This window comes from Bacillus sp. ABR (genome assembly GCF_056172715.1).
This window is the reverse complement of sequence record NZ_JAOYSL010000005.1, coordinates 173015-230685: the sequence shown is the minus strand read 5'-3', so window position 1 is coordinate 230685 and position 57671 is coordinate 173015. Positions and strand designations below refer to the sequence as shown.

Here is a 57671-nt window from a genome sequence, read left to right as displayed (position 1 = left end):
ATCACTTCAGAAAACGGACATGCTGCTCGTCATGGGGACTTCCCTGGAGGTAGCGCCAGCAAGATATATTCCAGAAGACGCAGCTCATGATCCTTCCATCTTCATGGTGATGATGAATTTGAGTGAAACAGAATTCGATCCGCTTTTTGATCTTGTCTTTCATGAGCGAATTGGCGATCTCGTGAAAGCTTTATAAATCATTAAAAAACCCGCATCCAACAGGTGCCGATTTTTGACTTTTCATATCGAATACACGACAAATAGAAAAGCTCCCTATTTTCGTAGGGGGCTTTTTACTGCATGAATTCATAGGTTGATGCAATGCGGTATCTTTGGTCATGCGTCCACGAGTCGATTTATTCTGCTAGTTGTTTTCTAGAATGATCAGTAGCTATCATACCTTACTTATATAACTACTATTGAAGGTAATATAATCTTATCAACAATTTTCTCAATGTAACTCTTACTTATTGGTTGATCAATTAATATGATGCGATGTGAAAATAATCCAAGAATCGTATCAACTAATATGCTTCCCTTTTCCTCTAATGTCTCAGTGCCTAAAAAAGGTTGCACGATCGTTTCAATTGCTTTTTGTAAGTTCAAAATAAATTCTCTATATAAATCCTTATTCTTTATGCTTGCATGAGGGAGGGCTGCAAAAAGGATCGTCGTAAAATACTCATGTCGTTTATTACCCCTTACAAAGCTATGGCATAGCAAATTAACTAATTGTTCTCTAAGGGGTAATTCAGCCCCTTCTATCGGCAAAGAAATAGAACCGTTTTTAAAGGGATCAATTCGTTTTACTGCCTCCAAGACAAGTTCTTCTTTTGAACTCCATCTTCGATAAATAGCAGCTTTACTTACTTTAGCTTCTTTCGCTATTTTATCCATGGTCAAATTTAAGAAGCCAATGTCAGTTAATATGTTCAGTGTCGTTTCCAATATGAGATCATTCTTATCCGGATCTATCGGCCGGCCTCGCTCTTTGGCTTTCATACATTCTCTATCCATTCTGAAAACTCCTTTTTCTTTATTATGCACTACATCTATTTGAACACAAAAAAAATTTTTAGTAAATACGGTACCTTAAAGTACCGTATTTGTGTTATAATCATTTTCGGAACTCTTTAGTTTCGAAAATGATTATAGGAGACTTCTCTATTTTTTCATTTATACACACTAATGAAAGATGAGAGGGAAGAAGAAAGGGAGATTTTATTTGAGTACAAACACAAATGTCTCGGCGCCTGAAGTTACAGGTAAAGAGTATAAAGTTATTCCAATTTTTGCTGCATTTTTAATCAGTGCTTTTATTGGACTATTTAGTGAAACAGCTTTAAATATTGCATTAAATACATTAATTGATGTTTTCCATACTAATGCGACTACGATTCAATGGTTAACAACTGGATATCTATTAACATTAGGTATTTTGGTTCCTGTTTCAGGACTTTTACAACAATGGTTTACCACAAGACAATTATTTATTACTTCTTTAGTTTTTTCTATTATTGGCACCGTTATTGCTGCAATGGCTCCTAGTTTTGAAGTGCTAATGGTGGCTCGTATTTTCCAAGCGATAGGTACTGCATTAATATTACCTTTAATGTTTAATACGATTTTGATTATTATTCCTCCAAAAAAACGTGGTGGGGCAATGGGGATGATTGGGCTAGTGATTATGTTCGCGCCAGCTGTTGGCCCTACGTTTTCCGGATTAATTCTCGAAGATTTAACCTGGCACTGGATTTTTTGGATTTGTTTACCCTTTTTAATTATAGGATTACTAGCAGGTATTTTTTATATGGAGAACGTTTCCGAATTAACAAAACCGAAGATTGATATTTTATCCATTGTATTATCAACAATCGGTTTTGGTAGTACGGTATTTGGATTTAGTAGTGCTGGAGAAGGACCAGAAGGATGGGGAAGCCCAAAAGTAATAGGATTGCTAATTATTGGAGTGATCGCATTAATCTTATTCTGCTGGCGCCAACTAAAAATGGAACAGCCTATGATAAATTTACGTGCTTTCCAATATCCAATGTTTACCCTAGGTGTTGTACTTGTATTCGTTTGTTTTATGCTTATTATGTCGTCGATGTTACTTTTACCAATGTACTTACAAGCAGGTATGACGCTTTCCGCATTTGTGGCCGGTCTTACTCTACTTCCAGGTGGAATCATCAACGGCTTGATGTCTCCTGTTATTGGTAAATTATTTGATCGCTTTGGCCCCAAATGGCTTGTCATTCCTGGGTTTTTAATAACTATTATTGTAGTATGGTTTTTATCCAATGTTACGACAACAACTACGTTAACAGTGATGGTTCTACTTCATATCTCCTTGATGATTGGGATTGCCTTGATTATGATGCCAGCTCAAACAAACGGATTGAATCAGCTGCCTAAGAAATATTATCCTAGTGGAACAGCTATCATGAATACCCTTCAACAAATAGCTGGTGCGATTGGAACAGCCGTTTCAGTAAGTATTATGTCTTCGGGGCAGCAAGCATACTTAGCAGCTACCAAAGACCCTACAAATCCAATACACATCCCTGAAGCCATCACGGCAGGAATTCAGAACGGCTTTATATTTGTATTATTTATTGTAGTTCTCGCATTAATCTATGCATTCTTTATAAAACGTGTAGACATTAATTAAATAAAAATACAAGAACCAAAAAGAAAAACTCCTTATGTAAGATAGGGAGTTTTTCTTTTTGGTGTGTACATTCATTCTAATGTATTTGCCATTTAAGAATTTTCAGTAGTTCAATTAATTATTCATTTATTATTTCATTCGTATCTGAGATTACGATAGAAGAAACTGCTTGTCTAATAGTAAACGCTATAGTATAACCCTAGATATCCTTTATTATAGTGAAATTTTAGAAACAATAAAGTACAGGATTTATCTAAACTACTAGTGTGTTTTATTAAATTTTCGAGCTTCATTTTGGTTTGCTGACATCTCGAAAATTGGGTAGTCATAAGCTCTCATAGCTTTTTCATATTGAGAAATCGCATTATATACATCAGCTTTCTGTTTATGAACAGTTACAATTTGCTCTGCTAAAATACGAGCATCTCGCAAAGCTAAATTTGCACCAGCGCCGAAGCTTGGTGGCATAGCATGGATGGCATCACCAATCAATGTAACACGACTAGTCTCCCAAGGATCTATTGGTTCTATTGCACGAACGGAAAGCGCTGCTACAGTATGAGGGTCAATGCGTTCAACGAGACCTCGTAAAATAGGATGCCAATCTTTTGTTAAATCAACCATCATCTGATGAAGTTTCAGAGGAGATTCTCTGTCTGATGCACTTAAGTATTGTGGAATTCCCAGTGTAATCATGACATAATCATCAACAGACTCAATAGTAGATTTAGGTGCTAGTTCCTTAGCAGCTTCGTCTACTGTACGTCTTGGCTCAAACGGTCCAATTGCCATAAGTGTGTCATTTGAATCTGCCGCCATGATGAAACCATCAAATAAGATGTCTGGTAATGTCTGTCTGATCTCTTTGGTAAGAGGAGATTTAGAATAAATTGCTCTAGCATTTGTATCTATTGGTTGGACGTGAGGCATAAGCTGATAGCGAACAGCTGAATTGATGCCATCTGCTGCTACTAATATGTCCCCTTTGGCAACCGTACCGTCAGCTAAAAATAATGTTACTCCTTGTTTATTCTGTTCAAATCCTGTAACAACTGAGTTGAAATGAACATGTTTTTCAATGCCACTCAGTAAAATTTGGCATAATGTTTTTCGATTTACAGCTGTATGGGGGAATTTTTCATCGTTTGGAGCTCCAATATGTGGACGAACACCTATTTCATTCATTTGTTCATCTATTAATACAGCCATTTCACGACGTGGATTTTTTCTAGACGTCTGTACATACAACTCATACAAGTTTTCTGGAAGAGCAGCACGAAGCGATTCGCCACCATCCATATTCATATGCAAGCGATATCCATTTTTAGATACTTCATCTTCGCGCTCATATATGGAAAAGCTAATGCCTGCTTTCTTTAAGTGCTGCCCTAGACACAGCCCTCCAATGCCGCCGCCTGCAATTAATACGTGTAAATCTGACATTACATATTCCTCCTAAACAATATTAAAACAACACTTTGTATGTTAAAATTCAAAGTGTTAGTTTATATTATCTAATTAAGCTGCTATCCAACAACCATTAATTTTCCATAAAATGTGGTTTAAACAACGTTTTTTACAATTATTGTCGTTTAAATTTTTAAAATAATTCAAAAGTAGGAGTTCAATGAGAAATGAAAAAGTTAGATCGACGTGTTTTGAAAACGAGAAAAGCCATTATTTCTGCATACCTTTCTTTACTAGAAGAAAAGAATATGCACGCTATATCTGTTAATGATATTACAGAAAGAGCAGATATAAACCGCTCTACATTTTATGCTCATTATAAAGATAAACAGCACTTACAAGAACAGAGCATCAAAGAAATATTAGATGACTTGGAAAAAGCCATTGCAAATAAGCCTTCGGGAGAGAAAACAACAGAATTTAGCTTAACAATGCTTCAAAATATCTTTGAACGAATGTTTGAAAACATCTATACCCATAGTAAATTTTATAACATCATGCTCGGAGAATATGGTCCTTCTGTATTTGCTAAGAAGTTAGAAGGGATTATTAGAAAACATACTCGAAAAGGTTTGGAGGTTGTTAAAGCAGATGACATTGATTCATCTGTTTCTCAAGATATTTACTTAAGCTATATGACATCAGCCCAACTAGGAGTTATTCATTATTGGAGAGAAAATCAGTTTAAAGATTCACCTGCTTTTATGGCTCAGCAACTTCTTCAATTGTATAAGATAGGAATGACTATGAAGGATTAAATTGGAAGGGGTTAGGGGAATACGTTATGCATCTAAACAGATTTGTAGATTTATATATAAACTTTCTTTTTATTTATTGAAGAAGACAGGTTGACAGGTGATCAACCTTAAACATGTGGTTTATTTCCCCTACAATTTGTAGTGAAGCAAGGTATGATAGCGAAAACAACTAACAGATTAAATCGACTCGTGGACGGACACCACAGATGCCGTATTGCATCAACCTGTGTGATAATTCATGCAGCAAAAAAGCCCCCTTTGAAAATAGGAGGCTTTTCTTTTGATCTTCTTGTTTCATCAATTCAATTTAGTAGGTTAACACAGTGACAGAAAAGTAACTAGACTTACTAAACCAACTATTAACATTGGTTTTATTGGTCACATTGATCATGGGAAAACCACTTATTGCTGCAGCGGCTTCATTGTTTCATCAAGAACTTCAAATGTATAGCCCTTTGCCTTTAGCTGCGTGATTAAGCTGCTTAAGTATTTTGCTGTTGCCGGCTGATCATGCATTAAGATGATTTTTGGTTCTTTTGGATATTTTGTTTCCAGCACTTGTAGCTGATTTAATACCTCTGGTACATATTTTGAGCTTTTATATTTCCAGTCCAGACTGTCAATGGTCCAGTCCCAGTAGACAAAGCCTTTTTGTTTTAAACGTGCTTTTTGCTGATCGGTTAAATTGGGGGTGCTGCCATAAGGTGTTCTTACAAGATGGGTATACTCACCTGTGACAGAAGCCAAAATGCGCTGATCTTCCTTCATCTCGTTAACAGGAGAATCACTTTTTTGATAAAAGCGTTTCACATCATGGGTAATACCATGAAGCCCTAATTGATGTCCTTCTTGATGGAGTCTTTCCACAGCTGCCGGGTGTTCTTTAATCTGCGGCCCGAGCATAAAGAATGTAGCCTTCACTTTTTGCGCTTTTAGCACATCTAACAGCTGATTTGAAGTCGCTGATGGACCATCATCAAAGGTTAAAAAGATTGTTTGATCCGTTACATGTTTATTAGAATCGATCTTAAAATGTGCATCTAATGTTTTCCTAGAAGCATCTTTTGCTTTCATACTAGTGCTTGTGTCCCTAAATTGACTGCTCGCAGACAATTTCGCCGGCTGATCTGCTGCCTGCATATTGGTTTTGGACATATCCCAAATAAAAAAGAGGATCAGTGTCAGAATGACAAAACCAATCGCCTTTGAGAGCAGCATTGTGTTTGAAGGTGTCTGTTTTTTTTTAACCCGTTGCATTACAATCGCTCCAATAAATCAAAAATTTGTGTCGAATCATGTAGTAGATTCTGTCTTTTTCCGCTGTTTTTTGTCATGTTTATATGGTGTCAGTATACAGGAAAAAAGAGCCTATGAATATAGAAGATGCTAAAAAATTGGAATCTTTTTGGTTATGAATCTATATTTGTTACAATAGAAAGTTATCCATTTCATATGATGTGAAATAATTCTGAATAATCATTGAAACGTACTCATTTATCCGCTAAGATAGCATCAGATTCAACCATTATTGCAAAGCGAAGGGGAGATTCCATATGAAAGTATTGTACAATGGAGATTTCATTGAAAAAAAAGATGCACATGTTGATATTGAGGACAGAGGCTATCAATTTGGTGACGGAGTCTATGAGGTCATCCGAGTATACAATGGTACTTTGTTTACGTTAAAGGAGCATACAGAGCGTCTGTTCAAGAGTGCAAAGGAAATTGATATTCATCTGCAAGGTACAGTATCTGATATGGAAGAAAAGTTAAAACAGCTCGTCGCTCACAATCAATTAACAGATGGCGGTGTATATATTCAAGTCACGCGGGGAGTCGCCCCTCGTAAACATCAATATAGCGATTCTCTCACTCCTCAAATCACGGCATATACGTTCCAGGTGAAAAAGCCTGTTCAAGAGCAGACAGCTGGTGCAAAGGCCATATTATCTGAGGATCTTCGCTGGTTAAGATGTGATATCAAAAGCTTAAACCTTTTATATAACATCATGGAAAAGCAGAAAGCATCTGAAGCTGGTGCGTTTGAAGCAATCCTGATAAGAGACGGCTTTGTGACCGAGGGAACCTCCTCGAATGTATATGCCGTGATTGATGGCGTGATTCGCACTCACCCTGCAAACAATCTCATTTTAAACGGCATTACCCGTAGAAAGCTGCTGGAGGTATGTGAGGCAGAAGGATGTACTGTTGAAGAAAATCGAATAAGCAAAGAAGAACTGCTGCGCGCTCAGGAAATCTTCATCAGCTCGACGACGGCTGAAGTCATTCCGATTGTTGAAATAGATGGCGAGCCAGTAGGGAAAGGCGTTCCAGGCGAGCTGACAAAGCGCGTACAGGAAGGCTTCCAGCAAAAAATTAAACATGAAAGTGAAGCATCGATCTCTTCATAAATAAAAAAGGCTGTAAACATTCGTTTACAGCCTTTTGTGATGCATTTATTTCACAATAAGCACAGGTATATCTGATTTTGCTGATAACTTTTCACTCACACTGCCAAATAGCATTTTTTTTAATCTGCTTTGGTCACGTGCTCCCATGACGATGAGGTCTGCTGATATTTCCTCAGCATATTCGATAATCGCTTCTGCTGGTTCTCCCTCCACAATTTCAATGGTAGCCTCAAACTGCTCCTCATTTAAAAGCATTCTTGCTTCTGCGACGACCTCTTCTGTATGGTCTTCAAAAATCAAGGGACTTTGCTGTTCATCATGAGGCACATACACAGGGGGTGTTTGAAGATCTGCCGTACCGCCGCCGATATAAGCTCCGCCAGTCATTGGGCGCGGTGCATCAAACACCTGTCTGCCTGTTTTACCATCATGGGCATAGGCAACGGTCAGCTTGGCATGCAAGGTTTTGGCTAAAGCGATTGCCTTTTTTAATGCTTTCTTACTGTCTTCATGTCCATCAAACGCAACGACCATCCGATCAGCTTGAAACAATGTCCTCATTCCTTTCAAAAGGAGTCTTTACACTCATGGTATACCCGTTAATAGAAAAAGATACACATAAGGGAGATTGATTTTTGTTAGAAAATTTCATTTATTGAAAAATATTTATTGACAAAATGGTGACAGCCACTATAAGATAAAAAAAGATTCAAGAGCCAAAAGGAGGAAATGTCATGTGCAACATTGGAAGAATGAAATCAAACTGCATGAATGGGTTGATTCACGTGACAATTACACCTTCATTGGTCATTGAAAAGGAACTCGTATGTTCCAATTGATCGGATGAATCAAGGCGTATGTTGCGTATTTGTCAACATGCGCCTTTTTACATGACGAAAAGAGGCGTACCAGCTAGCTAGCCGGTGGCCTCTTTTTTTGTTGTATTCATTTCGCATTCCGAAATAAAGGAATGGGAAACAACAAGTAAATGAAGAGGAGTGAAAGCATGTGAACATGCCAAAATCAAGACAAATGACAAAAACTCAAAAAACGAAACAAGGTGACTTGCAGGAAAATTTAGAAAGCGGCTAGCTTGAAAAGGAGAGACAAACATGTTTTCAGTATTTGCGAAATTAGGCTGGTTCTTTAAACAAGAGTGGAGGCGTTATACAATCGCTATTACGCTTTTGCTCATTGTGAATGTGCTTGAAATGCTGCCGCCAAGATACCTTGGCCAGGCAGTGGATGACATTCGTTCTGGTCAATTTACAACATCCAGTATTTTGTTTTATGTGACCATTTTTTGCTTACTAGGTGTCGTCGTCTATACACTTACATATTTTTGGATGTATCAGTTATTTGGCGGCGCAAATGTCATGGAGCGTGTGATGCGCGGGAAACTGATGCGCCACTTGCTGAAGATGACACCGACCTTTTATGAAAAGAAAAAAACCGGTAACTTAATGGCATTAGGAACAAACGATTTAAATGCTGTAGCCTTAACGACAGGCTTTGGCGTTCTGACCTTGGTTGATTCCACTGCTTATATGCTGATGATCTTCTTTACGATGGGTCTGACAATTAGCTGGAAATTAACCTTAATGGCGATTATCCCTATGCCGCTGATGGCGCTCTTAATTGCGTTTTATGGCAGCAAAATCCATGAGCGCTTTACTGTCGCTCAGGATGCATTTGGTGATATGAACGATCGTGTTCTTGAATCAGTGGCAGGCGTTCGAGTCATTCGGTCTTTTGTACAGGAGAAACAAGATGTCGAACGCTTTCGCGAAATGACAGATGATGTATTCCAAAAAAACATGCGAGTGGCGATCATTGATTCCTTGTTTGAACCGACAGTGAAATTACTTGTGGGGATCAGCTACTTAATCGGAATCGGCTACGGAGCCTATCTCGTATTTCAAAGTGATTTAACCATTGGGGAGCTTGTTGCATTTAACGTCTATCTTGGCATGATGATCTGGCCAATGTTTGCGATCGGCGAATTGATTAATATTATGCAAAGAGGAAATGCGTCGTTAGACCGGTTGAATCATACACTCAGCTACAAGCCGGACGTAACAAACGCTGCTCAGCCGAAAACGTTACAAGAGCCTGGAGATATTGAGTTTGATCACGTGACATTCAGGTATCCAACTTCACCTAAAGATAATCTCATTGATGTGTCCTTTACCGTTCGAAAAGGGCAGACGATTGGGATTACAGGCAAAACGGGAAGCGGCAAAACGACCATTGTCAAACAGCTTCTGCGCCAGTACCCGGCAGGTGATGGGCAAATATTGCTATCAGGTGTTCCAATCCAAGACATTGAATTAGATCAGTTATTTCAATGGATCGGATACGTACCTCAGGATCATATTCTTTTCTCAAAAAGTGTCGAACATAATATGCGCTTTGGTCATCGGGACGCGAAACAAGATGAGTTAGCACAAGCAATCAAAGATGCTTACTTTGAAAAGGATCTACGCCTTTTGCCGGAGGGTCTGGAGACCATGGTTGGGGAAAAAGGTGTTGCGCTGTCAGGCGGACAAAAACAGCGAATATCCATTGCACGTGCTTTATTAATTGATCCAGACATTTTAATTCTGGATGACTCATTGTCTGCGGTAGATGCAAAAACAGAAACCGCTATCCTAGAAAATCTAAGACAAAACCGTCATGGCAAAACGACGTTTATTACGACTCATCGCCTATCAGCTGTTGAACATGCGGATCTCATTCTTGTCATGGAAGAAGGACGCATTGTCCAAAAGGGCACTCACAACGAGCTCATCCAGCAGGATGGGTGGTATAAAGAACAATTTTTGCGTCAGCAGCTGACAAATCAGCTGGAAGGAGGGGATGAGGCATGACAACAGGAAGAAGACTCCTTGCCTACGCACTCCTATATAAGAAAGTACTGTCTGTTGCCTTAATCTTTCTAATGATTGCAGTTGGTGCTGAGCTGACAGGACCGTTTATTGGGAAGAAAATGATTGATGATCATATTTTAGGTGTAGAAAAACCGTATGTCGAAGTCAATGAAAAGACAGACAAAACCGTTTATTACCAGGGAAATAACTATATACGAAGCGATCGATTAAACAATGGAATGGAATCTGGAAAGCAAATCAATGTGGTGCAAGTCGGGTTCGGTTACTATTTTGTGAATGAGCCGATTCGTTTTGATGGAAACAGAAAGATATCGGGAGATCAGCTCACCATTGATAATGGGAACGAGCGTGAGACTTATGAGGTACAGCGCTTATCAAAAGAAGAGATTTTTGCTTTTTATCAGCCAGAAATCAGTGGTTTGGTGCAGCTTGTTCTATTTTATCTAGGGCTGCTCATCGTTGCGATTTTCTTTCAGTATGGGCAGCATTACTTGCTCCAGAGGATTGCAAATCGAATTATTCAAAAAATGAGGGTAGACGTCTTTGAGCACATCCAAACGCTGCCGATCCGATATTTTGATAATTTACCGGCTGGAAAGGTTGTCGCGAGAATCACCAATGACACGGAAACCATTCGTGACCTATATGTCACAGTCCTTGCTAATTTTGTGACGAGTGCCATTTACATGATTGGGATTTACATTGCCATGTTTTTATTAAATGTGAAGCTGGCACTTATTTGTTTGGTAGCAGTACCGATTATTTTCCTATGGTCGATGACTTACAGAAAGTTTGCATCCGTGTACAATCACCGAATTCGTTCGATCATCAGTGAAATCAATGCCAAGTTAAATGAAGCCATTCAGGGGATGACCATTATTCAAGCGTTTCGTCATGAGAAAGCGACGAAAGAGGAATTTGATGAACTGAACAACAATCACTTTCGGTATCAGCGAAAGATGCTCCATTTAAATTCACTTCTTTCACATAACTTGGTTAACCTGCTGCGAAATTTAGCATATGTGGCGCTTATTTGGTATTTTGGCGGTGCATCGTTAAGTGCGACAGGCATTGTGTCCATTGGAGTGCTCTATGCGTTTGTCGATTATTTAAATCGATTGTTCCAGCCGATCACAGGCATTGTGAATCAATTCTCCAGGTTGGAATTAGCAAGGGTTTCATCGGAAAGGGTTTTCCGATTATTAGATGAACCAGGAACAGAAGTAGAAGAACCTGTTCAGAAGAAGCTGGAGGGACACGTTCAGTTCAAAGATGTCACCTTTGCTTATAATGAAGGGAAAAATGTCTTAAAGAACATTACGTTTGAAGCAAAGAAAGGTCAAACGGTTGCACTTGTGGGGCATACTGGTTCTGGGAAAAGCTCGATCATGAACTTGCTGCTGCGTTTTTATGACATTCAGCAAGGAGACATTCTCATAGATGGCGAAAGCATATATGATCAGTCGCGTCAAACGCTGCGTAAACAAATGGGCATTGTGCTGCAAGACCCGTATTTATTTTCGGGAACGATTGCCTCCAATGTCAGCTTAGGAAATGAAGACATCAAAAGAGAAACCATTGAATCCTCATTAAAGCAAGTAGGCGCAGCAAAGTTATTGAAGCACCTGCCGCAAGGCTTTGATGAACCAGTCGTTGAAAAGGGAAGCACCCTTTCCTCAGGGGAACGTCAGTTGATTTCATTTGCGCGCGCATTGGCGTACGATCCAGCGATTTTAATTTTAGATGAAGCCACCGCCAACATTGATACAGAAACAGAAGCGATCATTCAGCGGGCGCTTGATGTAGTCAAAGAAGGACGAACGACTTTTGTGATTGCTCACCGATTATCCACGATTAAGAAAGCCGATATGATCTTGGTGTTAGAAAAAGGTGAAATCGTCGAGCGTGGCAGTCATGAACAACTCATGCAGCAAGAAGGGCTGTATGCGCAAATGTATGAACTGCAAAAAGGCGCTGTTGCAAACAGTTGATGAATAGTAGAAAAAAGAGCCTCTTCAAATTGAATGAGGCTCTTTTCCTTTGCATGAAAAAGTCGACGACTTTTACACAGGTTATATCGTTTGGACAGGCTGCAACATCAATAAGCGATGCCGACGCGTTGATGCACAAATTCCTTCGAATTTAACTGCTGATATAAAAAGTGTGCGGTATCTTCAACTGAAATTTTCTTTCCATCTATAGGGAGAAAATCTTTCTCATAGCGATATGACCGTGTCACTTCTCCATCTGGTAAATAGGTTGGACAAATAATGGTCCAATCTAGATCAGTCGATTGAAGGATTTCAAACGCTTTCGCATGCTCTTTAGCTGCTCGGGAAGTAGTCCGCTTTGATTCATTTGTTTCAAAACGGTAGAGCTCCGGCTGCTGCCTTGCTTTTAAAATACCTGCTGTACCAATTGTAATAATTCTAGATGTATTTGTTTGCTTCATGGCTTGTACGATATGCTCCATTGAAACAGATAATGTATCATCACCATCTGTTGATAGACAGCTCACAACAATATCTGCTCCTTTCATTGTCTCAAGCACATCTTCTCGATTTCTTGAATTGCCGGTGACTTGAAACATACCCGCAAGCATTTCTTCTCGGTTTGTCCGAATCAATGAACGAACCATGTAACGATCATCTACTTGAACGAAACGAAGAAATGCTTGTCCTACACGTCCATGAGCACCGAAAAGAGCTATTTTCATCTGTTCGATCCCTCCACTACATACTATAAGTGAAAAGAACCCAAAATGGTACAACTTTTATGTGATGCTTTTTTTATAAAGGTGAAAGGACCGAATACTATGACCATATTCACATAATAGAGAGATCCCTACAAATTGTAAAAGTTCAAAGTTCATACCAGAAATAATGTCCATGAAGCTCCGCTCCTTTCTACTACATGATATGAGCTGAAAGGAGTTTGGTGAGGGATAAAAACAAAAAAAGAAGACACCATAAGAGGTGCCTTCTATGATCCAGGTATGAAATTAAGCTTTTGTTCCGCCAAGGTTTTGTTGAGCGTAAGACACAAGACGTTTTGTGATTTCTCCACCAACTGAACCGTTAGCACGAGCTGTAGTTTCTGCTCCAAGGTTTACACCAAATTCAGAAGCAATTTCGTATTTCATTTGATCGATTGCTTGCTCTGCTCCAGGAACTAGTAATTGGTTTGAACTATTAGAATTTGCCATGATGTGATTCTCCTTTTTGTATATGATTTATTTTTTTGGTTGGGTTTGCTGGAATCGCACCAGCGAAATGATCAAGTCATTTGCCACTTGGCGAAACCCAATGCAGTAACTGCTTTGTACTAAGTATTATGGTTATTTCCGAAAAAAACATACGAGAAAAGAACATGGTAAATGTTGTGTGAACATACAAAAAACCATCACCCAATAATGAGTGATGGCGCTGCTTATATCTCTTTTTATTCAGCTGAGCGGATGCGCAGCTCTGTAGCTGAATCAAAGAAATGGGCTTTGTTCATATTAATCGCAAGAGGGATAGACTGTCCGGCCTGTACATCGGTACGAGAATCAACACGTGCAATAAACGATTGATCATCGATAGAAGAGTAAAGCATCGTTTCTGCTCCCATTAATTCAGCTACTTCTACGTTAGCATTAATTTTTGTGCCTTCAGACGCCTCTATAAATACTGGTTCATCGTGAAAATCTTCTGGTCTGATGCCTAGTATGACATCCTTTCCAATATAGCCTTGGCTGCGTAATACTTTCATTTTTCCCTCTGGTACACGAATGTGAGTTTTTCCAACCGCGATGGCGCCGTCAGAGAGCTTTCCTGTAAAAAAGTTCATCGCTGGTGATCCAATAAATCCACCTACAAACACATTCTCTGGGTTTTCATATACATCTTTCGGTGCTCCTACCTGCTGAATAAAACCATCTTTCATCACAACAAGGCGGGTTGCCATTGTCATGGCTTCAGTCTGATCGTGTGTCACATAGATAAATGTCGTTTGCAGACGCTGATGAAGTTTAGAAATTTCAGCACGCATCTGAACACGGAGTTTTGCATCTAAATTAGAAAGCGGCTCATCCAAAAGGAAAACCTTTGCATCACGTACAATCGCTCTGCCAAGGGCAACACGCTGTCTTTGACCGCCAGATAGTGCTTTTGGTTTTCTGTCTAAATATTGCTCAAGCCCCAATATTTTAGCGGCATTTCGAACCCGCTCATCAATCTCTGCTTTCGGAAACTTCCGAAGCTTTAACCCAAAAGCCATATTATCGTACACATTCATATGAGGGTATAATGCATAGTTTTGGAAAACCATTGCGATATCCCGGTCTTTCGGCGCTACGTCATTCATCCGTTTTCCATCTAACAGAAAGTCTCCTTGTGAAATTTCTTCTAGACCTGCAATCATGCGAAGGGTTGTTGATTTTCCGCAGCCTGATGGACCAACAAACACAATAAATTCTTTATCTTCTATATGTAGATTAAAGTTGTCTACTGCTGTTACCTTGTTATCGTACACTTTATAAATTTGATTCAGCATTATTTCAGCCATTTGATGCCAGCCTCCCCAGTCTCTCTTTTTTTGAAAGCGCTTTACTGTTGAGTAAAGTGTATAAAATGGGGAAGAGTCTGTAAATGGACAACGTGCACAACATCCTATTTTCATTTTTGGGCAGGGTGCTCATCTTTCGTTCTTTATGAAAGATCAAGTAGAGTCATCATCAAATAAGCAGCCGATGCTTCTGGAAAATGTCGTATATCTAGCCCAGTGCGCTCAATAAATTTATCAATTCGATATTGAAGACTGTTTCTGTGAACATATAATGCTTTTGCTGCTTTGGATGCGTTTAAATTACATTGCATATAGGTCATGAGAGTGCGGTAAACATCTCGGTCAACAACCGCTTCTTTAAAAGCATCTGATATAGCATGAGAGAGGGCGGATGCATCATAACAAATGAACGATGGCAGGCATTGATAAAATGTGGAGACCCCTGATCTAAGCTTTTCTCGCTGCATGTGGCATACAAAGAGCTGTTGTTCATTTAATAATCTCATCTGTAAATGATTATTTGGCAAATGCAGCTGCCCTTGTATAAAGACTGAGTCTGTTAAAAAATCACTTGTAATGGCTAGAGACAAATCGTTTAACTGATTTAATTGACTATTTTCTGATGTAGCGTTTGGTTGAATCAGCATAGCTGTTTCAGGGCCTGTCCATATGAAATGAGTATGTTCGAGGCTGTTATTCACAGCCTCTTTTATTTGCTGTCTTTGTTCCTCTTGATGGATCATTTGAAAATAATAAACACGGACGGGATGTTGGACAGTTAGTGGTTTGTTTTCAAAAAGATAGCTGAACCATCTTTGTTCACCCTCGGTCTGCGCTTTTTGAAATAGATCAATCGGTGTTAGAAAAGAGTTGAGAAGAAGTGTCTCTCTTGCTGTAAGCTCCGATTTGTCTACTCCGAATATTTCGCCTTCGTCTGTTTGATACCAAAGAATTTGTTTGTCATGAGTAGGTGTACTGATGATATGGTCTCCGTAAACAAGTTTTAATTTTTCTAACATGGCGGGGCTCCTTAAACAGTTTAATCATAGACATGGAATAGCATTAATTCGTGGATTTCTTCTTTTAAGGTTGGTTCAACTTCATGGGGCGGAAGCTGAGAGCCCCATTCAATGTCACCTGTTTTGTGGTAGATGCCTTCATAGTGCGCTCCATTGTGGAAAAAGGATATTTTCCAGCCTGGCAATTGTGCTTTCTTAAAAAGAGGTTTCCATTGAAAATGAGAAATCATATCATCATTGCCTCCTTGCTTTTATTGATGAAACAATAAACAAACACGACAACACGGAAACAACCTTGAACTTGATTTTATTGTATCTCATCTCATGAAAAGAGCATAGAAAAAGCATAAATTTAAGAGCACAACATGTGGCAAAAATGTAGTCAGTAGACGTTCGCGTGATCTGAAGTGGTGAGTGCCGTTTCTGAAAGGTAAGATGCGTAACCCATGATTCTTTTCCCAATCAGCCATTCTGATTTTTTCAAAGAGCCATGCTGGAAAATCTCTCGGCCAGGGCGAGAATTGGCCTCAAACATCCAAATGGCGCCTGTTTGATCAATGCCTAAGTCAAAACCGATTTCACCAATATGCCCGGTCATTTTTTTATCTATTACTTGGCTAAGCGTGATGGCAGTTTGAGAAAGCTGCTGTAAAATCTGCAAACGTTTCTTTTCTTCTGGAAAGACAGCATAAAGTGTTTTCACCGTTCCGCCGTGTAACTGGTGAGTTGTGATGGTGTGATCTCCAGAAATTTTTGCTGCTGCTGCTGTGACTGTCCAATCACCGTCTTTATTTTTATTCGTATGAACTCTGAAATCCATCGGCTGATTGTCTATTTGAAGAAGCTCAATGCCTTGTTGTGCAATAAAATCATGAATTGCATGATCTTTTCGCAGCCTTTGAACAAACTGATCTATTGAATCATATGGAATAGCCCTTCCAAAATTTGAGCATACAGTGATTCCGTGATTTTCCTTTTTTAACCGATAAATACCGTCTCCATGACTTCCATTCGTCGGTTTTAAGTATATAACTTGATGCAGGTGGAGAAGTGTTTCAATTTTACTTAGAGCGTCCATGGGATCTAATTGTACAGAATGTGGGAGAAAGGACCATGTTTTTTCATCTGTTAATAGCTGTTCATGAATCTCCCATTTATTAAAAAAGTAAGGGTTGAACCAAGGGATATCATAGTCTTGGGTGAGTTTTCGCTTCGTTTCTTGAATGAGTGCTGACTGAGCAGTTTTTCTATTTGGAAGCCGGTCATAAATGACTGACGGCAGGGGCAGCTGTTTTTTAACCCATGAATCTTGCTGGTACAACAGTCCTTCTACAATTCCTTTTTCCCAATCAATAGAATGTGACCCAAAAAGATAGGCAAAACCAGCATGCTGTCTGAAAGAATTCAGCAGTTTGATAAAAAATTGTGATCTTGTTCCTAATGGCTGCGTGCTTTGCTCAAAACCTGCACTGAAAATGCCCATCAACGGCCCTATAAAAAGTGTATGGTCAATGATGATTACATCAGCTTTTGATTGGTAAGGAATCAGTAAATCTCTGTATAGATCTTCAGATAATAATATTTTCTTTGGATGCTGATGATAGGAAATGTTGAAGCCATCAACTAAACGAGACCCTAGAGCAAGAGAATAGATGGCCTCTTTCTGTTTATAATGGTCTGGAAGATGAATTGTTTTTTCACTTGTGAGGTGTGGGGCGATGATGCAGCGATTTTTGTTCATAAGAAACCTCCTTCGGTTGAGACATCATCGATTGCGCATGTTCAAGAATGGTACGAATCAATTGATGTTCCTTTTCAGGGTAAACTTTTAAAAAAGCGGACCGTCCTGGCTTTGATCTGACATTTGATATGAACAGCCTGCCTTCACTTGTATGAAGTAAGTCTACTGCGAATTCAAAGCAAGGAGAGTACGTTTTATCTATATAAGCTGGAATTGATGCCTGAATGGATGCAATATCATCTAAAAGGAGCTCCTTGATGTGTGGCTGCAATGTATGTAGATAGTGTTCAAAGCCTATCACAGGATCCGATTTTTGTGTATAACTTAAAAGACTATTTTCTGCAGGTGATTTTGTGTGAATCCCCATGCGTTTCCATTGATTTTGTGAATCTTTCATAAGAAAAATCCTGATTTCATTAAATAAAGGTTCTTTTTGATCACTCGTGTTGAAAAATTGAAGGAAATACCGGCCTGCATATTTTTTGCACCAGCGCTCCATCTCTGACGCCCGAGAAAATGTAATGGTTTGATTGGAACTTAGCTGAACGGTGAATGTTGACTTGCCATCAAAGGAAATGAAGTAAGTAGATGCTGCATGCTGCTGGGAGAGAGGCTGCATTCTATAATAACCGCCAGCCCCGCACTCCCTTACCATATTGATCAGATCTGAGGGCTCTTTTAATAAAGAGCAGCCAGGTAAATATGCCTGTAAAGCAGAGAGGAGGCGGAGCTGTTCAAATAGCACCATTTTATTTGAAATGCCGGTATTCAAAAAATCTGTTTTTGGATACTTTTTTAGCCATTCCATGATGGGTTTTGCTTTTTTAGATTGTGCGTCATGCCGGTAAAGACATCGATCGTAAATCAAATCGGGAATCGGAAACTGTGCGTCGGCAAACCCTTGGTCATTCATATATGTTTGACCTTGTATCAAATTTGAAGCCGGCTTTAAATCAAGTGGTGTAAAACGAACAACCTTTAAATGATAAGAAGAGGCAGCTTTGGCGAGCTGACGTGTAAATGCCTCTTCATACTGCGGAGAAAGGGTTACAATACCTAATGTTGTCATTAAAAAACACCTTCTTTTCAACTTCTTTTTTTACCATCACAAAAACGTTTTTTTATGATTTTACTTAAAGCTTGCGCTCCTTTATCATTACGACAGATCGCTTGATCATATGTCTCGCTGCATACTTCATTTGCTTGGAAACTTGACAACAACTATAATACGTATAGATCAAAACAATAAACATCGGGTGTTGTTTGAAAGGTAGATGACGACTTTGAATATATTCACAACGTTTATCTTTATGATTGTTATCGGCGCAGTCATAGGAGCAGCGACAAACCATCTTGCAATTAAAATGCTTTTTCGGCCTTATAAGCCATATTACTTATTCGGAAAACAGCTTCCATTTACACCAGGGCTTATCCCTAAAAGAAGAGACGAAGTAGCCAAGCAGGTTGGTGTCATGGTTATGGAGCATTTGCTCACGCCAGAAGGTATTCAAAAGCGATTTGAATCATCCGAGGCAAAGCAAGAGATCCTGCGTACAGTCCATCGATATATTGACAAAGGCGCAAATATGGAGATAACCGTATTCTCCCTGCTAGAAAGATTCGGCGTTACAGAGGCTGATGTCAAAGCAGATAAATGGCTCCATCAGTGGTCTGATCAGAAGCTCAAGTCACTGCTTGAAACTTATAACCAGCAAACTTTATCTGAATTGCTCCCTGTAGAAGTGGAAAACAAAATATCATCGAAAATTCCAAATGCAGCAGATTATATTTTAAAGAGAGGCATTCATTATTTTGAAAGTGATGAAGGCAAAGCAAGGCTTGGCAATATGATTGATGATTTCTTAAAAGAACGGGGAATGCTTGGCAGTATGGTCCAAATGTTTCTAGGGAATTCAAGCTTAATTGATCGTGTACATCCCGAAATCATCAAGTTTTTAAGAAACGCAGAAACAAAAAGATTTTTATCCGATTTGCTTGTTCAAGAATGGGACAAGGTGAAGCAATTTTCTCTTCATGAGCTTGATGAAAAATGGAATGTGAAGGAACTTATTTTTAGTGTGAAAAATCAATTGCTTTCTCATTTCTCTACAAAGCTGATATTAGACAAACCTGTTGGGATATACGTCAGTGCTGTCGCGGATGATCTTAAAACACACTTTGCGCCAGTGTTGATTGATAAGGGGATCGGAGCGGCTTCAAATGCTTTAGAGGGTCTGCTTGCTAAGCTGCAATTTGAAGATATCATTCGTGAACAAATTGAACTTTTCCCGCTTGAAAAAATGGAAGAGCTAGTAGTCAGCATCTCCAATAAGGAGCTGAAAATGATTACATTTCTAGGCGGTCTTTTAGGCGGGATGATTGGTGCTATCCAGGCTGTTTTTGTGGCTCTATTCTAAGACAAGCTAGAGAAATTTTAATGAATTCATTGTATATATGTGAAACGAAAGCCATAGTTTGTTATAGTGGAGTGGTGTCCGCCGATCATATCGGTGATAACGGATAGAAAGGAGACATAACATGTCTGTAAATCTTTACGATGTTGCATATGACCTTGAAAAAGCATTGCGTCATAGCGAAGAATATTCAACTTTAAGAAATCTTTATGATGAGGTAAACGCGGATGAGTCCTCTAAAAGAATGTTTGAGAACTTCCGTGACATTCAAGTAAACCTTCAACAAAAACAAATGACTGGTCAAGAGATCACACAAGAAGAAGTGGAGCAAGCTCAAAAAACAGTTGCGCTTGTTCAGCAGCACGACAAAATCTCTCAGTTGATGGAAGCGGAACAACGTGTGAGTGTTCTTATCGGTGAATTAAATAAAATTATCATGAAGCCACTTGAAGAGCTTTATGGGAATCCAGAAGAAAACTAATGGAAAGGGCGATGTCATTCGCCCTTTTTTGTTTTATCTTTTCTCCTCAATATCTTTTAAAAAAAGGTTGTCGAAGCACATAAATTCTGCGATAATACTTATATTGAAAGTGCTTTCAAAAAGGCGCTCTCAAGGGACAATTGGGTGCGTTTCACTTGGGATTTAAGGCAGTGAGCCAAACGAGAGAGAAGCGCTTCTGGGAGAAACGCAAAGCATAAGGGGATCTGATATAAGCAATGCGCTTTGGTGTGTGAAAGATAAGGGGATCATGGGGAGCTTCATCACTCCATTGTAACGCATCCAAACCATACATAAAAAAAAAGCCTAGGGGTAGGCTTTTTTTATTTATCAATCATTCATAACCTGTGGCTCTTTCAACTGCATGTTCTAAAGCGCCAAGCTAGGGCATATCCTCATCGTAAGTACAGTCATCAAGAAGGGGGATGCCTCAGTGTCAAAAAAACTACTTGCACTCAATATAGATGGGACGTTACTTCGTTCCAATGGTAAAATCCATTCCGCTACAAAAGAAGCTGTGGAATATGTAAAGAAAAAAGGGGTTTACGTGACGATTGTCACCAACCGGCATTTTCGTTCCGCTCAAAAAATTGCCAAGGCGTTGAAGATTCCAACATCAACCCTTGTGACGCATAGTGGTGCATTTATCGCGGATAAACTCGATGAGCCGCTTCATGTGAAAAAATTAACGGAAGAAAAGACATTTAATCTTGTGCAAATCCTTGAAAGCTTCGATTGTAATGTCCGCTTGCTGCATGAAAAATTCTCGATCGGCAACCGGAAAAAAACGCAGTCTCAGCTGATGGGAAAGACGCTCATTCATCCGTCTGATCCAATTTTCTATCCCGTTCAGTTTGTTGAATCGTTAAGTGATATGCTGATGGATGAACCGGTCAGTACACCAGTGATTGAAGTATATTCGACAGCGGAGCTTCAGCCTGAGATTCACAGGACCATTCAACAAGCATTCCCATCTGTTGATCTTATTAGGATCAGTGATGAGAAAATGAATATTGTCTGCAAAGGGGTTTCGAAAGAAGCGGGACTTTCTCTCTTAACCTCTGCACTCGGTTTTACTTTAGAAGATACGGTCGTTATTGGACATGGAACAGATGATATTCCAATGCTTGAATTGGCTGGTTTAGGCGTTGCTATGGGAAATGCTCCCAATGATGTCAAGCGCAAAGCCGATTGGGTGACCCGCTCGCACGATGAACAGGGTGTGGCTTATATGATCAAGGAATACTTTAGAATGCAGCAAAGAGAAGGATTTTTACATCAATTTGATATTAAAAGATAATACAGTGAAGGCCCTGTCAATCAAGAAATGACAGGGCCTTCGTCTGTTCCCTTCATTGCTTTTCCTACATGAATTTTGTAAAATGAAACAAGTTTGAAGATAAAGGTGATATGATGCGAATTTTAATTAAAGGGCTGTCAGATGAACGATTTCATCGCCCGCTTGTCAATATAGCCAATTTATTTGAAGAAGATAGTGAAGTGATATTTGAACCAAGTGAATTTAATGATGGTTTGGTCATTGAATTTAGTTGGAAGGAAGAAAATGGCATGGTGGAAGCGTCTGGCTATATCGATGGATCAGATATCACCAGTCGTTTTTCACGGGATCTCCCAAAGAACTTAAACGATAAGGAGCGCTGGAAGCAAATCAAAAACACAGTGCTGTCTGTTTATTTACACTTGCTTCAGGAGCACACAGGAATGACACAAAAGTGGGGGATTCTCACAGGAATACGTCCTACGAAATTGCTTCATAAGATGCTGAGAGAAGGCATGTCAAAGGAAGATGCACATGCGACATTAAAGCGTGATTACTTGATTCATGATGAAAAAATCAATTTGATGCAGGAGATTGTCGACCGTCAGCTTAAAGCCATCCCAGATCTGTATGACCTTCAGCAGGAAGTGAGTATTTATATCGGCATTCCTTTCTGCCCCACAAAATGTGCTTATTGTACGTTCCCTGCTTACGCCATTAAAGGACAAGCTGGTAGAGTGGGAACGTTTTTGTTTGGTCTGCATTATGAAATGCAAAAAATGGGCGAATGGCTAAAAGAACATGGGATCAAAGTGACGACCGTTTACTTTGGCGGAGGCACGCCAACGAGCATCACAGCGGAAGAAATGGATTTGCTGTATGAAGAAATGTATCGCTCGTTCCCTGATGTGAAGCATATACGGGAAGTAACTGTCGAAGCAGGGCGTCCTGATACGATTTCTCCTGATAAGCTAGAGGTGCTAAACCGCTACAATATTGACCGAATTAGCATTAACCCGCAATCGTATGAGAATGAAACACTAAAAGCTATTGGCCGGCATCATAGTGTGGAAGAAACGATTGAAAAGTATCACTTATCAAGACAGTACGGCATGAATAATATCAATATGGACTTAATCATTGGATTGCCGGGAGAAGGGCTCAAAGAATTCCAGCACTCCTTGCAGCAGACTGAGGAACTCAAGCCTGAATCTTTAACTGTGCATACACTTTCCTTTAAAAGAGCATCTGAAATGACGCGCAATAAGGAGAAATACCAAGTAGCAGACCGAGAAGAAATCACACGTATGATGGATGAAGCGGTCACTTGGACGAAAGCGCATCATTATTACCCATATTATTTATATAGACAAAAAAATATTTTGGGAAATCTCGAAAATGTCGGGTATTCATTAGATGGACAGGAAAGCTTGTATAATATCATTATCATGGAAGAAGTACAGACAATCATTGGCATTGGGTGCGGTGCAGCAAGTAAATTCATTGATCCACGGTCAGGGAAAATTACACAGTATGCCAATCCAAAAGATCCAAAATCGTATAATGACCGCTATGAACACTATACAGAAGAGAAAATTCAATTCCTTGAATCATTATTTGTTTCTCACGTTTAAACACTGCGATGACGCAGTGTTTTTTTCATTTGTAAAAGGGTATATAAGTGATAAAAAGTTAAAGCAGGTGTACATATGATAGATGTGATCGGAATTGGGGTTGGGCCTGCCAATTTAGGATTGGCCGCTTTGTTAGAGGAGTATGAGGATGTCTCATGCTGTTTTTTTGAACAGGAGTCTGAGTTTGCTTGGCATCCCGGTATGCTGATCAAAGGAACGGATTTACAAGTTTCCTTTTTAGCAGACCTTGTCACAATGGCGAATCCAAGGAGCAGGTATACCTTTTTAAATTATTTACATGAATCAAATAGACTTCACCGCTTCTATACATTTGAACAGTTTGATATCCCGCGGAGAGAATTCAATGAGTATTTATCATGGGTTGCAGGAGAGTTAGATAGCTGTCAGTTTGGGATGAAGGTAGAAGAAGTGACGGACTGCCAAGAAGGCTACCTTGTGAAAGTCAGACGATTGAAAGATGGTTCACTATCTGAGTATCGTGCAAAGCATGTCGTGCTTGGAACAGGAAGTAAACCGATGATTCCGGTCGATGTGCCTGAAGCAGCATACCCATATGTGACCCATAGCAGCCGTTATTTAGAACAGCAGAAATCACTTCACGAAGCTGAGTCGGTGGCGGTGATCGGTTCAGGGCAGAGTGCAGCCGAAATTTTCTTAGACCTGCTACAGCATCAAAAGAAAGTCCAGCAGCTTTCGTGGTTTACGCGTTCTAGTGAATTTAGAGAGCTGGAGACGGCTGAGCTTGGCCAAGAGCTTTTTACACCAAAGTATGTCGAGTATTTTCATTCGCTTCCTTATGAAGAACGTATGAACACATTGCCTAGGCTGACAGGATTAAGAAATGGCATCGATGCATCGACGCTTTCGCGCATTTATCAGGAATTGTATCATCGCTCTGTTTCAGGTGAAGAGCCATCTGTGATCATTCAGCCAATGACTGAGCTTGAAGCGATTCAAATAGGAAAGCAGCAGCCCTTAGAGCTGCACCTCAGACAGTGGCAGCTGAAGAAAGAAAAAAGCATAACAGCAGAACATGCCGTATTAGCCACAGGGTACACACCGAATATCCCTGAATGGTTTGACGCATATGAACCTCTGATTGAATGGGAAAGTGATGCGCATTTTAAAGTGACAGACGACTTCAGGCTTGTGTTCAAAGACAAGCGCTCAAATCATTTCTTTACATTCACGAATCTTGATCATTCTCATGGAACAGCGGCGACCAATTTAAAACTATCGATTTACCGCAACCAGAAAGTGATTCAAACCATTCGCGGGGGCGAGGAAGCGCCAGTCAAGCAAGAAACTGCATTTCAGCAATTTGAATAAGACATAAAAAAGGGCCCAAGCATAGGGCCCCTTTTTTATTAGATCGTCGTTTCTTTTTTTACTTTTGGTTTTTCAGATTTCCATTTGAAGATTTTGTTTAGGATTTGATAGATTTTCTTAGATTCTTTCGTTAAGAGCGGTCCTAAAATCGCAAGAATTAAGACATACAATGCAGCAAAGGGCTTCAAAGTAGCGGCAAGTCCGCCCGCAATGCCAAGCTCGGCAACAATGATTGAAAACTCTCCTCTCGATACGATGGTTAATCCAATATTAGAAGAGGCTTTATGAGAAAATCCAGCTCTCCGTCCAGCAAACATTCCGGCAGTGAAGTTTCCAATTAGGGTAAGCAACACAGCGCCGATCGCAAGCCAGAAGGCATCACCCAATGTAAATGGATCAATACTGAGACCAAAGCTGAAAAAGAACATCGCTCCAAAGAAATCTCTAAACGGAACCACGAGATGCTCGATGCGGTCAGAGTGCTCTGTTTCTGAGAAAACAAGACCAAGTAAGAGAGCCCCTATAGCCTCTGCTACATGAATCGTTTCTGAGAAACCAGCGACAAAGAACAAAGCCGCAAATATCACAATGATGAACACTTCGTTCGAACGGATATCAAACAACTTGTTTAATAATTTTGGCAGCTTCCGCGCAATGATAAAGAAAAGCATCATATAACCAAAAGCAATTAAAATGGATAATAAGGCACCGCCAACAGTAGTGGCATCCCCTAGGACAAGACCTGATACAACGGATAAATAAACAGCAAGGAAAATATCCTCAAACATAATAATCCCTAGAATTAACTCTGTTTCAGGATTTGCCGTCCGTTTCAAATCGACAAGGACTTTGGCCACAATGGCGCTGGATGAAATGGTGATAACCCCTGCCATAATGAGAACCTCAAGTAATCCAAACCCTGTGATAAAACCGTAGAGCAGTCCTAAGCTGAAGTTGATCAAAATATAAATAGATCCGCCGACTGCAATGGATTTACCCGATTTAATGAGCTTTCCGACAGAGAACTCAAGTCCAAGATAGAAAAGAAGGAACAGGACGCCCATTCTGCCAAAAAACGAAATAATCTCGGTGCTTTCGATAAATTTTAAATCAATGATCCCGATAGTTGGAGCATGCGGCCCAACAATCATTCCGAGGACAATGAGAAAAGGGATGATAGAAAATTTAATTTTATTGGCGATTAAGCTGGCGATGGCGATAAGAATAAGCGCCGTCCCAACTTCAAAGACTAAATGATCCATTCATCACTCTCCCCCTCTAGAAAGAAAATCACGTACCAATCGCTTCAAGTGTTTTCTTTCGCCCGAAATGACCATCGTATCATTTGCTTGAATAATCGAATCGGCACCAGGGTTGAGTAATTTTTCATTTGTATGTTTAATGATCGCAATCACGGTGACTTCATAATTTTGTCTCACATCTAAATCACCGAGTGTATGTCCTACCGCTTTTGCACCTTTTTCGACCTTAAACCATTCAATGATCAAGTCATTGAAGGCCATTTCAATGGTTTCTAGTGTCTGCGGTTTATACACCATACCGCCGATAATAGCAGCGATTTGCCGGGATTCAGCATCATCGAGTGAAATGGTAGACAGCACTTCATCTGGATCATCATCGTCAAAACGATAAATTTCCCGTCTGCCATCATCATGAATCACAATCGTCATCTTTTCTCTATTTCTCGTTTCAATTTCAAATTTCTTTCCGATCCCAGGAAGATCATTTTCTTTAATGTTCATTTTATCCCTCCAAATTTGATAGGCTGTGTTTTTCGTATAGTAAATATGGATGAAATAAAATGAATCAGTAGAGGTAATTAGATTGATACATAACGGGGATCGCACACTTCATTTCCAAAAAACATAGATCAATGGATAATGCAGCTGATGGGGCAGGCTTTGGCAGAAAAGTCTTGGCTTCCGCCATTGATAATCTGTCCTTCAACAAAATAGATGAAGCATGTTTTTTTGAAAATGTAGGTGTCTTCACAGCATTGATTTCTTCATCATAGATGGATGGAGAAATCAGGTTAGGTGTGCTCGCTTCTGCTTGTGACGCAAAAACGACATTTGAAAAAGGAGAAAACATGACGATGAAGCTAACCAATATCATGATGGAACATCTGATCAATCATCCTCCTCCTTTCAAATTTATTTTCTTTCTTATTTTACTATATAAAAATATATTTCTTGTTTCAATGATTATGCTTATTTTAGTATCAATTGATCTTGAAATTTTTTATTTAGAGAAAAAGGTTTTACTTGATGGAAATGGAAGTAAGTTATGAGCTTTTAAACAAAAAGGGGGATGGATGATGACATATATCAATTGTCAGTTAGACGGGGATGTTTTTGAAATCGTTTTCAATAGGCCTGAAGCTTATAATTCGTTTCATGTGGACATGTTTGCTGAATTCAAAGAAGCATGTGATGCAGCGGAGGAAAGCAGTGCTAAAGTCGTTGTCATCAAGGGAGAGGGAAAAGGATTTTCAGCAGGCGGAGATATTGGGATGATGCTTAAGCAGGAAAGTGAAGAAGATTTCCATCGTGTGATGGATTTGATCGAGGGAATTACACTTTCACTAGCTAGTATGAAAAAAGTGACGATTGCGCTTATCCACGGGTCAGCAGCAGGCCTCGCTTTTAGCTTTGCCCTAAGCTGTGACTACTTGTTTATGCATCACGATGCAAAACTTGCCATGAATTTTAATGGGGTAGGATTAATTCCAGATGGCGGGGGGCATTTTTTCCTCACAAAAAGAGTCAGTGAGCAAACCGCCAAACAATTGATTTGGAGCGGACAAAAGCTGCCGGCTGAAGAAGCGTTAAAGCTGAACCTTGCAGACGGGCTGTTCCAAGAAGAGGTCGATGCGTACCAAAAAGTGTGTGTGAAGTCGTTTATGAACATGCCGCTTCAAGCCTTTATCGAAACAAAGATGATCTATTTCCAGCAGTCAGAATCAAAGCTCTTAGCAGTTCTTCAAAAAGAGAGGGCAGCACAGGCAAGACTGAGAAAAAGTCATGATCACAAAGAAGGTATACAGGCTTTTTTAGAAAAAAGACGACCTGTCTTTCAAAAAGCATAGATGAACATAAGGCCGGCGAAAGCCGGCTTTTTAACGTTCAAATAAAAGCAGCTTGCCTGCTTGATTAACGAGTCGATGGGAATGCTTTGTGTATTGCTGTTCCATTAAGCGATGACGCCCTAATTCCTTTGCTTTCTCGTCACTATCCGCTGTGATTTTTTCATTTAATAAAGTCTCACCCGACCGATCAAATACGGTTAAAAAGTATGTCTTCTCCATTCCTCATCTTCCTTTCCTCTGTTTTTAATGTAATTAAACATGGAATAAGACAAAACCTCTTTTTTAGCCCTTAAAAATGTGTTTTGTAGAATGAGAGTGATAGAACGTGCATTCGTAAAAATGGCATGATAAAATATGGACAATGACAGTATCGGACAAGGAGATAGACGTTTGACTAAGCTCACCTTTATTCATGCCGCAGATTTACATTTAGACAGTCCATTTGCAGGAATGTCGACTATACCTAATTCTATATTTAAGCGGCTCAAAGAAAGTACATTTCAAAGTGCTAAGAACATGTTTGATCTTGCCGTTGCGCGAGAAGTAGACTTTGTGCTGCTGAGCGGAGATTTATTTGATGAATCAAATCGCAGCCTGAAAGCACAGCTCTTTTTAAGAAACCAGTTTTTAAGACTGCAAACACATGGGATTGAAGTCTTTATTATTTATGGGAATCATGATCATTTAGGCGGTGAATGGACACCGATTGAGTGGCCTGAGAATGTACATGTCTTTTCGAGCAGTACACCAAGTGATCACTCCTATTATCGAGGGGATCAGCTTGTCGCGAGCATTTATGGGTTTAGCTATAAAGAGCGGGCTGTCTATGAAAATATGACATCTCATTATGTCAAAACGACAGATGCTGCCTATCACATTGCGATGCTTCACGGCACATTAGCCGGGCAAGAAGGCCATGATGCCTACGCCCCATTTCAGCTTCAGCAGCTCCTTTCACAAGATTTTGATTATTGGGCGCTCGGACATATACATAAAAGAGCCCTTCTGCATGAAGATCCATATATTATTTATCCTGGTAATGTGCAGGGCAGACATATAAAAGAAACGGGAGAAAAAGGCTGTTACTTGATTCACCTCTCCGAAGATTCTCACACAGCGGATTTTATCAGCTGTGCAGATATCATCTTTGAGACACTGGCAATAGACATCACAGAAACGGCTCATATGACCGATCTTGTCACACTTGTGGAAGGCAAAATCAATAAGCTGAAAGAGGAAGGCATTCCTCATTTTGTGAGAATTGAATTGATAGGTGATGCGCCTTCTTACTTTGAGCATACACAGCTTGAGGTCCTCGAAGAGCTGATGACTGTTTTTCATGAGCAGGAGGAAGATGAAGACGTGTTCGTTTGGGTGATGTCAATTGACTGCCGAACAAATGAGGATGTGATCTATCCAGAGGATTCTTTTTTGAAGGAACTCACTACAGAAATTGCACAGTTTGAGCCATATGAAGAGCTGCTTTCACCGATCAAGCGTCACCCAACCTACAGAAAGTCAGGAAAAGCGCTCACAAAAGAGGATGAAGTGGATATAAAAGAAGAAGCACAAAGGCTGCTGACGGAACAGCTGAAGCAATTATGAGAAAAGGAGAGGTATGATGAAAATACGTTCACTCCATATAGCGAATTTCGGGAAATTTTCAAATCGAACCTTTCACTTTTCTGATGACGGTTTTCAGCTAGTTTACGGCCTGAATGAATCGGGGAAAACGACATTGAAGGCGTTTATTGAGTCGATGTTATTTGGTTTTTCAAAAAACAAGATGTACAAGTCGAAACAAGGTTCTTTCTATGGCGGCTCCCTCACTTGCTTAGATGAGGAGTTAGGTGTCATTCACATTGAGAGATCGTCCGATCGAGGCGGTCAAGCACAGGTGTTTTTACCGAATGGTGAAGTGAAAGACGAAGCATTTCTGCGGACTCTTTTAAAGGGAACGGATCGCAGATTATTCCAATCAATCTACTCATTTGATGTGTTTGGACTGCAAAATGTCCAAGCCTTAAACGAAGATCAAATCGGTGAATTTCTTCTTTTCTCAAGTTTATTTGGCTCAGATGCGGCCTCCAAGATGGAGAGCAGGCTGCTTAAGCAGCAGGAGCAGCTGTTTAAACCAAATGGACGCAAGCCAGAATTAAACCAGCAGCTTGATCGTTTAAAAGAGCTGACTGGCCAGCTGAAACAAGCTAGATTGGCAGAAGGCCGTTATACAGAAAAGAAACGGGAGCATTCTGAATTCATAGAGACGATCGCAGCGCTTCAAAAGGAAATGAAGCAGACAGAAGAACAGATACAGCAGCTAACTGAACACATTCAACTTTATCCCATGATAGAGAAGAAGCTGGAGTTAAAAAAAGAATTAGCCCGTTATCCAGAACGAGTCAAACGCTTTAGATCAGAAACAGAGCATGAATTGGATAAGTTAGAATCACACCTTCACCCGAAAAAGGCTCAAATGACTGCACTAAAGCAAAAATTAGATCATTTGCAAACCACGTTGGCACAAGTTCAACCGCTTCATGACAAGGATACGTTACTGGAGATGAAGCGTGTCGTTGATGAATCTCCTCATGCTGAACGTGTCAAAAATCGCTTAGCTGAATGTAAAGCAGAACGTGATTCATTGAAACAAAAAATGGACGAAGCCGCAGTGAAGCTGAAGTGGCAGCGTTCAGTCAAGCTCGACCAGATCGACGACTCCCTTGAATTTGAGTGGGAATTAAAGGAGGCTGTCAGCCAATATGTTCGTTTAATGGACAGAAAGGCACAGCTGGATGACAGGTTTGATCATGCAAGACATGAGCTGGAAGAAGCGGAAACCGCTTTAAAAGGATTAAAGGAACAGCAGGCCAAATCGCACAGTACAGTGGAAACTGGGGAAACAAGAACAAAAGAGAAACAGGCTCATTCCCGGGCGTGGTTATTCCCTGTGATGGTGATGTTTGATGCTGCATTTCTGCTTGTCCTTTTCTTTTTAACAGAGTGGTGGGTTACTTTCTTATTTGCAGGTTTTTCTGTTTTTGTCTTCTTTGCTATTTACCCATTTTTGAAATCGGCACAGGTGAAACAGGGAAGCGGCGTGGGAACATTCGATTCCTTCCAAGTGCAGGCAGCTTCAGCTGAAACGCTTGTGAGGCAGAAGGAGCTTTTGTACGAAAGGATTATCCGGCAATATGAAGACTGGGAGAAGGAGCTGGAACCTGTCCAGCAGCAAGTAGAGGAAAAGAAAAGACAGCTGGGCTTGTCCTCAGAGCTTTCTTTCCTTGTAGAAGCCTTCCTTATTCTGAAGCAATTAAAAACGGATACAGCGGAATATGAGGAGCTTAGCCGGGAAATAGACGAGCTTTTAGGCCAGCAATCCAATTATGAGCATAGAGTGGAAGCGTTAAGCAGTCTTCTTCAACGAAAGGAAGGCACCATTCAAGAGAATATCTTGGCCTTTCAAGAGATATTGAAAGATGAGGCGAAAAGAGAAAAAGAACGTCAGACATTGGATGTATCGATTCAACATGTGAAACAGCAGATCACGACGCTAGAAGGGGAAATTGACTATTACGAAAAACAAATGGACGCGCTTTTTCGTCAAGTAGAAGCAGAGTCCAAAAAAGATTACCAAATCCTTTCTCATTTATCGAAAGAATATCGGGAACGGCTTTCCCATTTGCAGCAGCTGAATCAAGAGCTGCATAGAAGCGGCTGCTTTGATGAGGAAGAATCGATTGTTCGCAAAGGATTGCGTCTTCTTGAAGAAGAGTGTGCAGAAGCGAAGCAGCACCTGAATAACGTACAATCGAATGCGGCAAATATGGAAAAACGCCTGGCAGAACGAGCAGTGGAAATCCGGCAAATCGAAGCTTCTGGTACGGTGTCTGATTTGACTCATCAGCTTGCAGCTGAGCAGGAGCATGCAAAGCACCTTGCGAAAAAATGGGCGGCAATTCAGCTTGTCCGCTCCGTCATTCGAGAAAAATTGAATGAGCATAAAGAAACAAGGCTGCCAGCATTGCTGCAAACAGCTTCAAGCTTTATTCAGCCGTTAACGAATGATCGATATGAAGCCATTTTATTTTCACCCGAGGATGACCGGCTGATTGTGAAAAGGCTGGATGGACGAATATTCCGCCCAGAAGAGCTCTCACAGGCAACATGTGAACAAGTCTATCTTGCGATTCGTTTTGCACTCGCCTTGTCGCATCAGCAGGAATGTCAGCTTCCGTTTATGATGGATGACAGCTTCGTTCATTTTGATCATGTTCGTCTAGGAAGAGTGCTGGAGTTGATAAATGAACTCACGCGTTTTGAAACACAGCTGTTTTATTTTACCTGTCATCAGCATATGGCGCAGGCAGCAGAAGATGGACAGATTACGAGTTTAGCAGTTGAATGATTGACAAATAATGACTTATGTTATACTTATATGAGCAGAAACATGGAAGGAGCTTTTATTGAATGGCTAAAGGGATCATGACCTATGATGTCGGCGAACAAGTTGACCTGCATTTATTAATTAAATCATCTACTAAAGGGATTGCAAGTAATGGCAAACCATTTTTAACGCTCATTCTTCAAGATCAAAGTGGAGATATTGAGGCGAAACTATGGGATGCAAAGCAGAATGATGAAATCACCTATGGCCCGCAAACCATCGTGAAGGTAGTAGGCGACATTCATCATTATCGCGGGAGGAATCAGCTGAAGCTTAGGAATATACGCCCTGTTGCTGAAAACGAGCAAATTCGAATTGATGATTTTCTCGAAACAGCTCCTATTCCAAAACACGATATGATGGATACGATTATGCAATATATCTTTGATATGAAAAACCCTAATATTCAGCGTGTTACAAGGCATTTGCTGAAGAAATATGGACAGGAATTTGCTGATTATCCAGCAGCGACAAAAAATCATCACGAATTTGTCTCTGGACTCGCTTACCACGTCGTGTCCATGCTGCATTTAGCAAAATCCATTGTTGACCTATATCCATCACTAGATCGAGATCTTTTATATTCAGGTATCATTCTTCATGATTTAGGGAAAGTAAAAGAGCTTTCAGGTCCAGTCTCTACCACATATACAGTGGAAGGGAATTTAATTGGCCACATTTCCATCATGGTGACAGAAATTGCGAAAGCGGCGGAAGAGCTTAGCATTGATTCAGAAGAAATTCTCATTTTACAGCACTTAGTCCTAAGTCATCATGGAAAAGGAGAGTGGGGCAGCCCGAAACCACCAATGGTGAAAGAGGCTGAAATTCTCCACTATATTGATAATTTAGATGCGAAAATGAACATGATGGATCGTGCGCTTGAGCATGTGAAACCAGGAGAATATACAGAACGTATTTTTGCACTTGAGAATCGTTCGTTTTATAAACCAACCTTCCATCACGAATAATCATGTCAAAACGTCCGTTTATGCGGGCGTTTTTTTCATAACTTGTCTTCTTTTCGCATAAGCATGTAACACAAAGGAAGAGAGGAATGTCCTTAAGAAAAGGAGGCGATGAAAAAATGTTGTTTTTTCCGTGGTGGGTGTATGCCTGTATCATCGGCATTATTTTCTGTGCGTATAAATTAATGACAACAGCCAAAGAGGAGCAAGAAATTGATCAATCCTTTATTGAAAAGGAAGGAGAAATTTTTATCGAGCGAATGGAACAGGAAAGAGAGCGCAGACGTCAGGATCAGCAGGTGAAAAGATCACAGGATACTGCGGCACAAGAAGATCATTCAATTGCTTAATCTAGTCATACAAAAACCCCTCTGCACGATGATGGCAGAGGGGTTTTTTGTGATTACTGTTGAGTCTGCTGATTTTGTGCAGGCTGTTCAGATTTTTCTTTGAACGTTTTTTCAAGCTCTTTATCTTTTACTTTCACATCAGCATCTTTTACTAATTTGTTTAAGATGTTTTGGATTTCATTTGTGTCTGCCTGTTTTTGGTCAAGCAGTTCTTTTTTCAAGTCCGCTTTCATGTCATCATATTTACCGCGTTCTTCGGTCTTTTTAATGATATGATAGCCGAATTGGGATTTTACTGGCTTGCTGATTTCATTTACTTTTAGTTTGAAAGCAGCCTTACTGAAGTTCTCGTCCATTTGGCCTTCTTTTGCGAACCAGCCTACATCGCCGCCTTGTGCAGCTGAAGCAGTATCAGTTGAATATTCAGAGACAAGGGCATCCCATTTTTCACCTTTATCTAATTTCTTTTCCACTTCGTCAGCTGTTTTCTTATCAGCTACTAAAATATGGCTTGCACGGATTTTCCCTTTAAGGTCATCGTAATACGCTTTGACTTCTTTATCAGTGATTTTGATGTTAGCTTTGGCAGCCTTTTGAGTCAGCAGCTCATATTTCACTTGATCTTTGATGTAATCTTTACCGAATTCATCTTGAAGCTGTTTTAAACGATCTTCACCAAGTGTCTTTTTATATTCTTCCAATTTCTTATCGATTTCTTTATCGGATACTTTGTATTTGTCAGCAAGAACCTTTTGTTGAACAAGTAGGTTTAGAGCATCTCCACCTGCTTGTTTCTTAAGAGTTGTATAAAGTTCACCTTTTGTGACATCTCCTGATTTTGTTGTTGCGATTACATCTTTATCACCGCTACTGCATGCGCCAAGAGTTAAAACACTTACTGCTGTTACAGCTGCTAAAGCCATTTTTTTCATTCAAAAAACACTCCTAATCTTTCCAATTTATTTATCATTGCTTGTATCATAACATATTGTGACATGCTGTAAAAAGAAATGCAAATGGAAGGGCATTCGTCTAGTCAAAAAATTGCGCGCGACATACACATATAGTGATCACAAAAAGGAGGCTGAATTATATGGGAGCAGGATATTCTAATGGGTTTGCTTTATTGGTCGTGCTATTCATTTTGCTGATCATCGTTGGTGCAGCATATCTTTACTAATTAAATCGCTGTGACAGAAGGGAGCCGTCCTGCCATGCGTGAGGGCGGTTCTTTTTTCAAACGATGACAGGTGCCTAAACGCTTTTTATTTTTCTGCATACACTGAGCTTAGAACAGAGGAAGAACTGGCAGGAGGTGTTTTTACATGGGAGGAGAAGTCTTTGCTGGCGGTTTTGCACTAGTCGTCGTATTATTCATCTTATTGATCATCATCGGTGCATCTTGGATTTGCTAATTAAAATATACACAAAAAGCTGCCCTCAAACTGGCAGCTTTTGCTTTGATCTTAAATGGAAATGGTAATTTCAACAAATGATGAGATAAGTAAGATCAGTATTGATACATTGATAAAGCGAAACACCTTATCTTGCCGTTCTTCAGGAATCTCTCTGACAAGGCATAATGTATTAGTAAGCCTGTTTATTGAATACACAATAAACGCGGCAAAGACGATGAAGTAAAATAAAACTATCGGAGATCCCCCCTCTCTATGCTATTCCCATACTACATTACCAAATTTTTTATGAAAAAGATAGAAGTTGGCTTTAAAAACCTCATGATGAGGAAGTTTGGTCAACTAAAATATCAAACTCGTCTTGAGCTTGATCGATGATGCAGGATTTAGGTGCTTTAAGCAGCTTCCATGCAAATAAAAAGTCAGGCAAACAATAGCCTGCATGTATACTTGCGATGATGATAAAATAGTGTGCATACATGGGAAACGCCACGCCTAATACAAAGTAAACCGGTGAGATGACACAAAATGGGCTGAGAAGTGAAAAAAGCATCACTTTCTTAGGCACGCGCTGCCAGCAATTTCGTTTCATAAATAGCGTCATTTTTTTCTTGTTTTTCATCACTGGGATCAAGTGAACCACACGGTGGACAAGCAATGTCACAAGTAAGAGCACGGCAAAAAGCGGTGCGTTATGGCTGCTTAGCCTCGTTTCAGGATGAGTCAGTTGAAAACATAAAAATGCCATAATGAAAAAAAGGATAGCAAGACTTATGGCAGAAATCATCATTCTCGTATAACCATAATCCTTTTCAAGATTAATGGTCTTCCAACAATTCATTTTTCATCCTTCCAATCTAAAAATCGAATTGAATATCTCAAGATAATTTACTCTTCCTGAGGATAAAAATCAATGGTTTTGATGAAAAAAAATAAAATGCTGCCTTCAAATGGAATAAAGAGAGGAAACTTTGGATTTTTCAAGAAAAAAGAACAGAAGGGGGAGGTTCGTCTCTTTCGTCAATGAGTAATTTCGGCTAAAATAGAAGGACTAAGAGAAAGAGGGAACGTACATGAGTATTGAGGAACGAATGAGCCAGCTTGAATATTATATGGAACTTTTATTGACGGCAACCGATATGAGCCGTTATCCATATTATGCGTTATTGATCAGGCAGCGTGTATCGAAAGAAGAGGCAGAGGAAATTGAGCGTATTTGTGCTGAGCTTTCAGAGGAAATGGATAAGCAAAGAGCACAAGGCTACGTCATGTTTGACGATCTCCTTGCGCTCTTTGCGGGACAGTTAATTGAAAAGCTGGATGTTCATGAGACGATATTTGCTTTGCATGATCAAGGGCTCTTTCAGCCGCTAATGAATGAATTTATAAAGATCATTAAACAATTTGATTTGTGTTAGCCGCTTTTTCTGCTGCCTCCGCTGAGTTTTCAAGTTCCTCAGTCTTTTTCTTGACTCTTCCTCGCTCATTCAAAAAGTCCTTCTCAATGTTTGAAAACGATTTCTCAAAAATCTCCATGAAATCCTCACCATAAATGTTTCGGATGATACACATCATTTCTAAAATCTCAGGGAACTTTCCGTAAATGTCATGAAGCGGCTGTGCGCCTTTGACAATACCAGTTCGAGCCGGGTCATAATCTTCGAGTAGTTTATGGAATGTCTCTTCGCCTTTTGGCGTTAGTTCAATATACGTATTGCGTTTATCGTTTAACTTTTTAGAAAATTTTAAAAATCCTCGTTCCTCCAGTTTCTTGGAGAAGTTAAACGCCGTTGATACATGCATGACGCCAAACTTTGCAATTTCTGATATTGAAGCTCCTTTTAATTGATACGCAATCCACAAAATATGATGTTCATTGATATTTAGGTTATACGGTTTGATCCACTGCTGCCAGTCCTTTTCAATGGATTTCCAAAGAGCTTTGCTCAATTGGGCCATTCTTTGACTGAATAAAAGTGCTTCTTTTACATCGAAAGGCTGTTCCGAATGATTCATCCATTTCACCTACTTCTCTTTTTCTTGTAATTCTATTATGCCAATAAAATAAAGATTAATAAAGCTGAAAATTCAAGAATTTTTAAAAGTCATGAAAAACATTGACAAAATAACCTTTTTTCAACAAAAAAAGTGCGGGATACGCACCCCGCACACTTTTGTAAACGAATATTTTTTTGTGAGTATATTAGTTTTGTAAGGTTTTCTCCAGTTGTTTGAGCTTTTCCTCAATTTCCTGAATTTCCTTTTGTAAGTCCTGCTGATGAGGTTTGATTTCTTCGCGCCATTGCTGGATCGATGTTTGCAATTCAGATCCGACTTCTTTAATCACCTCTGCGCTTTCTTTTGCTGTTTCCACAATTTGCTCTTTTAAAGCTTGTCCATCTCTTTTTAATTTTGTCAGCGTATCTTCGAATTTGTCATAGCCGTCTTTCACTTTTCCGCGCACATCTCTGCCAGAAGAGGGAGTCGTCAGGAGCACTGCCGCACCTCCGAGGAGACCGCCTACAAATAATCCTGTTAATAAAGAACGTCCACTAGCCATTCAAATCACCTCTAGTCAAATTTTACACATTCGCATGTTCTCTCTGAGCTGACGATCAGCTTCATTGAACTTCCATACATAGCTTGCTTTATTTTAGCATACTTTTGAAGAAAAGGGAGGGGAGAAGGTTGTCTGTCTTTCTGTTCGTTTTTATGTGTATCGTCATCGTTTTTACAGGTGGTTCTATTCATTATGCAAGACAGCTTGGGTATGCAGGGTCTTATCCGCCAAAACATGTCTTAAAGCAAAAAGCACTTGTGTGTGCGGCAGGTGCAGGGATTTCGCTCCTCATTTTGCTGCTGACCCTTTTTCTTTTATAAAAGCATGAAAAAAACCTCTTCATCTATCATGAAGAGGTTCGGTTATTCGTTAAGCAACTTCTATCATTCTTGCACGTCTCAGAATGGACTGAGCAATTGGGAAGACAAATACCATAGCGATGGTATTAATCACGGCTGCTGGCAGGACGACGCCCACAAGAAGTGCCGGTAATGCAGCTGGCAGTCCAGTGATCAGTAAAGCGGCAGATAAGAAAATCACGCCGGATACGATGGTTCCAATCGCAGTTAACACAGCGGTCAGCACGACTTTGTTCTTTATCTTCGAGCAAGATAAGAAAAGGGCTAGGAAGATAAAGGCTGTCACTGGTTTATCAATCATATTCGGAATTTGTCCGCCTGGGAATCCCGTTGTTAATGCAGAAATGACACCAGTCACTAGCGCAATCACGACGACATGCTGAACCTTTGGGAAAAGGATGATGCTTAAAAACATCATGACCAGCATCATATCAGGTTTCATTCCGAAAAAGATGGGCGGGAAAATCGTATGCAAAACAGCTCCCATTGCTGCAAGCAATGACATAATCACTAATTCTTTTGTTTTCATTTCTATGCTCTCCTCTGCTAAGCTCTTATAGGACTCTCCAATAATATGGCTCATCATTTATTGCAAGAGTCATGACTTTATATTTCTCGTTATTATAACAAATTTATTTCCCTATAGAAAAGCCTTTTTACTCATTTTCTTGCTGGAACTTTTTCATAAAGTCCGCAAGCTTTTGGCAGTCTTCAATTGAGACCGCATTGTAAATAGATGCTCTGCATCCACCGACAGAACGGTGGCCGGCAAGTCCAACCATTTGCTCTTGCTTTGCTTTTTCCACAAAGGAAGAAGTAAGTGCATCATCACGAAGAGTAAAGGTGACATTCATATGCGAACGGCTGTCAGCACGCGCATGTCCTTGATAAAAACCGCCGCTCTGATCAATTGTATCGTAGAGAATGCCTGCTTTTTGTTCATTGCGTTTTTCCGCTGCTTCTACACCGCCAGCTTGTTTAACATGCTCAAGGACAAGCGATAGCATATAAATCGCAAAAGTCGGTGGTGTGTGATAAAGAGAGTTAGCTTTTGCGTGTGTCGAATATTTTAATATTTTTGGTGTGCTGCTTTTCTCTTTCTCTAATAAACGTTTGCGCGCAATCACAATCGTGATACCTGATGGACCTAGGTTTTTTTGTGCCCCGGCATAGATGAAATCAAATGAAGAAACGTCTATTTTTTTACTGAGAATATCACTGGACATATCCGCAATGAGCGGGAGTGACGTGTTCGGGAACGTTTTCCACTGAGTGCCGAAGATCGTATTGTTCGATGTGATGTGTAAGTAAGCACCATCTGTTAAACCGGAAGCATCTACTTCTGGAATATATGAGTAGTTGTCATCTTCACTTGAAGCAAAGACAGATGTCTGACCAAACCCTTTTGCTTCTGACAATGCTTTTTCTGACCATGCGCCTGTTTGAATGAAATGAGCTGTTTCGCCTTCATGTAAGAAGTTCATAGGAATCATCGCAAATTGAAGACTAGCTCCGCCTTGTAAAAAGAGGACTTCATAATCTTCTGGAATGTCCATCAGTTCCACCAAAAGCGCTTTTGCTTTATTGTGGACTTCTTCATATTCACCGCTGCGATGAGAAAGCTCCATCACAGACATCCCAGTTTGTTTAAAATCAACAAGTTCTTCCTGTGCTTTTTGAAGCACTTCTAGCGGCAGTGCCGCCGGACCAGCATTAAAATTTGTCGTTCGCTTCATCACAATCTCTCCCTATTTCTCGCGTTAATGGATCAAAAGATAAAACCATCCTATCACAAATTTGAAGCATTTGGACAAAAAATTTGAATCGTTCAAAATATCTTACTATTAAGAGGTGAAAGCGATGATAAGGGGCAAAAATAAGAAAAACCTCATCTGTTAAGATGAGGTACAGATTGTTGACAAAGGGCTAAAATGATCTTTATTTTAGCCCTTTGTCTTCTTTTCAGCGTGATAGAAAACCTTTGAAGTCTAGGAAGGACGAGTACCGGAGCGGAGCGAATTTGACATTCGTGAGCACCGGCACGCAGACCTGACACCGAATGCGAGGGTTTGTCTACATGCTGAACCTCATCTGTTAAGATGAGGTAAGCCGCGTGTGGATGGCAGAAGAAATGTCTTTTAAATCCTCTGACGTGTATTGATCTTGATGTGATTTCCATACGGCACCAAAGCCATCACCTTTGCCGTAGCGCGGAATGATATGCATATGGTAATGGAACACCGATTGACCAGCTTTTTCACCGTTGTTGTTCAGGAGGTTTAACCCGATTGGTTCAAATTCCTGTTTGATCGCCCTTGCAATTTTCGGAATCGCTTGGAAGTAGTGGTTAGACACTTCTGGTGTCATCTCATAGATATTTTCTTTATGTATTTTCGGGATTACAAGGGTATGTCCTTTTGTTACTTGGCTGATATCAAGAAAAGCCAATACATGCTCGTCTTCATATACTTTTGCACATGGAATGTCTCCATCAATGATCTTGCAAAAAATGCAGTCGCTCACGCCATGTCACTCCTCATTATTTTTCCTTTATCGTATCACAAAAAGAAGCAAAAAAGAAAACAGGACAAGCGAACTCCTTTGGTCGCTCATCCTGCTCCTGCAGAAGAAATGCTGATGCTTTCATTCGATATGCCTTTTGAATTCTCTATTTACTGAAATAAAGAATTCATATGCCTGCTATTTCTGCCGTAAACACCTCATTTGACGTTTTGGTTTGTCGTATACATATTGTATAGGACACAAAAATCAAGAATCAGTGAAGCAAAACAGAAGCTAAGGTTTTAGATGAAAAACCAACTTGTCATGCGGTTCTTTGCCTTTAACAAACACCTCATTTACTTATTGGTCATCAAGTTCATTTCTTCTACATACATTATGATGACCATAGCGCCTATTTTTTATTCATGACTCGTCTATAGGTAAACATTTCAAATTATCATTCGTTTTTGTTACTATAAAGGAAAAAAGAAAGAAAGGAACGAATTCATGTCCCTTCTCACTGTAAAAGATGTAACGGGTGGATATACGAAGAATCCCGTTCTAAAAAATATTTCATTTGAATTAGAAAGAAATCAAATCGTTGGTCTCATTGGTTTAAACGGGGCGGGAAAAAGTACAACCATCCGCCATATTATCGGGCTTATGAAACCGCATAAAGGTGTCATTGAATTGAATGGACGAACCCTTCAAGACGACCAAGAGGCGTATCGTTCACAATTTACATTTATTCCTGAGACACCTGTTTTATATGAAGAATTAACGTTAAAAGAGCATTTAGAGCTGACAGCGATGGCTTACGGTCTATCGAAGGAACAATTAGACGAACGGCTGCCGTCGTTGCTGAAAGAATTTCGGATGGAGAAACGGCTGAAATGGTTCCCTGCTCATTTTTCAAAAGGAATGAAGCAGAAGGTCATGATTATGTGTGCATTCCTTGTGGAACCAGAGCTGTATATCATCGATGAACCGTTTTTAGGGCTTGATCCTCTTGCGATCAATGCACTGCTTGAACGGATGAATGCTGCGAAGAAAAGCGGCGCTAGTGTCCTGATGTCAACGCATATTTTAGCGACAGCTGAGCGCTATTGTGATTCCTTTATTATTTTGCACGAAGGGGAAATCAGAGCGAAAGGAACACTGGCAGAGCTGAGAGAACAGTTCAATATGAGAGATGCGACACTCGATGATCTTTATTTGGAATTAACAAAGGAAGAAAACTATGAGTAAAACAACGCTTACTATTTGGAAATCAAGATTAGAGGAACACATACAAGAAACAAGAAAATACTTAAAATACATGTTCAACGATCATCTTGTCATTGTGCTCATTTTTTTCCTTGCAGGCGGAGCAAGCTGGTACAGCAGCTGGCTCAAACAGATTCCGGCTCACTTCCCATCCTACTGGGTGATGGCAGTTGTTTTCTCGTTAGTACTTACAAGCTCATACGTACGTACGTTAATTAAAGAAGCCGATCTCGTGTTTTTACTTCCTTTAGAAGGGAAGATGGAGCCTTACTTAAAACAAGCTTTTAACTTTAGCTTCATTTCTCAGCTGTTTCCTCTCATTGCTGTATCCATTGTCGCACTTCCGCTTTATTCGGCAGTGTCTTCAGGAGGCATCACGGGGTATGTGCTGATACTGGCGCAAATGATTTTGATAAAGGGTTTGAATACAGCCATTCAATGGAGAATGACTTATTTTCAAGGAAAACATGTGAGATGGCTCGATGCAGCCCTTCGTTTTCTATTAAATATGATGTTGATCTACACCGTCTTACAGGCAGCCTATGTGATTGCAATCGTTTTTTATCTTATCTACGGTGTCTATCTCGTCTACTTAACAAATGCAGTGAAAAAACAGCCTTTTCAATGGGAACTGCATATTTCTGATGAATTAAAACGGAAGCAGCGCTTTTATCGTTTGGCAAACTTATTCACCGATGTGCCTCACTTAAAGAAACAGGTGAAAAGAAGAGCATACATGGACTGGATGTTGAAGTTTGTTCCTTATGATCAGCGTAAAACTTTTTCTTATATGTATGTGAGGGCGTTTGTACGCTCAAATGACTATTTTGGTCTGGTGTTTAGATTAACAGCCGTGTTTGTCCTGATTATTTTGTATACAGGTGCAGCAGGCTGGGTGGGTGCGTTACTTGTCTTGTTCACAGTATTTATCACAGGTGTACAGCTTGTGCCTTTAACGAAGCACTTTGCTCATCTTTCATTACAGGCACTTTATCCAGTTTCTCAAAAAGAAAAGGATCGAAGCTTTTTTGTTCTCGTCCGTAATGTGCTCATCATCCAATCGATATTGCTGAGCTGTGCGGTACTTCCAGCAGGAGGCTGGCAGGGAAGCGGACTTGCCTTTCTCATTTCTTTAGCATTTGTGCTTGTCCTCTTTAAGCCTTACGTACAGAGCAGGTTAAAAAAGATGAGATAAGTGGATTTACAACGCGCGTATGATGACATCTAGGAGGGGACCGGATGAATGCAGCTGAACGGGAGTTGTATGAAGAAGCCATTCTTTTTCAAACACGTTTTTTAAGAAAACCTTCAAAGATCGAACGGTTTTCAAAAGGAGTTCAGCAGCAGGTGAACCGCCGAATTCCTGCCAGGTTTCATCAAGTCATCACAAGTGCAGTCAAAACAATGGTTGAGTCCACCGTATCAGGATCACACTTCACTTCATTTTCAGTGATTGATGAACAATTATCTCTTGTAGAACGAAATGAACTGGCAAAGGATAAAGTGAAGTATTACCAGAAGGCGGCTGCCGTCGAAGGGATTGGAACAGGTGCAGGCGGTTTATTCCTTGGAATGGCAGACTTTCCGCTGCTGCTGAGCATAAAGATGAAATGCCTTTATGAGCTGGCGTGTATTTACGGCTTTGATTTATCTCAAAAGGAAGAAAGACTCTTTTTGCTCTGTATATTTCAACTCGCTTTTTCCAGCAGTGCACATCGTCAAAAAATGATGAAGATCATAGATGATTGGGAAACGAGCCGAGAGGAAATGGATTGGTACAGCTTTCAGCAGGAGTATCGAGATTACATTGATCTTGTGAAGCTGTTTCAATTAATGCCGGTCGTCGGAGCCGCTGTTGGCGGCGTGGCAAATCATCAGCTGACAGGACAGCTCGGAGAGGTCGCACGCCATGTGTTTCATTTACGGATATTGAAAGATATGAAATAGAAAAGCCGCTGAGGACAGGGGCTTCAGATTGTTGACAAAGGGCTAAAATAATTTTTATTTTAGCCCTTTGTCTTCTTTTCAGCACAGCGTGATAGAAAAAACCTTTTCAGTCTAGGAAGGACGAGCACCGGAGCGCAGACCTGAAACCGAATGCGAGGGTTTGTCTACACGCTGAAACCGCTGAGGACAGCGGCTTTTTTTTATTCATTGTAGGAAAGAACGGCGTTTGCGAGTACCTTTGCTGCGACAGGCATTGCTTTTTCGTTGATATCGAACTTTGGATGATGATGTGGATACACATCCTGGCTGTTTTCCGGCATGGCGCCTGTGTAGAAGAAGGTGCCAGGGACATGCTGAAGGTAGTAAGCAAAGTCTTCTCCGCCCATTTGGGTTTCCGCTTCTTTTACTTCTGTTACACCTTCCGTCTGTTTTGCGACGTCCGCAATATATTCAGTCGGCTTCGGGTGGTTTTTGACAGCTGGATATCCTCTCACATATTCATATGTGTAGGAAGCATCATGCATCTGGCACACCCCTTTTACCACCTGTTCAATTTCTCGTTCGATGATATGCCGTGCACTTTCTTCAAAGGATCGTGCAGTACCAGTTAAAACAGCTGAATCTGCAATGACATTAAAGGCATTCTCTGCGACAAAACCTCCAACAGACACTACAGCAGAATCAATCGGATTGACTTTACGGGCAACGACTTGCTGCAGGTTTGCGACGATTTGTGAACCGATGAGTACGGCATCTTTAGTTAAATGAGGCTGGGCACCGTGTCCGCCTTTCCCTTGGACTTGAATAGAGAAACGATCGGCGGCTGCCATAAAGTTTCCGCTTTTATAAAGAATCGTGCCACAAGGCTCTGAAGACCAAAGGTGCGTACCAAATATCACATCGACACCGTCTAAACAGCCGTCTTCAATCATTGGTTTTGCACCGCCGGGAGCATATTCTTCCGCATGCTGATGAATGAGGACGATCTTTCCTTTTAATTGGTCACGATGTGTATGCAAAACTTTTGCTAATACAAGAAGTGTCGCAGTATGCCCATCGTGACCGCACGCATGCATCACTCCAGGTTTTGTTGATTTGTAAGGTACATCTTTTTCATCGTGGATGGGAAGTGCATCAAAATCAGCTCTGAGGGCAATGGTTGGCCCCGGAGAAGCTCCTTCGATAAAAGCGAGTACGCCATGACCGCCCACCTGAGTACGCGTAGGGATTTGTAATGTATCATAGTAGCTGGCGATGAAAGCGGCTGTTTCTTCTTCCTGAAAAGAAAGTTCAGGATTCATATGGAGATGGCGTCTAATTTCAACCATTTCCTCATAATGTTCATCAAGACGTTCATTGATGCTTTTCTGTAAAGTGGATATTGTCATTGAATCGAAAACCTCCTTCATGCTCTTTTACTGATTGTATGGTAATTGTTAGAATCTTTCAACAGAAGAGGATTTCGTGGTCAGTATCAAAAGGTCATTTTGCATAAAAGTCGAAGTTGATATGAAGCAGGGAAAGGGAGGAGTAGCGTTGGGAAGCTGTCCAAATTGTTCAAAAACATTTTCTTTCGTCGAAAAGTTTCATTTATCACATACGAAAATGATGATGTGTCCAAGCTGCCGGCATCAAATCAAAGAAACGTTTGTCTCAAAAATGAGTTTTTTCATGATCTGTTTGATTCCGCTATTGGTGCTGCTCGTTCAATTGAAAGGTGCTTCACCTATGTTGAAATGGCCGATCTTATTGGGTTGGATATTGCTGAATTTCTATGTGCTTCAGCCGATCATTCATCGGTACGAGCTGAAATCAAGCTCATAAAATGAAGAGCCCAGCGATTGGGCTTTTTTTCATGAAAAAAAGAAGTGCTGAGAGCAGCACTTCCTTAATTGTCTGTGACGGCATGGTAGGATGTGAGGTAAGCCGGACGAGAGAAAATGGAGCCTGTATCCTCGTGTGGCTGAAAGAATGCTTCTGATTCTTGAAAGTCTTGAAATAAGTCCTCTGATTCCCAAAGTGTCAAAATCAAATAAACTTCTTCATCTTTTTGAGGTCTTAAAACGCGAATAGCTTGGAAGCCGCGCTGATGTTCTGAGATGTTCGTCTTTTTCTGAAAGGTGGATTCAAAGAGTGCTCTGCTTTCAAGCTTAACAGGGATATGATTCAAGGTGACGAAACCAGATTGGACAAGCTCGCCTTTCGCATAAATCACATCATAGGCATGAGGGGCTTTAAATACAGTCTCACCCTCCGTTTCATGAAAAAGAGCTGCTTGTTCTTTCCCGACCATATAAAGCAGATTTTCCAGATGGTGTTTTTTTGCGATTTTATGCAAAAAATCTGCTGTTCCATATGTAATATAGAAATTCATCTAAACCGCCTCCTGCTTGATAGTATAACAAAAGAATGATATATAATTCTTTGGCAGTCAATCCATAAAACATATTATGAAGCAATACATCCCATACTATCCGTATAAAGGAATGAGGTGACCTAATTTGAAGAAAAAGAAGATAATCATTCCATTAGTCATTGCAGGAAGTACAATCGTACTCTCATTTATTGGCTATCTGACGATTTTATTTTTAGGACATTATGTCATAGATGAAAAGAAGCTTGTTTTTCACGCTTCCTCCAAAATCATTGACCAGAATGGAAAAGAACTCACAAGCATGTATTCAGAAAATCGGGACCCTGTGTCGTTAAAAGAGGTGCCCGATAAAGTAGCAAAAGCCTTTGTGGCTGTCGAGGACAAGCGTTTTTATGAGCATCACGGAATTGATGCACAGTCTATTTCAAGGGCGGTTTATCGAGATATATTAGCAGGAGGAAAGGTAGAGGGCGGCAGTACAATTACTCAGCAGCTCGCAAAAAATATTTTTCTCACAAATGACAAAACCTTTCTTCGAAAAACGAAAGAAGTCATTATTGCCATTAATTTAGAAAGAGATTATTCCAAGGATAAGCTGCTTGAAATGTATTTGAATCAGCTTTACTTCGGCCATGGTGTTTATGGTATTCAGGCAGCAGCCAATTATTACTTTAGTAAGGATGTCAAAGATTTAACGGTCAGCGAAGGTGCTACTCTCGCTGCGATGCCAAAGGCACCATCTACTTATTCGCCTGTTCTACACCCTGATAAAAATAAACAAAGGCGGGACACCATCCTGAATTTAATGAACGAACAAGGATATTTGTCTTCAACAGAAACGGTAGAAGCAAAAGGGAGAACACTAGGCATTCATTTAAAAAAGAAATCAGAAACACCTTGGGTGGACAGCTATGTTGATCTCATCATTAAAGAAGCAGAATCAGAGTATGCCATTTCACATGAACAATTGCTTCAAGGCGGCTATACCATTAAAGTACCGATTGATATGAATCTGCAAAAAACTGCATATGATGCGATGAAGAACAACCGTTATTTCCCGGGAAAAAGCGGTTCTCCGGAAGGCAGCGCCGTATTTATTGATAACGAGTCTGGTGGAGTGAAAGCAGCCATTGGAGGACGAGAATATCAGGCGAGAGGCTATAACAGGGTGACGGCTGTTAGGCAGCCGGGATCTGTTTTTAAGCCGATCGCGGTCTTCGGTCCGGCAATGCAGGAGAAAAAATTCAGACCTTATTCACTGCTTGAAGATAAAGAAAAAAACTATGACGGCTACTCACCTAAGAATTACGATGGGCAGTATGAAGGCAGGGTCACAATGATGGAAGCCCTCATGAAAAGTAAAAATACCGCTGCTGTGTGGACGTTAAGCCAGCTGGGCATTGATACGTCGAAATCATATCTCGAGAAGATGGGGATAGATATCTCGGATAAAGGCTTAGCTATTGCGCTTGGCGGTTTAGAAAAAGGAGTTTCTCCATTACAGATCGCTGGAGCCTTCCATACATTTGCCAATGAAGGCGTATATAAAAAGCCTTTCTTTATTCAAAAGATCACCAATGATGAAGGAGAAACTGTAGAAAAGAATCGTGGTAAGCAAGAACGAGTGTTTAGCGTGCAGAATGCATGGAACATGACAAGAATGCTTCAGCAAGTTGTCAAAGGCGGGACAGCCCAGAGCGGTTCATACGCTGGAGATTTAGCTGGTAAAACAGGGACGACCACATATTCGGGTGTGAAAGGTGCAACAAAGGATGCTTGGTTTGCCGGTTATACGCCTAGTACAACGGGTGCGATTTGGATGGGGTATGACAAAACCGATAACAGCCACTATTTAACTGGGGGCAGTCAATACCCAGTGCAGCTGTTTAAAGATATTTTAACAGCAGCTCAAATCACCAATGAAACGTTTGAAAAACCAGAGGGAATAAAAGAGCTTCAATCTCCTATCCATTTAGAGGGAGTATCAGGATTTGAAGCCCGCTATGCGTTTAAAATCAAAGGATTATTTACATTAGAGCTGTCTTGGGACAAGCAGGAGGATAAACGCGTTGAATACCGCATCTATGAAAAGAGAAATGGAGGCGAGACGCTGATCGACACAGTGACAGGCGTGGGCAGTTATACAATGCCGTATGCCAATGTATTTTCAAACGCAGAGTATAAAGTTGTTCCATATAATACCCAAACACAAGAAGAAGGCGAAGGCAGTGCGTATGTCAAGCCAGAGTCTTTTGGACGTTAATATTCGGCGATTTTTTGAACATTGAGCCGCTTTAGTATACCGTGCCTTGAAAACGCGGTATAGTAAAAGCAGTGTTTGAGCCTTATGCAAAGAGAGTGTAAGGCGAAAGGTGGAATGAAAGGTAATGGGAAAAACGAAGGTTTTTAATGACACGTTCTTAAAGGCGTGTAAAGGGGAAAAAACAGACCATGTACCAGTTTGGTATATGAGACAGGCAGGACGCTCACAGCCTGAATATCGTGCCCTTAAAGAAAAATACGGGCTATTTGAAATTACGCATCAGCCAGAGTTATGTGCTTATGTAACAAGACTTCCTGTAGAACAATATGGTGTAGATGCTGCTATTTTATATAAAGATATTATGACCCCGCTTCCGGCTATTGGAGTGGACGTAGAAATTAAAAATGGAATTGGACCTGTGATTGATGCACCGATTCGATCTAAAGCAGATATCGAACGTCTTGGGGAACTTCATCCTGAAGAAGACCTGCCATATGTGCTTGATACCATTCAGCTTTTAACGAAGGAGCAGCTGAATGTTCCACTTATCGGTTTTGCTGGCGCACCATTTACGATGGCAAGCTATATGATTGAAGGCGGTCCATCTAAAAATTATCATAAAACAAAGGCGCTGATGTACAGTGATCCTGAGGCGTGGATGCTGCTCATGAACAAGTTAGCTGATATGACGATCACGTACATACGCGCGCAGGTAAAAGCCGGGGTCAGTGCATTTCAAATTTTCGACTCATGGGTTGGCGCTTTAAATGCAGCAGATTACCGGACATTCATTAAGCCTGTCATGCAGCGAATTTTCACAGAGCTGAAGTCTGAAAATGTCCCAATGATCATGTATGGAGTTGGTGCAAGCCATCTAGCGAAAGACTGGCACGATCTGCCGCTTGATGTGGTTGGACTGGATTGGCGTATGAGTGTAGATGAAGCGAGAAAAGAAGGGCTCACAAAAACGTTACAGGGGAACCTTGATCCAACCATCTTACTTGCTCCTTGGGAAGTCATTGAAGAAAGAGCAAAAGATATTTTAGATCAAGGAATGAAATCAGATCACTTTATCTTTAACTTAGGTCATGGGGTATTTCCTGATGTTTCACCAGATACGTTAAAGAAGCTGACAGATTTTATTCACGATTATTCAGCGAAATATAAAAAATCATCCATCTAAACTATTTCAAATGATCTGAAGGAGTGTTGGTTGTGGAGAAAAAGAAAATGGGACTTCTTGTCATGGCATATGGCACCCCATATAAAGAAGAAGATATTGAACGTTATTATACACATATCCGCAGAGGCAGAAAACCGGAGCCAGAGATGCTGCAAGATTTGAAGGATCGCTACAAGGCAATCGGCGGTATATCTCCTTTATCAAAAATTACAGAACAGCAGGCAAATGGTTTGTGTGATCATTTGAACGACATCCAAGACGACATTGAATTTCATGTCTACATTGGCTTAAAGCATATTGAACCATTCATTGAGGATGCAGTTGCAGAGATGCACAAAGACGGCATCACAGAAGCAGTGAGTATTGTTCTTGCCCCGCATTTTTCAACCTTTAGCGTGAAATCGTATAACAAGCGTGCACAAGATGAGGCAGACAAGCTTGGCAATCTGAAGATTACGTCTGTGGAAAGCTGGTACGATGAGCCGAAGTTTGTGGACTATTGGGTGAAACAAGTGAAGGATACGTATGCATCGATGAGTGAAGAGGAAAGAAAATCAGCCGTACTCATTGTGTCTGCACACAGCCTTCCTGAAAAAATTATTGCAGCAGGAGATCCATATCCTGATCAGCTCGCACAATCTGCCAAAATGATTGCAGCAGGTGCAGGAATTGAACATTATGAAATTGGCTGGCAAAGTGAAGGCAACACGCCTGATCCATGGCTTGGACCAGACGTTCAAGACTTAACACGGGATCTATTCGAACAAAAAGGCTATAAAACGTTCGTATATGTGCCTGTTGGGTTTGTCGCTGACCATCTAGAAGTGTTATACGACAACGATTATGAATGTAAAGTCGTGACAGATGAAATCGGTGCAGCCTACTATCGTCCAGAAATGCCAAATGCGAAACCAGCATTTATTGATGCTCTCGCAACTGTCGTATTAAAGAAGCTTGACGAAAGCAAGTAATTATATAAAAGAAGGCGATCCTATGCATGACAATCAAAAACACCTTGTCATCATTGGCGGTGGCATCACTGGTTTAGCCGCCGCCTTCTATTTGGAAAAGGAAGTCGAAGAAAAAGGTCTTCCCATTCAAATATCTCTTATTGAAGCGAGCCCTAGGCTAGGTGGAAAAATACAAACATTATATAAAGACGGCTACATCATTGAACGTGGACCTGATTCATTTTTAGAAAGAAAGGTCAGTGGACCGCAGCTGGCGAAGGATGTTGGTCTCGCGGATCAGCTCGTCAATAATGAAACAGGGCAAGCATATGTACTAGTCAATGAAACCCTTCACCCGATGCCAAAAGGCGCTGTCATGGGTATTCCAACTCAAATCAGCCCATTCATCACAACCGGTCTTTTTTCAGTTGCAGGAAAAGCGAGAGCCGCAATGGATTTCGTACTGCCAAAAAGCAAGCAGACAGAAGATCAGTCGCTCGGTGAATTTTTTAGAAGACGTGTCGGTGATGAAGTAGTTGAGAATTTAATCGAACCTCTACTATCAGGTATTTATGCAGGTGACATTGACCGCCTCAGCTTAATGTCCACCTTCCCGCAGTTTTATCAAACAGAACAAAAGTATCGCAGTTTGATTCTTGGGATGAAAAAATCACAGCAGCATGCGAAAGCGCAGCAAGTAACAGCGAAAAAACAAGGGCAGTTCCAAACGATCAATCAAGGACTGCAAGCGCTTGTTGAAGCAGTAGAAAGCAAGCTCCAGCTGACAACGGTTTATAAAGGGACAAAAGTGAAGCAGATTGAAAAAACTGATGGGGGCTATGGAGTGCAATTAGACAGCGGTCAAACGCTTTTTGCCGATTCAGCCATTGTGACAACTCCGCATCAATCGATCTATTCCATGTTTCCAAAAGAAGCGGGACTTGAGTACTTGCATGATATGACATCTACTTCTGTTGCAACAGTTGCACTCGGTTTTAGAGAAGAGGATGTTCATAATGAATATGACGGCACTGGTTTTGTCATCTCAAGAAACAGTGATTTCTCTATTACAGCCTGTACGTGGACGAACAAAAAATGGCCGCATACAGCTCCTAAAGGAAAAACGCTATTGCGTGCTTATGTAGGGAAGGCTGGCGACGAATCAATTGTCGAACAGTCAGACCATCAAATCGTCAGCATTGTGCTGGAGGATTTGAAGAAAATTATGGATATTAAAGCAGATCCAGAACTGACGACAGTGACTCGTTGGAAGACGAGCATGCCGCAGTATCACGTCGGTCATCAGAAAGCCATTTCGAACATGCGAGAAACGTTTAAGCAATCATATCCTGGTGTTTATATCACAGGTGCTGCTTTTGAAGGTGTCGGAATCCCTGATTGTATTGATCAAGGAAAAGCGGCCATTTCAGAGGCTGTATCTTATCTATTTTCATAAAATAAACTCCCTTTTCTACCAAGGAAAGGGAGTTTTTCGTGTTCGAATAATTCAAAAAGAGTTGTGAATCATAAAAGTGAACAAAGTTGTTGCATCCGGAGAAAAGGATGTGGTATATTACTTTCTGTACTTAATGACCAAAACGTTCAAATAGTCATTTTGGGAGTGAGATCATGAGTGTTGATAGGAGACAAATGATTTTAGACGGGGCTACGAAGGCATTTACTCAATTTGGGTATAAAGCCACCACAATGGATCTTGTGGCGAAGCTGGCCAACGTCGGAAAAGGAACCATTTATACCTTTTTCAAAAACAAAGAAGAGCTGTTCGATGAAATTTTCACATCCCTTTTAATAGAGATGAAGAAAATTGCGGATGAAGCAATGGATGAGGAGAAAAGTTTCTCTGAAAACCTTCATTTAGCACTCTTTGCAATATTGGAATTTCGAAAAAACCACCAGCTCACAATCAAAATCTTTCAGGAAAATGCGGAGCTTGGCACATCAGCGGTCAAGGAAATGATTGAGAAGATGGAGCAAATGATCATTCGCTATGTTAAAACGAAAGTAAAAGAAGCGATTGATAAAGGCGATATTAAGCCATGTGATCCTGAATTGACTGCATTTGTGATGGTGAAACTATATATTGCACTTATTTTTGATTGGGAAAAGCGATACGAGCCTTTAACAAAAGAAGAGGTGGCCGAGTCGCTGGAGCTTTATGTACTCAAAGGACTTTTAGCCGCAACATAATTTTTTTTAAGTTCAAATGACCAAATTCTAAATTTAGTCATTCATCTATGGGAGGAAAACAGCAATGAATTTAATTCGGAATCAATGGAAAGACATTGTGACGAGCAAAAAACTACTGATCCCGATTTTCGCTGTGTTATTTATTCCGCTGATTTACAGTGGCGTATTTTTAAAAGCGTACTGGGATCCATATGGTACAGTCGATCAATTGCCTGTAGCAGTGGTCAACTTGGACGAAGGCAGTCATTATGACGGGAAAACACTGCATGTCGGCGATGATTTAGTGAAGGAATTAAAGAAAAACGATAATTTCAAATGGAATTTTGTCGATAGTGAAGAAAAGGCAGTGAAGGGATTAAATAACGAGGATTATTATCTCGTCGTGGAAATACCAAAGGATTTCTCGAAAAATGCAAGTACAGTCCTTGATAAACATCCAAAAAAATCGAATCTGAAATATTATACGAATCCAGGCGCCAACTATGCGGCGTCACAAATTGCGAATAATGCCATTATCAAATTAAAAGATTCGGTTTCAAAGGAAGTCACAAAAAATTACGCAGAGGTCATTTTTGATAACTTCAAAACGATTGCAAAAGGCTTAGATCAAGCAAGCGATGGTGCGAAGAAAATTGATGACGGAACAAAAAGTGCAAAAGATGGCAGTAACAAGTTAAAAGACAATTTAGCAAAATTGGCTGAAGGAACGTTAACCTATAGCGAAGGTGTTCATCAGTTTGCTGGTAAAATGGGTGAACTGAACACAGGGATACAATCTCTTGACAGCGGACTTGGCCAGCTCTTAACAGGCTATCAAACCATCGATCAGAAATTTGGAGAGCTTGGTTCAGGAATTGATACATTGACTGAAGGGTTAAACACAAGCCGGGAAGGCCATCAGCAGCTCGCTTCTAAAATGCCGCAATTCACAGCGGGCATTGAGCAGCTAAACAACAAAGCACAATCCTTTTCAGAAAAAATTGAAGCAGTAGAAAAAGTCTTGTCATCACCAGAATTAGCGAATCTTGAAAAGATGGCGCCTAAACTCGATCAGGTGAAAAAAGACGCAAAGACGTTTAGTACAAAACTTGCTTCATTAAAAGAAGCGTTATCGAATCGAGATGCTAAAGTAAAAAGCATTATCCAAAACAGCTCAATGACAGATGAAGAGAAAAAGGCGGCAATGGATCAGCTTGACAGTCTGCCTAAAATCGAACTCCCTGATCTGTCTGGACTTGAACAAAGCTTAGCGGCCTTGCAGGAACTGCCTGATGCAAGTGAGGTTCAATCTGCGGTTGCTTCTGCAAAAGCTCAGCTGCAGCAAGTCAAACAGCTGCCACAGAAAACAGAACAGCTGTACACATCTACAGTCGCGATACAAAATGCGATTGATCAAATGACATCTGGTACGAATAAATTGTATCAAGGTGCACTGAAGCTTCAAACAGGTCAAGGCCAATTACAAGATGGTCTGCAAACAGCAAATGGAAAGCTTGATACAGCGAAAAGTGGTGCAGATAAGCTTGCAAATGGTTCAAGCCAGCTAAGCGCAGCGTTAAATAAGCTGGAAAGTGGTTCAACGAATATCCAAAGCAACACATCTAAGCTTGCTGAAGGCTCAAAATCACTCGATAAAGGATTGGGAGATTTAAAGAGCGGAACAGGTAAGCTGTCCGATAAATTAAAAAGCGCCGCTGATGAAACAGGAGAAATTGATGCGGGTCAAGACAATTACAATATGATTGCGAGTCCCGTGAAAACAGAAAATGATACAGCGAAAAAGATTGATAATTATGGTACAGGACTCACACCTTATATTTTATCGATGGGACTCTTTGTAGGGGCTCTCATGCTCACCGTTGTCTTCCCAATGAAAGACCCTGCTGGACGCCCTAGAAATGCGTTTGAATGGTTTTTCAGCAAATATAGTGTGCTCTTTTTTGTCGGTATCCTGCAAGCAGTTATTGCAAGCTCCTTGCTCATCTTTGGGCTCGGTCTTGAGGTGGAAAGCCTCTGGCGCTTCTATCTCTTTGCGATTATCGTCAGTCTGACATTCTTAGCGATCATTCAGCTGCTGGCGACAACAATGGGGAACCCAGGACGCTTCATTGCTGTTATCATCTTGGTTCTTCAGCTCGCAGCAAGTGCTGGTACATTCCCGCTTGAGCTTGTGCCGAAATTCTTCCAAGTCATTCACAGTCTGCTTCCAATGACGTATACAATCAACGGATTTAGAACGATCATTGCAAGCGGTGATGACAGCTATTTATGGCACCAAGCAGCGATCCTTGGTACAGTTGCGATCATCATGATGGCGGCAACAACAGCATACTTTGCTTGGAACGTAAGAAAAATGAAACAGGACGAAGTTTAATCCATGAATCCTTTCTCTTTAATAGAGGAAGGATTTTTCATTTGAAATTAGACATCTCGAACCTGAAGCGATATATTTTAAGAAGAGATGCTGAAAAAGGCATACATGGAAGGAATTGCTTTCAGACAAAGGAGGAAATGCCGAATGACTACTGAAGTAAATGAAACCGTTCAGCTGATTCAAAAGCTTGTATCAATCCCAAGTCCATCAGGAAATACAGAAAAAGTGATCGGCTTTGTTGAACGTTTTTTACAAGATTTGAACATTGAGACAAAACGAAATCGAAAAGGCGGATTAATTGCCACCATTAAAGGAACAGATGACAAAGAACATCGCATGCTGACAGCGCATGTCGATACGCTCGGTGCGATGGTTAAGGAAATTAAATCAAATGGACGGCTTCGTCTAGCACTTATTGGAGGCTTTCAGTATAACTCAATTGAAGGCGAATATTGTGAAATTGAAACAGCATCAGGCCATACATACACAGGGACCATTCTTATGCATCAAACATCCGTGCACGTCTATGCGGATGCTGGAAAAGCGAAACGAAACCAAGAAAATATGGAGATTCGTCTCGATGAAAAGGTGAAAGATGCAGACGATGTCAAAGCACTTGGCATTCAAGTAGGGGACTTTATCTCATTTGATCCGAGAGTGGAAGTGACGTCTTCAGGTTTTATTAAATCAAGACATCTGGATGATAAGGCAAGTGTGGCGCTACTTTTGCGGCTCATCCACAGAATTCAAAAGGAAAATATCACATTGCCGCATACGACGCACTTCTTAATTTCTAATAATGAAGAAATTGGCTACGGCGGGAACTCGAATATTCCAGAAGAAACGGTGGAATATCTAGCTGTAGATATGGGCGCGATTGGTGACGGTCAGTCAACAGATGAATACAGTGTATCGATTTGTGTAAAGGATTCGAGCGGCCCTTATCACTATGGATTACGCAAGCATTTAGCTGCATTAGCAGAAGAGCACAACATTGATTACCGCCTTGATATTTACCCTTATTACGGCTCTGATGCATCAGCAGCCATTAGAGCAGGGCATGATATCATTCATGGACTGATTGGTCCTGGTATAGATTCCTCGCATGCCTTTGAAAGAACACATGAAGATTCACTTGTCCATACTGCAGATCTTCTTTATCACTATGTTCAATCACCATTAATCACAGCATAAAAAAAGAACCCCGATAGATGGGGTTCTTTTTCATTAGCTTGAAAGCTGTGTTGGCTCGGGTACCTCTTGTCCTGTCATCACGCGATGTCCTTTTTCAGGGTCATACTGCCCTTCCCATTTAGACATCACAACAGCTGCAAGTGCATTTCCTGTTAAGTTCACAACAGTCCGTGCCATATCCATGATACGGTCCACACCTGCAATAAATGCAAGACCTTCAGCAGGTACACCGATCGTTCCTAATGTCGCGAGTAATACAACAAATGAAGTACCAGGAACGGCAGCCATTCCTTTAGATGTTACCATCAGTACAAGAACAAGTGTAAGCTGCTGGACGATCGTGAGGTCAATGCCATATACCTGTGCAAGGAAAAGCGCAGCAATGGCTTGATACAAGACGGAGCCATCCAGGTTAAACGTATAACCGATTGGGATAACGAACGAAACAATTCCTTTTGGACATCCGATGCGTTCCATTTTATCCATGACTCTTGGTAAAACTGTTTCAGAGCTGGATGTACTAAAGGCAAGAAGCATTTCGTCTTTCATGTAAGCAAGAAATCTGAAAATATTGACGCCAATCATCTTTCCGATAATTCCGAATACAACGATAAGGAAGAGAGCGAGCGCAAAATAAACAAGACCTACAAGCTTACCTAATGAAATAAGAGATTCAAGACCAAATTTTGATACGGTCACACCAATGAGTGCGAATACACCAAATGGTGCAGCTTTCATCACAACATTAACGACATGGAACATGGCATGTGATACACCCTCGAAGAAGGCGAGCACTGGTTTACCGCGTTCCCCAATCGCTGAAACGCCAAGTGCAAACAGCACAGTGAAGAAAATAATCGCAAGCAAATCACCTTCCGCCAATGATTGGAAGAAGTTCGTTGGAACGATATGAAGGAACGTATCAGCAACTGATTTGCTGCTTTGCTCTTTTTCCGTTTCAACATACTGGCTAATATCTTGTTTTTCCGCATGTCCAAAGTCAACGCCTGCACCAGGCTGTACAAAGTTTGCTAGGACAAGGCCAAGGATAATCGCAAATGTTGTGATAATTTCAAAATAAAGAATGGTTCTAAAACCTAGTTTCCCTACTTTTTTACCATCACCCGCACCTGCAACACCTAAAATTAAGCTGGATACGACAATTGGTATGACAATCATCTTAATGAGTCTTAAGAAGAAGTCTCCAATTGGTTTTAAGTATGTCTCGACTCCTGGGTTACCGAAAAAGATTGCCCCAACAACGACACCGAGAATAAGACCGATTAGGATTTGAGTAGCCAATCCAAATTTTAATTTTTTCATAGATTTCCTCCCTAACATATTCATTAAAGGAATATTCCCATCATATTAAGTTTTAATATATGAATTAAAGTATAACTAAAATTAAAGAGGTTCGTCCACGATAAAATTATATTAAGAAAATACAAAATTGTTAGAAAAAATAGACATTTAGAACCTACTTCATTGTTTTTAGTCAATAAAAAGTGTCTTCAGAA

At 40.5% G+C, this 57671-nt stretch carries 57 protein-coding genes (1 of these 57 cut by a window edge); 31 read left to right on the top strand and 26 right to left on the bottom strand.

What is annotated here, in order from left to right:
- A protein-coding gene (locus tag OIT90_RS16580) for an NAD-dependent protein deacylase (protein ID WP_369880167.1) crosses the window boundary here: on the top strand, positions 1-196 show its 3' end. It extends 536 nt beyond the left edge of the window; 196 of the gene's 732 nt are visible here — the last part of the coding sequence; the start codon falls outside the window, past its left edge; it ends in the stop codon at positions 194-196.
- A 209-nt stretch (positions 197-405) separates the two neighbouring features.
- Here the strand turns inward: OIT90_RS16580 and OIT90_RS16575 are convergent, their stop codons facing one another.
- A complete protein-coding gene (locus OIT90_RS16575; protein WP_144491044.1) occupies positions 406-1017 on the bottom strand; it encodes a TetR/AcrR family transcriptional regulator in 612 nt (203 codons plus the stop codon).
- A gap of 208 nt (positions 1018-1225) precedes the next feature.
- Here OIT90_RS16575 and OIT90_RS16570 point away from each other — a divergent pair, with 208 nt between their 5' ends.
- The gene (locus tag OIT90_RS16570) at positions 1226-2674 is read left to right on the top strand and encodes a DHA2 family efflux MFS transporter permease subunit (RefSeq protein WP_260984009.1); all 1449 of its coding nucleotides are present in this window, start codon (positions 1226-1228) and stop codon (positions 2672-2674) included.
- Between the two features lie 261 nt (positions 2675-2935).
- Here OIT90_RS16570 and OIT90_RS16565 read toward each other — a convergent pair whose 3' ends face one another.
- The gene (locus OIT90_RS16565; protein WP_058838781.1) at positions 2936-4117 is read right to left on the bottom strand and encodes an FAD-dependent oxidoreductase; all 1182 of its coding nucleotides are present in this window, start codon (positions 4115-4117) and stop codon (positions 2936-2938) included.
- A gap of 191 nt (positions 4118-4308) precedes the next feature.
- Here OIT90_RS16565 and OIT90_RS16560 point away from each other — a divergent pair, with 191 nt between their 5' ends.
- The gene (locus tag OIT90_RS16560) at positions 4309-4899 is read left to right on the top strand and encodes a TetR/AcrR family transcriptional regulator (RefSeq protein WP_144491046.1); all 591 of its coding nucleotides are present in this window, start codon (positions 4309-4311) and stop codon (positions 4897-4899) included.
- Between the two features lie 402 nt (positions 4900-5301).
- On the opposite strand, the gene OIT90_RS16555 is transcribed toward OIT90_RS16560, so the two are convergent.
- The gene (locus OIT90_RS16555) at positions 5302-6156 is read right to left on the bottom strand and encodes a polysaccharide deacetylase family protein (protein ID WP_474892745.1); all 855 of its coding nucleotides are present in this window, start codon (positions 6154-6156) and stop codon (positions 5302-5304) included.
- A 296-nt stretch (positions 6157-6452) separates the two neighbouring features.
- Here OIT90_RS16555 and dat point away from each other — a divergent pair, with 296 nt between their 5' ends.
- Positions 6453-7310: a D-amino-acid transaminase gene (gene dat, locus OIT90_RS16550; RefSeq protein ID WP_144495272.1), complete on the top strand. Its 858-nt coding sequence runs from the start codon at positions 6453-6455 to the stop codon at positions 7308-7310.
- A 45-nt stretch (positions 7311-7355) separates the two neighbouring features.
- Here the strand turns inward: dat and OIT90_RS16545 are convergent, their stop codons facing one another.
- Positions 7356-7862: a universal stress protein gene (locus tag OIT90_RS16545; protein ID WP_064498248.1), complete on the bottom strand. Its 507-nt coding sequence runs from the start codon at positions 7860-7862 to the stop codon at positions 7356-7358.
- A gap of 560 nt (positions 7863-8422) precedes the next feature.
- Here OIT90_RS16545 and bmrC point away from each other — a divergent pair.
- Together bmrC and OIT90_RS16535 are read left to right on the top strand one after the other, a co-directional pair.
- Positions 8423-10180 (top strand): multidrug ABC transporter ATP-binding protein BmrC, encoded by a 1758-nt coding sequence (gene bmrC / locus OIT90_RS16540; protein ID WP_474892744.1) that lies wholly within the window; start codon positions 8423-8425, stop codon positions 10178-10180.
- Positions 10177-12192: an ABC transporter ATP-binding protein gene (locus OIT90_RS16535; protein WP_474892743.1), complete on the top strand. Its 2016-nt coding sequence runs from the start codon at positions 10177-10179 to the stop codon at positions 12190-12192. The genes bmrC and OIT90_RS16535 overlap by 4 nt, the downstream gene beginning before the upstream one ends.
- Before the next feature lie 107 nt (positions 12193-12299).
- Here OIT90_RS16535 and OIT90_RS16530 read toward each other — a convergent pair whose 3' ends face one another.
- From OIT90_RS16530 to OIT90_RS16500, 7 genes are all read right to left on the bottom strand, one after another.
- Positions 12300-12917 carry an NAD(P)-dependent oxidoreductase gene (locus OIT90_RS16530; protein ID WP_039177527.1) on the bottom strand — a complete coding sequence of 206 codons (618 nt, stop codon included), beginning with the start codon at positions 12915-12917 and terminating at the stop codon, positions 12300-12302.
- Positions 12918-13202: 285 nt separating this feature from the next.
- Positions 13203-13406 carry an alpha/beta-type small acid-soluble spore protein gene (locus tag OIT90_RS16525; protein ID WP_039177528.1) on the bottom strand — a complete coding sequence of 68 codons (204 nt, stop codon included), beginning with the start codon at positions 13404-13406 and terminating at the stop codon, positions 13203-13205.
- 236 nt (positions 13407-13642) lie between these two features.
- Positions 13643-14749, bottom strand: a complete 1107-nt coding sequence (locus OIT90_RS16520; RefSeq protein WP_041089628.1) for an ABC transporter ATP-binding protein — start codon at positions 14747-14749, stop codon at positions 13643-13645.
- Between the two features lie 143 nt (positions 14750-14892).
- Positions 14893-15768 (bottom strand): helix-turn-helix domain-containing protein, encoded by an 876-nt coding sequence (locus tag OIT90_RS16515; protein ID WP_106025325.1) that lies wholly within the window; start codon positions 15766-15768, stop codon positions 14893-14895.
- Between the two features lie 20 nt (positions 15769-15788).
- Positions 15789-15998 carry a YheE family protein gene (locus tag OIT90_RS16510; protein ID WP_003211787.1) on the bottom strand — a complete coding sequence of 70 codons (210 nt, stop codon included), beginning with the start codon at positions 15996-15998 and terminating at the stop codon, positions 15789-15791.
- A gap of 152 nt (positions 15999-16150) precedes the next feature.
- Positions 16151-17509 (bottom strand): YheC/YheD family endospore coat-associated protein, encoded by a 1359-nt coding sequence (locus tag OIT90_RS16505; RefSeq protein ID WP_474892742.1) that lies wholly within the window; start codon positions 17507-17509, stop codon positions 16151-16153.
- Positions 17466-18578, bottom strand: a complete 1113-nt coding sequence (locus OIT90_RS16500) for a YheC/YheD family protein (protein ID WP_404526851.1) — start codon at positions 18576-18578, stop codon at positions 17466-17468. Before OIT90_RS16500 ends, OIT90_RS16505 begins: the two co-directional genes overlap by 44 nt.
- A 214-nt stretch (positions 18579-18792) precedes the next feature.
- Between OIT90_RS16500 and OIT90_RS16495 the strand changes: the two genes are divergently transcribed.
- The 5 genes from OIT90_RS16495 (at position 18793) to OIT90_RS16475 (ending at position 24685) form a co-directional block, all read left to right on the top strand.
- Positions 18793-19926 carry a DUF445 domain-containing protein gene (locus OIT90_RS16495; RefSeq protein ID WP_039177542.1) on the top strand — a complete coding sequence of 378 codons (1134 nt, stop codon included), beginning with the start codon at positions 18793-18795 and terminating at the stop codon, positions 19924-19926.
- Positions 19927-20047: 121 nt separating this feature from the next.
- Positions 20048-20404 carry a YlbF/YmcA family competence regulator gene (locus tag OIT90_RS16490; protein WP_024425750.1) on the top strand — a complete coding sequence of 119 codons (357 nt, stop codon included), beginning with the start codon at positions 20048-20050 and terminating at the stop codon, positions 20402-20404.
- 451 nt (positions 20405-20855) lie between these two features.
- Positions 20856-21722: a Cof-type HAD-IIB family hydrolase gene (locus OIT90_RS16485; RefSeq protein ID WP_039177545.1), complete on the top strand. Its 867-nt coding sequence runs from the start codon at positions 20856-20858 to the stop codon at positions 21720-21722.
- Between the two features lie 113 nt (positions 21723-21835).
- On the top strand, positions 21836-23335 hold the full coding sequence (locus OIT90_RS16480) for a coproporphyrinogen III oxidase (RefSeq protein ID WP_039177547.1): 1500 nt from the start codon (positions 21836-21838) through the stop codon (positions 23333-23335).
- A 75-nt stretch (positions 23336-23410) separates the two neighbouring features.
- Positions 23411-24685 carry a lysine N(6)-hydroxylase/L-ornithine N(5)-oxygenase family protein gene (locus OIT90_RS16475; protein WP_404526853.1) on the top strand — a complete coding sequence of 425 codons (1275 nt, stop codon included), beginning with the start codon at positions 23411-23413 and terminating at the stop codon, positions 24683-24685.
- Between the two features lie 38 nt (positions 24686-24723).
- On the opposite strand, the gene OIT90_RS16470 is transcribed toward OIT90_RS16475, so the two are convergent.
- The 3 genes from OIT90_RS16470 to OIT90_RS16460 all read right to left on the bottom strand — a co-directional run bounded on the left by OIT90_RS16470 (position 24724) and on the right by OIT90_RS16460 (position 26839).
- Positions 24724-25947 carry a cation:proton antiporter gene (locus OIT90_RS16470; RefSeq protein ID WP_404526856.1) on the bottom strand — a complete coding sequence of 408 codons (1224 nt, stop codon included), beginning with the start codon at positions 25945-25947 and terminating at the stop codon, positions 24724-24726.
- A gap of 3 nt (positions 25948-25950) precedes the next feature.
- Positions 25951-26448: a cation:proton antiporter regulatory subunit gene (locus OIT90_RS16465; protein ID WP_144490876.1), complete on the bottom strand. Its 498-nt coding sequence runs from the start codon at positions 26446-26448 to the stop codon at positions 25951-25953.
- A 64-nt stretch (positions 26449-26512) separates the two neighbouring features.
- Positions 26513-26839, bottom strand: a complete 327-nt coding sequence (locus OIT90_RS16460) for a potassium:proton antiporter (RefSeq protein WP_260980348.1) — start codon at positions 26837-26839, stop codon at positions 26513-26515.
- Positions 26840-27023: 184 nt separating this feature from the next.
- Here OIT90_RS16460 and OIT90_RS16455 point away from each other — a divergent pair, with 184 nt between their 5' ends.
- Positions 27024-27794, top strand: coding sequence for an enoyl-CoA hydratase (locus tag OIT90_RS16455; protein ID WP_186315145.1), 771 nt, complete (start codon positions 27024-27026; stop codon positions 27792-27794).
- Between the two features lie 30 nt (positions 27795-27824).
- Here the strand turns inward: OIT90_RS16455 and OIT90_RS16450 are convergent, their stop codons facing one another.
- Positions 27825-28013 (bottom strand): YhzD family protein, encoded by a 189-nt coding sequence (locus OIT90_RS16450; RefSeq protein WP_047202901.1) that lies wholly within the window; start codon positions 28011-28013, stop codon positions 27825-27827.
- Between the two features lie 171 nt (positions 28014-28184).
- Here OIT90_RS16450 and OIT90_RS16445 point away from each other — a divergent pair, with 171 nt between their 5' ends.
- From OIT90_RS16445 to OIT90_RS16430, 4 genes are all read left to right on the top strand, one after another.
- Positions 28185-29399 (top strand): metallophosphoesterase family protein, encoded by a 1215-nt coding sequence (locus tag OIT90_RS16445; protein WP_144490878.1) that lies wholly within the window; start codon positions 28185-28187, stop codon positions 29397-29399.
- A gap of 16 nt (positions 29400-29415) precedes the next feature.
- Positions 29416-32202 (top strand): ATP-binding protein, encoded by a 2787-nt coding sequence (locus OIT90_RS16440; protein WP_144490879.1) that lies wholly within the window; start codon positions 29416-29418, stop codon positions 32200-32202.
- Positions 32203-32264: 62 nt separating this feature from the next.
- Positions 32265-33212 (top strand): 3'-5' exoribonuclease YhaM, encoded by a 948-nt coding sequence (gene yhaM, locus OIT90_RS16435; RefSeq protein WP_024425447.1) that lies wholly within the window; start codon positions 32265-32267, stop codon positions 33210-33212.
- 116 nt (positions 33213-33328) lie between these two features.
- Positions 33329-33559, top strand: a complete 231-nt coding sequence (locus OIT90_RS16430; RefSeq protein ID WP_039183045.1) for a sporulation YhaL family protein — start codon at positions 33329-33331, stop codon at positions 33557-33559.
- A gap of 53 nt (positions 33560-33612) precedes the next feature.
- Here the strand turns inward: OIT90_RS16430 and OIT90_RS16425 are convergent, their stop codons facing one another.
- Entirely contained in the window at positions 33613-34491 is an 879-nt protein-coding gene (locus OIT90_RS16425; protein WP_039177572.1) for a peptidylprolyl isomerase, read from the bottom strand.
- Positions 34492-34652: 161 nt separating this feature from the next.
- Here OIT90_RS16425 and OIT90_RS16420 point away from each other — a divergent pair, with 161 nt between their 5' ends.
- Both OIT90_RS16420 and OIT90_RS16415 read left to right on the top strand, forming a co-directional pair.
- On the top strand, positions 34653-34739 hold the full coding sequence (locus OIT90_RS16420) for a YjcZ family sporulation protein (protein ID WP_008361129.1): 87 nt from the start codon (positions 34653-34655) through the stop codon (positions 34737-34739).
- A 145-nt stretch (positions 34740-34884) separates the two neighbouring features.
- The gene (locus OIT90_RS16415) at positions 34885-34974 is read left to right on the top strand and encodes a YjcZ family sporulation protein (RefSeq protein ID WP_017360317.1); all 90 of its coding nucleotides are present in this window, start codon (positions 34885-34887) and stop codon (positions 34972-34974) included.
- A gap of 51 nt (positions 34975-35025) precedes the next feature.
- Here the strand turns inward: OIT90_RS16415 and OIT90_RS16410 are convergent, their stop codons facing one another.
- Both OIT90_RS16410 and OIT90_RS16405 read right to left on the bottom strand, forming a co-directional pair.
- Complete coding sequence (locus OIT90_RS16410) at positions 35026-35211, bottom strand: hypothetical protein (RefSeq protein ID WP_072368131.1); 186 nt, start codon at positions 35209-35211, stop codon at positions 35026-35028.
- A gap of 82 nt (positions 35212-35293) precedes the next feature.
- Positions 35294-35815, bottom strand: coding sequence for a DUF3267 domain-containing protein (locus OIT90_RS16405; RefSeq protein WP_039177576.1), 522 nt, complete (start codon positions 35813-35815; stop codon positions 35294-35296).
- A gap of 232 nt (positions 35816-36047) precedes the next feature.
- On the opposite strand from OIT90_RS16405, the gene OIT90_RS16400 reads away from it, so the two are divergent.
- Positions 36048-36392 (top strand): YhaI family protein, encoded by a 345-nt coding sequence (locus OIT90_RS16400; protein ID WP_144495260.1) that lies wholly within the window; start codon positions 36048-36050, stop codon positions 36390-36392.
- On the opposite strand, the gene OIT90_RS16395 is transcribed toward OIT90_RS16400, so the two are convergent.
- Together OIT90_RS16395 and OIT90_RS16390 are read right to left on the bottom strand one after the other, a co-directional pair.
- Positions 36370-36990 carry an HTH-type transcriptional regulator Hpr gene (locus tag OIT90_RS16395; RefSeq protein WP_058838795.1) on the bottom strand — a complete coding sequence of 207 codons (621 nt, stop codon included), beginning with the start codon at positions 36988-36990 and terminating at the stop codon, positions 36370-36372. The genes OIT90_RS16400 and OIT90_RS16395 overlap by 23 nt on opposite strands.
- Before the next feature lie 187 nt (positions 36991-37177).
- Positions 37178-37534 carry a YtxH domain-containing protein gene (locus OIT90_RS16390; RefSeq protein WP_024425453.1) on the bottom strand — a complete coding sequence of 119 codons (357 nt, stop codon included), beginning with the start codon at positions 37532-37534 and terminating at the stop codon, positions 37178-37180.
- A 128-nt stretch (positions 37535-37662) separates the two neighbouring features.
- Here OIT90_RS16390 and yhzF point away from each other — a divergent pair, with 128 nt between their 5' ends.
- Positions 37663-37854: a membrane protein YhzF gene (gene yhzF / locus OIT90_RS16385; RefSeq protein ID WP_024425454.1), complete on the top strand. Its 192-nt coding sequence runs from the start codon at positions 37663-37665 to the stop codon at positions 37852-37854.
- Positions 37855-37903: 49 nt separating this feature from the next.
- On the opposite strand, the gene OIT90_RS16380 is transcribed toward yhzF, so the two are convergent.
- The 3 genes from OIT90_RS16380 to OIT90_RS16370 all read right to left on the bottom strand — a co-directional run bounded on the left by OIT90_RS16380 (position 37904) and on the right by OIT90_RS16370 (position 40416).
- A complete protein-coding gene (locus OIT90_RS16380) occupies positions 37904-38422 on the bottom strand; it encodes a tryptophan transporter (RefSeq protein WP_039177586.1) in 519 nt (172 codons plus the stop codon).
- Between the two features lie 127 nt (positions 38423-38549).
- The gene (serC, locus tag OIT90_RS16375; protein WP_058838797.1) at positions 38550-39629 is read right to left on the bottom strand and encodes a 3-phosphoserine/phosphohydroxythreonine transaminase; all 1080 of its coding nucleotides are present in this window, start codon (positions 39627-39629) and stop codon (positions 38550-38552) included.
- Between the two features lie 358 nt (positions 39630-39987).
- Complete coding sequence (locus OIT90_RS16370; RefSeq protein WP_024425457.1) at positions 39988-40416, bottom strand: HIT family protein; 429 nt, start codon at positions 40414-40416, stop codon at positions 39988-39990.
- Between the two features lie 486 nt (positions 40417-40902).
- On the opposite strand from OIT90_RS16370, the gene OIT90_RS16365 reads away from it, so the two are divergent.
- From OIT90_RS16365 to OIT90_RS16355, 3 genes are read left to right on the top strand one after another with little or no spacing between them, the layout of a single operon-like run.
- Positions 40903-41643 carry an ABC transporter ATP-binding protein gene (locus OIT90_RS16365; protein ID WP_047202605.1) on the top strand — a complete coding sequence of 247 codons (741 nt, stop codon included), beginning with the start codon at positions 40903-40905 and terminating at the stop codon, positions 41641-41643.
- A complete protein-coding gene (locus OIT90_RS16360; protein ID WP_059376295.1) occupies positions 41636-42856 on the top strand; it encodes an ABC transporter permease in 1221 nt (406 codons plus the stop codon). The genes OIT90_RS16365 and OIT90_RS16360 overlap by 8 nt, the downstream gene beginning before the upstream one ends.
- A gap of 44 nt (positions 42857-42900) precedes the next feature.
- Complete coding sequence (locus tag OIT90_RS16355) at positions 42901-43608, top strand: EcsC family protein (RefSeq protein ID WP_099663106.1); 708 nt, start codon at positions 42901-42903, stop codon at positions 43606-43608.
- Between the two features lie 200 nt (positions 43609-43808).
- On the opposite strand, the gene OIT90_RS16350 is transcribed toward OIT90_RS16355, so the two are convergent.
- Positions 43809-44996, bottom strand: coding sequence for a M20 family metallopeptidase (locus OIT90_RS16350; protein WP_064498259.1), 1188 nt, complete (start codon positions 44994-44996; stop codon positions 43809-43811).
- Positions 44997-45279: 283 nt separating this feature from the next.
- Between OIT90_RS16350 and OIT90_RS16345 the strand changes: the two genes are divergently transcribed.
- Positions 45280-45432 (top strand): hypothetical protein, encoded by a 153-nt coding sequence (locus OIT90_RS16345; protein WP_224927902.1) that lies wholly within the window; start codon positions 45280-45282, stop codon positions 45430-45432.
- Between the two features lie 64 nt (positions 45433-45496).
- On the opposite strand, the gene OIT90_RS16340 is transcribed toward OIT90_RS16345, so the two are convergent.
- Positions 45497-45982, bottom strand: coding sequence for an antibiotic biosynthesis monooxygenase family protein (locus OIT90_RS16340; protein ID WP_024425462.1), 486 nt, complete (start codon positions 45980-45982; stop codon positions 45497-45499).
- Positions 45983-46109: 127 nt separating this feature from the next.
- Between OIT90_RS16340 and OIT90_RS16335 the strand changes: the two genes are divergently transcribed.
- The 7 genes from OIT90_RS16335 to OIT90_RS16305 all read left to right on the top strand — a co-directional run bounded on the left by OIT90_RS16335 (position 46110) and on the right by OIT90_RS16305 (position 56154).
- On the top strand, positions 46110-48245 hold the full coding sequence (locus OIT90_RS16335) for a transglycosylase domain-containing protein (protein WP_474892741.1): 2136 nt from the start codon (positions 46110-46112) through the stop codon (positions 48243-48245).
- Between the two features lie 124 nt (positions 48246-48369).
- Entirely contained in the window at positions 48370-49428 is a 1059-nt protein-coding gene (hemE, locus tag OIT90_RS16330) for a uroporphyrinogen decarboxylase (protein ID WP_039177601.1), read from the top strand.
- Between the two features lie 32 nt (positions 49429-49460).
- A complete protein-coding gene (hemH, locus tag OIT90_RS16325; RefSeq protein WP_260775691.1) occupies positions 49461-50399 on the top strand; it encodes a ferrochelatase in 939 nt (312 codons plus the stop codon).
- Between the two features lie 22 nt (positions 50400-50421).
- Positions 50422-51834 carry a protoporphyrinogen oxidase gene (hemY, locus tag OIT90_RS16320; protein WP_474892740.1) on the top strand — a complete coding sequence of 471 codons (1413 nt, stop codon included), beginning with the start codon at positions 50422-50424 and terminating at the stop codon, positions 51832-51834.
- Positions 51835-52007: 173 nt separating this feature from the next.
- Positions 52008-52586, top strand: coding sequence for a TetR/AcrR family transcriptional regulator (locus OIT90_RS16315; RefSeq protein ID WP_059376290.1), 579 nt, complete (start codon positions 52008-52010; stop codon positions 52584-52586).
- Between the two features lie 64 nt (positions 52587-52650).
- Positions 52651-54960 (top strand): YhgE/Pip domain-containing protein, encoded by a 2310-nt coding sequence (locus OIT90_RS16310; RefSeq protein ID WP_059376286.1) that lies wholly within the window; start codon positions 52651-52653, stop codon positions 54958-54960.
- A gap of 144 nt (positions 54961-55104) precedes the next feature.
- Positions 55105-56154, top strand: coding sequence for a M42 family metallopeptidase (locus OIT90_RS16305; RefSeq protein ID WP_039177610.1), 1050 nt, complete (start codon positions 55105-55107; stop codon positions 56152-56154).
- A gap of 33 nt (positions 56155-56187) precedes the next feature.
- Here OIT90_RS16305 and OIT90_RS16300 read toward each other — a convergent pair whose 3' ends face one another.
- Positions 56188-57477, bottom strand: coding sequence for a cation:dicarboxylate symporter family transporter (locus tag OIT90_RS16300; RefSeq protein WP_106025312.1), 1290 nt, complete (start codon positions 57475-57477; stop codon positions 56188-56190).
- Positions 57478-57671: the final 194 nt, after the last annotated feature.

What these genes read in the sequence shown, in the direction of transcription:
- OIT90_RS16575 (WP_144491044.1), bottom strand. Translation starts at nt 1,017, where the DNA reads ATGGATAGAGAATGTATGAAAGCCAAAGAGCGAGGCCGGCCGATAGAT.
- OIT90_RS16565 (WP_058838781.1), bottom strand. Translation starts at nt 4,117, where the DNA reads ATGTCAGATTTACACGTATTAATTGCAGGCGGCGGCATTGGAGGGCTG.
- OIT90_RS16560 (WP_144491046.1), top strand. Translation starts at nt 4,309, where the DNA reads ATGAAAAAGTTAGATCGACGTGTTTTGAAAACGAGAAAAGCCATTATT.
- OIT90_RS16555 (WP_474892745.1), bottom strand. Translation starts at nt 6,156, where the DNA reads ATGCAACGGGTTAAAAAAAAACAGACACCTTCAAACACAATGCTGCTC.
- dat (WP_144495272.1), top strand. Translation starts at nt 6,453, where the DNA reads ATGAAAGTATTGTACAATGGAGATTTCATTGAAAAAAAAGATGCACAT.
- bmrC (WP_474892744.1), top strand. Translation starts at nt 8,423, where the DNA reads ATGTTTTCAGTATTTGCGAAATTAGGCTGGTTCTTTAAACAAGAGTGG.
- OIT90_RS16535 (WP_474892743.1), top strand. Translation starts at nt 10,177, where the DNA reads ATGACAACAGGAAGAAGACTCCTTGCCTACGCACTCCTATATAAGAAA.
- OIT90_RS16530 (WP_039177527.1), bottom strand. Translation starts at nt 12,917, where the DNA reads ATGAAAATAGCTCTTTTCGGTGCTCATGGACGTGTAGGACAAGCATTT.
- OIT90_RS16525 (WP_039177528.1), bottom strand. Translation starts at nt 13,406, where the DNA reads ATGGCAAATTCTAATAGTTCAAACCAATTACTAGTTCCTGGAGCAGAG.
- OIT90_RS16520 (WP_041089628.1), bottom strand. Translation starts at nt 14,749, where the DNA reads ATGGCTGAAATAATGCTGAATCAAATTTATAAAGTGTACGATAACAAG.
- OIT90_RS16515 (WP_106025325.1), bottom strand. Translation starts at nt 15,768, where the DNA reads ATGTTAGAAAAATTAAAACTTGTTTACGGAGACCATATCATCAGTACA.
- OIT90_RS16510 (WP_003211787.1), bottom strand. Translation starts at nt 15,998, where the DNA reads ATGATTTCTCATTTTCAATGGAAACCTCTTTTTAAGAAAGCACAATTG.
- OIT90_RS16505 (WP_474892742.1), bottom strand. Translation starts at nt 17,509, where the DNA reads ATGAACAAAAATCGCTGCATCATCGCCCCACACCTCACAAGTGAAAAA.
- OIT90_RS16500 (WP_404526851.1), bottom strand. Translation starts at nt 18,578, where the DNA reads ATGACAACATTAGGTATTGTAACCCTTTCTCCGCAGTATGAAGAGGCA.
- OIT90_RS16490 (WP_024425750.1), top strand. Translation starts at nt 20,048, where the DNA reads ATGTCTGTAAATCTTTACGATGTTGCATATGACCTTGAAAAAGCATTG.
- OIT90_RS16480 (WP_039177547.1), top strand. Translation starts at nt 21,836, where the DNA reads ATGCGAATTTTAATTAAAGGGCTGTCAGATGAACGATTTCATCGCCCG.
- OIT90_RS16475 (WP_404526853.1), top strand. Translation starts at nt 23,411, where the DNA reads ATGATAGATGTGATCGGAATTGGGGTTGGGCCTGCCAATTTAGGATTG.
- OIT90_RS16470 (WP_404526856.1), bottom strand. Translation starts at nt 25,947, where the DNA reads ATGGATCATTTAGTCTTTGAAGTTGGGACGGCGCTTATTCTTATCGCC.
- OIT90_RS16465 (WP_144490876.1), bottom strand. Translation starts at nt 26,448, where the DNA reads ATGAACATTAAAGAAAATGATCTTCCTGGGATCGGAAAGAAATTTGAA.
- OIT90_RS16455 (WP_186315145.1), top strand. Translation starts at nt 27,024, where the DNA reads ATGACATATATCAATTGTCAGTTAGACGGGGATGTTTTTGAAATCGTT.
- OIT90_RS16450 (WP_047202901.1), bottom strand. Translation starts at nt 28,013, where the DNA reads ATGGAGAAGACATACTTTTTAACCGTATTTGATCGGTCGGGTGAGACT.
- OIT90_RS16440 (WP_144490879.1), top strand. Translation starts at nt 29,416, where the DNA reads ATGAAAATACGTTCACTCCATATAGCGAATTTCGGGAAATTTTCAAAT.
- yhaM (WP_024425447.1), top strand. Translation starts at nt 32,265, where the DNA reads ATGGCTAAAGGGATCATGACCTATGATGTCGGCGAACAAGTTGACCTG.
- OIT90_RS16430 (WP_039183045.1), top strand. Translation starts at nt 33,329, where the DNA reads ATGTTGTTTTTTCCGTGGTGGGTGTATGCCTGTATCATCGGCATTATT.
- OIT90_RS16425 (WP_039177572.1), bottom strand. Translation starts at nt 34,491, where the DNA reads ATGAAAAAAATGGCTTTAGCAGCTGTAACAGCAGTAAGTGTTTTAACT.
- OIT90_RS16420 (WP_008361129.1), top strand. Translation starts at nt 34,653, where the DNA reads ATGGGAGCAGGATATTCTAATGGGTTTGCTTTATTGGTCGTGCTATTC.
- OIT90_RS16415 (WP_017360317.1), top strand. Translation starts at nt 34,885, where the DNA reads ATGGGAGGAGAAGTCTTTGCTGGCGGTTTTGCACTAGTCGTCGTATTA.
- OIT90_RS16405 (WP_039177576.1), bottom strand. Translation starts at nt 35,815, where the DNA reads ATGAATTGTTGGAAGACCATTAATCTTGAAAAGGATTATGGTTATACG.
- OIT90_RS16400 (WP_144495260.1), top strand. Translation starts at nt 36,048, where the DNA reads ATGAGTATTGAGGAACGAATGAGCCAGCTTGAATATTATATGGAACTT.
- OIT90_RS16395 (WP_058838795.1), bottom strand. Translation starts at nt 36,990, where the DNA reads ATGAATCATTCGGAACAGCCTTTCGATGTAAAAGAAGCACTTTTATTC.
- OIT90_RS16390 (WP_024425453.1), bottom strand. Translation starts at nt 37,534, where the DNA reads ATGGCTAGTGGACGTTCTTTATTAACAGGATTATTTGTAGGCGGTCTC.
- OIT90_RS16380 (WP_039177586.1), bottom strand. Translation starts at nt 38,422, where the DNA reads ATGAAAACAAAAGAATTAGTGATTATGTCATTGCTTGCAGCAATGGGA.
- serC (WP_058838797.1), bottom strand. Translation starts at nt 39,629, where the DNA reads ATGAAGCGAACGACAAATTTTAATGCTGGTCCGGCGGCACTGCCGCTA.
- OIT90_RS16365 (WP_047202605.1), top strand. Translation starts at nt 40,903, where the DNA reads ATGTCCCTTCTCACTGTAAAAGATGTAACGGGTGGATATACGAAGAAT.
- OIT90_RS16360 (WP_059376295.1), top strand. Translation starts at nt 41,636, where the DNA reads ATGAGTAAAACAACGCTTACTATTTGGAAATCAAGATTAGAGGAACAC.
- OIT90_RS16355 (WP_099663106.1), top strand. Translation starts at nt 42,901, where the DNA reads ATGAATGCAGCTGAACGGGAGTTGTATGAAGAAGCCATTCTTTTTCAA.
- OIT90_RS16350 (WP_064498259.1), bottom strand. Translation starts at nt 44,996, where the DNA reads ATGACAATATCCACTTTACAGAAAAGCATCAATGAACGTCTTGATGAA.
- OIT90_RS16345 (WP_224927902.1), top strand. Translation starts at nt 45,280, where the DNA reads ATGATCTGTTTGATTCCGCTATTGGTGCTGCTCGTTCAATTGAAAGGT.
- OIT90_RS16340 (WP_024425462.1), bottom strand. Translation starts at nt 45,982, where the DNA reads ATGAATTTCTATATTACATATGGAACAGCAGATTTTTTGCATAAAATC.
- hemE (WP_039177601.1), top strand. Translation starts at nt 48,370, where the DNA reads ATGGGAAAAACGAAGGTTTTTAATGACACGTTCTTAAAGGCGTGTAAA.
- hemY (WP_474892740.1), top strand. Translation starts at nt 50,422, where the DNA reads ATGCATGACAATCAAAAACACCTTGTCATCATTGGCGGTGGCATCACT.
- OIT90_RS16315 (WP_059376290.1), top strand. Translation starts at nt 52,008, where the DNA reads ATGAGTGTTGATAGGAGACAAATGATTTTAGACGGGGCTACGAAGGCA.
- OIT90_RS16310 (WP_059376286.1), top strand. Translation starts at nt 52,651, where the DNA reads ATGAATTTAATTCGGAATCAATGGAAAGACATTGTGACGAGCAAAAAA.
- OIT90_RS16305 (WP_039177610.1), top strand. Translation starts at nt 55,105, where the DNA reads ATGACTACTGAAGTAAATGAAACCGTTCAGCTGATTCAAAAGCTTGTA.
- OIT90_RS16300 (WP_106025312.1), bottom strand. Translation starts at nt 57,477, where the DNA reads ATGAAAAAATTAAAATTTGGATTGGCTACTCAAATCCTAATCGGTCTT.